Consider the following 57,671-nt stretch of genomic DNA (forward strand, 5'->3'; position numbering starts at 1 on the left):
GGTGACCCGTGACGACACGGTCGCGGTGATCGGCTGCGGCGGTGTCGGCGACGCCGCGATCGCCGGTGCCGCCCTGGTCGGCGCCAAGAAGATCATCGCGGTCGACACCGACAACAAGAAGCTGAACTGGGCCCGCGATTTCGGCGCTACCCACACCATCAACGCCCGCGAACTGGACGCGGTCGAGACCATCCAGGATCTGACCGACGGATTCGGCGCCGACGTGGTGATCGACGCGGTCGGGCGCCCCGAGACCTGGAAGCAGGCCTTCTATGCCCGCGACCTGGCCGGCACCGTGGTGCTCGTCGGTGTCCCCACCCCGGACATGACCCTGCAGATGCCGCTGGTCGACTTCTTCTCCCGCGGCGGATCATTGAAGTCCTCCTGGTACGGCGACTGCCTGCCCGAGCGGGACTTCCCCACCCTGATCAGTCTGTATCTGCAGGGCCGGCTGCCGCTGGAGAAGTTCGTCTCCGAACGCATCGGCCTGGACGCGATCGAAGACGCGTTCCACAAGATGCACAACGGTGAGGTGCTGCGCTCGGTGGTGGTGCTGAAGTGAGTGCCAACATCCAACGGGTCGTCACGTCCGGCAAGTTCGAACTCGACGGCGGCTCCTGGGACGTCGACAACAACATCTGGCTCGTCGGCGACGACAACGATGTCATCGTGTTCGACGCCGCCCACACCGCCGCCCCGATCATCGACGCCGTGGCCGGCCGCAACGTCGTCGCGGTGGTCTGCACCCACGGGCACAACGACCACATCACCGTCGCCCCCGAGCTCAGCAAGGAGCTAGACGCCCCGGTGCTGCTGCACCCGGCCGACGAGATGCTGTGGCGGATGACCCACCCCGACAAGGACTTCCGCACCGTCGAGGACGATCAAGTGTTGCGCGCCGGCGGCATCGAAATCCACGCCCTGCACACCCCCGGACACTCCCCCGGTTCGGTCTGCTGGTCGATCCCCGAACTGAACGCCGTCATCTCCGGTGACACCCTGTTCCAGGGCGGCCCGGGTGCCACCGGGCGGTCGTTCTCCGATTTCCCGACGATCCTGGAATCCATCTCCAAGCGGCTTGGGATGCTGCCCGGTGAAACCGTGGTCTACACCGGCCACGGCGACACCACCACCATCGGTGACGAGATCGTGCATTACGACGAATGGGTCGCCCGCGGGCACTGATCCCGCGCCGCGAGCGTGCGTGTCTGCTGCCCGCCACTCCATGTGGTGGCAGCATTTTCCGCACGCTCGCGGGTTGCGATCACGCTGAGCCAGTTGCTTAACACCGCGGCCCGGCGGTCCGATAGTGGCAGCCATGACGAGTTCGCATGGGCGTACCGCCGCGGTGATCGGCGCCGGGCAGACCGGCGTCACCGCTGCCCTCGGGTTGCTGGACAACGGATTTGATGTCACGGTCTACAGCAATCGGGACCAACTCGGCCTGCGCAACGACGTGCCGGCCACCGGAACGGCACTGATCTTTGGGGCGGCGCAGCGGGCCGAGGAGAGCCTGGGGCTGAACACCTACCTGGCCACGGCTCCGACATCGACCGGTGAGAGCGTCCGCGTGGTCGAGGGTTCCGGCCCCGACCGCACCGAGGAGATCGCGTTCGACGCCGCCTTCGACGGATTCGTCGGCATCGCGGTGGACACCCGCCTCAAGGCCGACGACCGGCTCACCCTCTTTCAGCGGCGCGGTGGGCGGTTCGTGGTCGACTCCGTCGATCTGCAACGCCTCGACAGCATCGCCGCCGGTGTCGACCTGACCTTGGTGGCCACCGGCCGCGACGGGTTGTCCTCGCTGTTCCCGGTCGACCCGCTGCGCTCTGCCTACGACCGGCCGCAACGCAGCCTGTTGACGGTGACCACGACTGGATTGCCGCACAGCCCAGAGGTTTTCACTCACCGCGGGCCGGCCGGCGGACGCCACAGTGCTTTGACCGTGGTCACCGACCAGGGTGAGGCATGGTGGGGCGGCTACCTACACAAGGACGCCGGGCCGACGTGGGCGTTCCTGGGCTGGGCCCGCCCGGGCAGCGACTGGGAACACCGCTTCGCCGGCGCCGACAGCGCACAGTCGGCACTCGACATCGTCACCGCCCTGCACCGCGATTACATCGACTGGGATCTTCCTGAGGTCAGCGAGCTCACGATCATCGAGGACGACCCGCACTCGTGGTTGAAGGGCGCGGTGACCCAGGTAGTGCGTAGCGGTGTCGGGCGCACCGCCAACGGCCTCCCCGTGGCGGCCCTGGGCGACACCGCGGTCTCCTACGATCCGATCGCCGGGCAGGGCGCCCAGGGTGGGTTGGTGCAGGCCGCTGCCCTGGTACGTAAGGCGGCCCGCCACGACGGACCGTTCGACGAGGCCTGGCTGCGCGAGACCTTCGAAGAGTTCTATGCCGACCGGGCGCGGGCTGCGCAGCTGGTGACCCGGTTGTTCTTGTCCGATCCAGAACTGTCCGAGTACGGCAACCTGTTCTTCGCCGCGGCACAGGGCAGCCCCCGATTTGCCACGAAACTCTATGGCCTGCTGGATGATCCGCGGCCGGTGGAATCACTGATCTCCGAGGCCGCGGCCAGGCAATTGATCAGCGACTTCGCCGGCGAACCCGCCGACGCGCTGTTGGCACGGTTCACCCCAGCCGGCTCGTTCCAGCGGTCCGGCCTGCCCCGCCGAGTGGCGTGACGGGCCGCGCCCCCGCGTCAGCTGTCCAAGATCCGGCGCTTCTCCGCCTCGAACTCCGCTTCGGTCAGCGCTCCGCTGTCACGTAGGGCGGTAATCGTTTTGAGCTGTTCGATCCGGATCGCCTGCTCGTCGGGAACGTAGGGGGCCGAGGGTGGCCCGCTCTGATACGGACTGCCCGATCCCGATCCCGGCCCCGCCGCCGGCGGCGGCCAGGCCACCGGGTCGCCGGACATCTGCGGCGCCACCGGATAGGTCCGCTTGCCGGAGCGCATCGACCACACGATCGAGGCGGCGAGTGCGCCGCCGGCCAGCACCCCGAGCCCGACGAACGGCCACACCACCCAGTAGTAGGGGCTGCTGTGGCCGAAGACCAATCGGGGCTCCTGAGATTCGAACACCGAGGCCTTGGCGTTCACCCGGTAGGTGCCGGCCTGCTTGACGTGCACGGTGAAGACCCGCACGGTGACCTCGCGGTTGCTCTTCGTCGAACTGCTCATCGAGTCGTTGATGAGCGGCCGGTCGACACCCGCCGGTGGGTCGATGCTCAGTTCGATCGGGGGAACCATCACCCCCTTGCCGCCGACGGTGAGGGTGTTGGCGCGGTAGCTGATGTCCACGTCGCCGGCCGGAAATTCCATATCGGCCGATCCGGGCAGCGGTACCTCGCCGTAGGCGACGGGATCGGCGATCACGAACGCATTCACCATCAACGATCCGACGCCGCCGAAGATCGCCACGGCAAGGGCGACGATCGACGCGATCATCGCGATCCGGGAGCCGCTGGGTCCGTTGCTCACCGCCGAAGTGTGCCACAGCCGGTGAGCGCGGGTTACCGTCGGAGTATGCCTCGCAACGGGACCGACAACCTCGAGACCGCCCGGCCGGCACACCGGTTGGCGCCGCTCAACTAACCATGGCCAGACCGCGCCCATCGGCGCCCCGCCCCCACACCGCTGGAATGACTTCGGCGATCAAACTTCTCGAGGAAGCTGCACGTACGGTTCCGATCCCGGAACCACCTCAGCCGATCGTGATCGCCGACTACGGAGCGGGCACGGCGCACAATTCGATGCAGCCGCTCGGTGCGGCGATCACCGCCATCCGCAGCCGCACCCGGCCCGAGCACTCGATTCTGGTGACGCACACCGACACCGCCGACAACGACTTCTCCACGATGTTCCGCGTGCTCCAGGACGATCCACAGTCCTACCAGCACAAGGATTCGGCCACGTTCAGTTCGGCGGTCGGCCGGTCGTTCTACACCCAGATTCTGCCGTCGAACTGTGTGCACCTGGGCTGGTCGGCCTGGGGGGTGGTGCGGTTGGGCCGGGTGCCGATGCCGGTCACCGGTCACGTCGTCGCGGCGTACTGCAGCGACGATCGTGTGCGCGCCGCCTATGCCCGGCAGGCGGCGCACGACTGGCATGAGTTCATCGCCTTCCGAGGACGTGAGCTGTTTCCGGGTGGCCGCTTGGTGGTGCTGACGATCGGCGAGGCCGACGACGGCGATTTCGGTTACCACCCGTTGTTCCGGTCCATCGTCGACACGTTGGCCGAACTGCGCACCGACGGTCTGGTCAGTGACGACGAGGTCGCCGGGATGTCGCTGCCGATCGCCGGGCGGCGTGCGGTGGATTTCACCGCGCCGTTCGCCCCGTCGGGCCGGTTCGAGCGGTTGGAGATTCAGCACCTGGAACTGTTCGACGCCCAGGACCGCATCTTCAACGCCTACCGCAGTGACGGGAATTCAACGGCTTTCGGCATTCGCTGGGCCGACTTCTGCCGCTTCACGGCGTTCACCGATCTGGGGGCTGCGCTCACCGGCGCCCCGGAGCGGGTACCGGTGTTCTACGAGCGGCTGCACGCCGGCATCGCGGCACGGTTGTCCGCGGCGCCCGAAGAAATGCGGATTCCGATCGCGGCGGTGGTGTTGCAGAAGCGCCGCCCGACGTCGTGATCCCGCCCACCTGAGCATCTCAGCGCGGCGACCAGGTCGGCAGGGCCGCATCGATCAGGTGCGGCCCCGGCGCGGCGAGTGCCGTGCGGAACTGCTCGGCGAGGTCCTCGGCGGTGGCGGCCCGGGTGGCCGGTACCCCGAAACCTTCTGCGATCGTGGCGAAGTCGATATCAGGACGGCCGAGGTCCAGCAGTGAACGCGACCGCTCGCCGTCGGTCTGGGTGCCCACCCGAAGCAGCTCCAGCTGCAGGATTGCGTAGGCATGGTTGTTGAGGATCACCACCGTGATGTCGAGCTGTTCCCGGGCCATCGTCCATAACGCGGAGATGGTGTAGGCCGCGCTGCCGTCGGACTGCAAGGCGATCACCGGTCGGTCCGGGGCGGCAATGGCGGCGCCGACGGCCACCGGCAGACCTTGACCGATGGCGCCGCCGGTCAGGGTGAGGACATCGTGGCGCGGGGACGACGCGGTGGCGGCCGGCAGAGCCACTCCGCTGGTGTTGGCCTCGTCGGAGATGATGGCATTCTCGGGTAGCAGCGCGGCGACCACCTGCGCCAGGTTCTGCGGGTTGAGCGGACCGGTCGGCAGCACGGCCGGCTCGGCTTGCGCAGCAGACGGCGATTCCCCACCCAATTCGTCTGCCACACCGGACAACTCGTCGGGATGCAGCGTATGCACGTCGGCGCCGTCAGGCACGAGCACGCTCGGCTTGCCGGGGTAGGCGAAGAAGGTCACCGGCGACTTGGCGCCGACGAGCACCAGATGCGTTGCCCCTGCGAGCTGTTGAGTGGCCTGCTCGGCCAGATAGCCGAGCCGCTCGATCGCCGGCACGCCGCGGCCCCGGGTCAACCGGGCCGGAAAAGTTTCGACCAGGACGCGCGCCCCGGTAGCCGTACGGATGCGGTCCGCGGCCTGCAGGGCGGCGGCGTCGGTGGCCGCACCGCCGAGCAATACCACCGCACGGCTTCCGTGGTCGCGCAGTAATTTCGCTGCGGTGGCGACGTCGACGCCGCCGGCGCTCCGAGGCTCCGCGGCAGTGTCGGACAACGGGTTCTGCGGTGTTGTACCCCAGGAGTAATCGGCCGGGAGGATGACCGTGGCGATCCCGGGCCGGCCCGTCGCGCTGCGTACCGCATCGTGGACGGCCGCGTCGAGGTCGGCGGCCGATTCGGGGCGGTGCACCGAGCCATGTGTCCAACGCCCGAGCGCGTCGATGTCGGATTCCAGTGGCGCGTCGAGAGCTTGGTGGTAGGTCGCGTGATCGCCGACGATGTTGACCACCGGACTGAACGCCCGCCTGGCGTTGTGCAGATTGGCCAGGCCGTTGGTCATGCCGGGCCCGAGATGCAGCAGGGTGGCCGCCGGGCGTCCGGCGATCCGGGCATACCCGTCGGCGGCACCGGTCGCGACACCCTCGAACAGGCACAGCACCGGACGCATCGCCGGGGCGCCGTCCAGCGCCGCGACGAAGTGCATCTCCGAGGTGCCCGGGTTGGCGAAGCACACCTCGACGCCTTCGGCGAGCAATCGATTGACCACCACTTCGGCGCCGGATACAGGTTTCTGGCTGGGTTCGTGCACCCGTCCATCTTGATGGGCGACCACCGTCGATGCCAGCCACCGCGGCCGGCTGAACTTTCACCCATTGCCCCACGCAAGCGCGACGGCGTACTACCATGCGTTAACTTGCAGTACCGTCAATTCAAGATCACAAGGGAATGAAGATGTTTCGTGTGTTTCTCGTCGCCGCTGCCCTGGCTGCCGGGGCTGTCGGAATCGCACCCGCGGCCCAGGCGGATCCGCCCTACCGGTACTGCAAGGACGCCTATGCGGACGGCAAGGCAAACATGACCACCGACGATCCCGGCTATGCCGAACACCTCGACCGTGACGGCGACGGCATCGCATGTGAGAAGAACTGACAACGACCGGTGACATCGACAGTGCGCCTGACCGACGCGAGGGCCTTCCTCGCCTTGGTGGTGCTGCTCGTGGCCGCGTTCCTGCGGCCACCGGCGGTCGCCGCTGAGCCGGTCACGGCCACGGCGCAGGTGCTGCGGGTGGTTGACGGGGACACCATCGACATCCGCGACGACGTGCGGGGCCGCCTCCGGGTCCGCATCCTGGGTATCGACACACCTGAAACCAAGAAGCCCGGTTACACCGTGGGCTGTTGGGGACCGGAGGCCACGGAGTTCGCCCGGGCGAACATGGTCGGGCAACGGGTTGCGCTGCAACCGGATCCGACACAGGACCGGACCGACCGCTATGGGCGAACGCTGGCCTACCTGGTGCGTGCCGACGGTTGGGATTACTCGGTGGAAGCGGCCCGCGCCGGTATGGCCCACGCGTACATCTACGGCGGTCATCCGGTGGCCCGATACAGCGCAATCGCGGCTGCCGAACATGAAGCGCAACAGGCACATCGGGGGCTGTGGGGCCCGCCGTGTCACGGCAACACGGAGTCGGTACCTCGCTGAGACCTGCGGTAGAGCCTCAGCCCCCGGTGTGACCACCGCCGGGCGCCGGAACCCACGGCAGGCCCGGGATCGTCGGGTACGGCGCGGTCGGACTCCATGGCGTGTGCGTCGTGGTCGGCGCCTGTGTGGTGGTCACCGGCGCTTCGGTCGTCGTCGGTGGCGCTTCGGTGGCCGGAGGTGTTGTGGCAGTGGGCGTCTCGGCCGGTGGCGGGTTCTCCGTTACCGGTGGAGCCTCTGGCGCAGGTTGCTCAACGGTCTGGGTCACGGTCTGCGGAGCAGGTGCCTGTTCGGTCACGGTCTGTGGGACTTGTTGCGGCGCAGGGTCGTCGGCCGGCGGGGCCGGCGCGGGTGCGTCGTCTGCGGCCGGCGTCGTCGAGGTGACCGCCTTGGTGGTGTTCGCCGGTGCGGCGGGCTCGTCGCTGCCGGTGATGGTCACCAACGCCGCCACCACGGCAACCAGCACCGCAGCGGCGCCGGCACCCACCATCACCGGCGGTCGGCGATACCAGGGGCGGGCCGCGATCTCGTCGTGGTCGGTGAGCTCACGCTCGCCGAATTCGAGCCGAGGCCGCGCCGTGGTGCGTCCACCGTCGGGTTCGAAACCGGCGTCGAGATCGGCACCGTACTCCTCGACCGGCGCGACATCGGGCACGTCCTGCGCGTCCGACCAGGCCAACGCCTGAGGCGCGGCGGGCGGCTCGGGAGCCACCAGCGCCGCGGCCATGGTCTCGGGCGCGGCTGCCGGGGCAGGCGCCAACGCCGTCATGCCGTCCTCGGCAATGCCACGCACGGCGATCAGACCGCCACCGATCGCCGCGGTGAGTTCCGGTTGCGCCGCGGTGATCACCGGCAGGCGTGCGTGTTCGGACAACGCCGTGGTGATCGCCGGGATCCGGGCGCCCCCACCGGTCGTGGCCACCGCCACGAGGTCACCGGGACGCAGCCCGCTGCGCCGCACCGCGTCGTCGAGCACCGACGTGAACTCGCGCAGCGGGTCGGCCAGCACCTCGTCGAGCTCCTGGCGGTTCAGCCGAACCTCGCTACGGTGGCCGGGCAGGTCGGCGAGCAGGGCCGTGACCGACTCGGTGGACAGCCGCTCCTTGGCCCGCCGGCACTCACCACGCAGCCGGCCCAGTGAGCCGATGGCCGACGTGCTCGCCAGGTCGATCGTCCCGGCCTCGGACAGGTCGTTGACCACGTGGGTGAGCAGGCCCTGATCGATCAGGTCGCCGGAGAGGTCGGGGTGGCGGATGGTCGGCGCGATCGGCTGGAAGCCGTTGCCGGCATCGGCCAGCGTGATGCTGGTGCCACTGCCGCCGAAGTCGCACAGCGCGATCACGCCGCGCGTGGGCACCCCCGGATCGTCCTGCAGCGCGACGAGCGCCGCCGACGCATCCGGGGTCAGCGCCGGATCGCCGAATTCTCCAAGAGCCGCCAGCGCAGCCCGAAGAGTCCCGACCTGATTGGGTCGCCAGTGTGCGGGGTGAGTGATCGAAATGGGGTCGACCGGTGGGCGTCCCCGGGTCAGCGCACGCAACAGCGCCGCGAGCGCCTCGGCGAGCAGGTCCTCGCCGCGATGCGTCGAACCGTCGGAGGCCAGGATCCCCACCGGGTCGCCCACCCGGTCGACGAAGTCGGTGAGGATCAGCCCACGCTCGTTGAGGTTCGGATTCTCGTTGGGTACGCCTACCTCGGCAGGCCGGTGCGGGTAGACGGTGAGCACCGGCGACCGCGTCACCGCGGCCCGGCCCACCAGCACCGCCCTGAGGGTTGTCGATCCGATCGACAACCCGATCCCGTCAGCCATGTCACCCCGTTTCGAGAAGAACCCTATCCGGTAGTCCATCTCATTTGACGGGGCGGGCGTTACTCAGCGAATGGTGCCCAGGCCGGGAATCAGTGGTAGATCCAGGGGTGTCACCCAACCTGGCGAATGGTCGTTGACCGCGGGGACGGCGTTCAGTGCTCGCAGACCGGTGGCCAGGCACCCGGCGGCCGCGGCATCGCGCCCCGAGCCGTCGGTGAACCGGAAGGCGGTCTCCTGAGAGATGCTCGGAGTCCCTTCGATGTCGACGCGGTAGACGTCGTTGTCGTTTCCCGACGGCCAGTCCGGGGCGGCATCCAGACCGATGCGGTTGACGTGCTCGAGCTGGATGCGGGTCTCGCCGCGGTAGATGCCGTTGATGGTGAACCGCACCGCGGCCACATTGCCGGGCGCGATGATGCCCTTGGCCGATTTGCGTTCGTCGGGGGTGATCCACTTGTCCCACGTGGTGGTGATCTCGTCGAGCTCGATCCCGGCGGCCTGCGCGATCATCGGAACCGTTGCGCCCCAGGCGAAGATGAGGATGTCCGGGGTCTCCAGCAGGGCTCGGTGCTCGGGCGGCTTGCCGATGCCCATCTCGAATTCGTAATCGCCGGTGTAGTTCGTGTAGTCCAGCAGCTCCGAGGCCCGCACGCGGCGCACCTCGGAGCACAACCCCATCAAGGTCATCGGGAACAGGTCGTTGGCGAATCCGGGGTCGATGCCGGTGGTGAAGCACGACGCCCCGCCCACCTCGCAGGCCTCGGTGATGGGTTCGATCCACGCCGGCGGGTTGAGATGCATCTGCGGCCACACCCAGGGCGTCATCGCGGTGGAGCAGACGTCGATGCCGGCCCGCAGGAACCGCGTGATCACGTCGATGTTGACGTCGGCATGCGCGGCCGTGGGCCCGTAGTGCACGACAGCGTCGGGCTTCAGCGCGATGAGCGCCTCGATGTCATCGGTGGCCTTGACCCCGACCGCAGCGCCGAGCGAGCAGATCTCCCCCACATCGCGGCCCACCTTGTCCGGATTGCTGACCCCTACGCCGACGAGTTCGAACTGCGGATGTTTGAGGATCTCGGCGATCACCATGCTGCCCACAAAACCGGTGCCCCAGACCACGACGTGTTTCGTCACGGACCCACCATAGGTGATCTGAGTCACATGGGGAATCATCCGGGCGCGATCGGCTTTGATCCCAACATCATTCGCGTTCATCGACCATCCACGAAGGACCGACATCATGACCACTTCGACTTTGACAGGCCGCCGGGCACTGGTAACCGGTGGTTCCCGCGGTATCGGCGCCGAGATCGTGCGACGGCTGGCCGCCGACGGCGCCGCGGTGGCGTTCACCTACGGGGCCTCGGCGGTCGAGGCCGAGAAGCTGGCCGCCGAGGTGGCCGCGAACGGTCAAACCGCGGTCCCGATCCAGGCCGACAGTGCCGACCCGGCGCAGGTTTCGGCCGCGGTCGAGCAGGCGGTGGCGGCCCTGGGCGGGCTGGATGTGCTGGTGAACAACGCCGGGACAGCCCATATCGCGCCGATCGACGAGTTCACGCAGGAGCAGTTCGACCGTCTGGTGGCGGTCAACATCGGCGGGGTGTACTCGGCGATCCGCAGTGCCGTCGGCCATCTCGGGGAGGGTTCACGGATCATCAACATCGGCAGTATCAACGCCGATCGGGTGCCCACCGGTGGGACGGCTGTATACGCCATGACCAAGGGCGCGGTCTCGTCGCTGACCCGGGCGCTGGCCCGCGAGTTGGGTCCGCGCGGGATCACCGTCAACAACGTGCAGCCCGGGCCGATCGCCACCGACCTGAACCCCGATGAAGGTGAATTCGCCGACGCGGTAAGGCAGACCACCGCACTGGGCCGCTACGGGCACACCAGCGACATCGCCGCGGTGGTGAGCTTTTTGGCCGGCCACGAGTCGGGATACGTCACCGGCGCCAACTGGAACGTCGACGGCGGATTCACCGCCTGAGGCTCACAGGTTGACGGGGTCCGGCGGCTCCGGCGTCGCGGCGGTGTCCTTCAGCTTGGCCTTGAATTGCATTGCCCGGTAGGGCCATCCGCCTTTGGTGTGCCATTGCGAGACCACCAGCCCGACGCCACCGGTGATCCCGAACCGGGAGCCCGGCAGCAGGTAGCCGCCGTAGAGCTGGGCCACCTGGCCGGCCGCGTGATCCTCGGCTTCCCACGACGACCCGAGGATCGGGGTCTGGATCGGTGTGGTGTGCAGGTTGGCCACCGGTGCGGCCACCACCCGGTAGCCCAGCGCATAGGAGGACGCCAGAAATCCGCCCAGCACCCAGGTGCCAGGCGCGGTGCGACGGAACGTCAATTCGCCCCAGCGCTCACCGACCGGCGTGATGGGCGTGGCCCGCCGGCCCCAACCCCAATGCCCGCCGGTGAAACCCCAACTCCAGTACTGCGAACGTCGGCCGATGTCCTCTGGGCGCACGCGCATCAGGATGATGCCCTTGTCGCGCTGAAAACCGGTGGCTGCCACGTACACCCAGCCGTCGTCGGAATCGAAGTCCCACGACCAGCACTGGGCGTGGCCGTCATGGAGATCGGCCGGGAACTTGGCGTGCTCACCCAGATGCATCCAGGACACTCCACAGTCGTCGGAGCGCCAGATCTCGGTCCATGCCACCGTGCCGAAGCCGCGGTTGACGATCGCATGCAGATACAGCGAATCACCGACGCACAGCAGATCCGATGGGATCACGGTGCTGATACCGCCGCGGCGCCAGCCCGAGGCAGCGTCGTCGTGAATGTAATGCCAGAGCTGTCGCGCGTAGGCAGGATCGGGGCCGCCGGCCGATTCGTAGACGATCTCGTGGTTGGCATCACCGGTGCCGATCAGCACCACCGGGGACCGCCAATCTCCTTGTCCGACACGGTGTCCCGAGAAGGTGTCGCCGAACACCGACACCAACTTGCCGTTGGGGGCGGTCACCGACGCACCGAGGTCGGTGCAGGTGACCCCGAACCGGTCGGTGCGGCCGGGGCCGGTGATGTCGGCGACCTTGCCGTCGAGCAGCGGGACGGCACCGCTCATATGCACAAGCGCAGGCCCCAGGTCTGACAGTTCAGCGGATAGACGTCGACCGGAATCGGCAGCGGTCGATCGTATTTCAAGGTGAACGGGAAGGTGTGCACCGCAGGCGCCAGCCCGCAATCGGCATTGTTGGAGACCGAGCGGGTGCCGGTCAGCGACACGTCGTCGAATTTGTACGTCTCGTTGGTCTTCGCCCACGTGCCGTCGGCGCATTGGATGCCTTCGAGCACGTCGGTCGAGTAGACCCACTGCCCGCCGGTCAGTCGCGCATCGCCGCCCTTGGTGCCGCGCGACGACGCGACGTGCAACCGGCAGGCTACCGCGAGCTCGAGCGGCTCACGCAGATCTCCGACCGTCGGCACACACGAGGGGTAGATCGACCACGTCTCGTGCCCGAGGCCTTCCTGCAGGTAGTTGTACACACCCTGCATCACGGGTTCGGCCTGCGCCGGTGCGGCCGTCCAGGAGTTGACCCCGGTGGCGAACGCGATTGTCAGGGCGGCCGTGGCGGCGATTCGCTTGAACGTCACAATGGGTGAGTATCGCAGTCTTCGTCAGCGCCGTCACCGATATGGGTCCGGACAGCCCGGTCCGGCCCCCCGGGGCGGCCCCAGCGGGCGAGCGGATCGGCGGATCGCCCGCGGTGACCCTGGAGAAATCGTGACCACACGACCAGCGGTGAAAGCGTTGGCAACAGTCCTGGTGTTCGTGCTGGCTGCCTGTGCGGCGGCCTGTTCGGCGGGCAGTCGAGTGGACCTCGGCGCCGAATCGTCGGGCAATCTCATCGCGGCGATCGCCGGGGAACCCGACCAACTCGACCCGCATCGCACCAGTGCCTACTTCTCCTTCGAGGTGCTGGAGAACGTCTTCGACACGCTCGTCGAACCCGACGAGAACCTGCAGATGCGTCCCGCGCTGGCGGAGTCCTGGGAAGTCACCCTCGACCAACTCGCCTGGACGTTCCACCTGCGCCCCGGCGTGCGCTGGCATGACGGCAGCCCGTTGACCGCCGAGGACGTCGTGTATTCCTACCGTCGCATCATCGACGAACAGCTGACGAACGTCGACAAGCTCAGTGCGGTCACCGACGTCAGCGCGCCGGATCCGGCCACCGTGCGGATCACCGTCGGCCACCCCACGCCCAACCTCCTGACCAACCTGGGCGGGTTCAAGGGCATGGCGATCGTGCAGCGCGCGAACGTCGAGAGCGGCCAGATCGCCACTCATCCCGTCGGCACCGGCCCGTTCTCGTTCGCCGGACGCCGCAGCGGTGACTCGATCACGCTCAAGGCCAACCCGCAGTACTGGGGCGGCGCTCCCCCGGTGTCGGGCGTGACGTTCCGGTTCATCTCCGAGCCCTCCACCGCGCTGTCGGCGTTGCAGGCCGGCGAGATCGACTGGACGGATTCGGTGCCACCGCAGCGCGTGGCCCAACTGCGCGACGACGACTCTCTGACGCTGGCGGTCATCCCCGGTAACGATTACTGGTATCTGGCGCTGAACGAGGCCCGCACGCCGTGGAACGATCCCAGGGTCCGCCAGGCGATCGCCTACGGCATCGACCGCGACGCGATCGCGGCGGCGACGAGCTATCGCACCGCGGCCGTCAACCAACTGGCCATCCCGCGCGGTAGTCCGTGGTTCACCGAATACCACCGCTACCGGTATGACCTGGACCAGGCACGGCGGCTGCTCCAGGACGCCGGTGCCGCTCCCCACGACCTCGACATGCTGGTGACCAGTGAGTATCCCGAGACGGTGACGGCGGCTCAGATCATCGCCGACAACCTTGCGCCCCTTGGCATCACGGTGAACATCCGCACGGTGGACTTCGCCACCTGGCTCGACGAACAGAACACCGGCCACTTCGACATGCTGATGATGGGGTGGCTGGGCAACATCGATCCCGACGACTTCTACTACGCACAGCACCACACCGACGGGACCAGCAACGCCCAGAAATTCTCCGATCCCGAGGTCGACCGCTTGTTGGACGCCGGCCGCACCGAGACCGATGTCGCCAAGCGGAAAGACCTCTACGCCAAGGCCGCCACCCGGATCGCCGACCAGGTGAGCTACATCTACCTGTACAACCCGTCGGTGATCCAGGCCTGGGCCAACAACCTGTCGGGTTACCAGGTGCGCCGCGACGGTGCCGTCCGCTTCCGCACCGCCGACCTGGATCGAGGGGAAAACCGGTGAACCTGACCGCATTCCGGGAGAGACATCCGATCGCCGAGTTTCTGGCCCGACGGCTGGTGTACTCGGCGGTCGTCCTCGTCGGCGTGCTGATCGTGGTATTTGCCCTGGTACACCTGGTCCCCGGGGACCCGGTCCGCATCGCGCTCGGGACGCGCTACACCCCACAGGCCTACGACGCGCTGCGGGCGGCCAGCGGCATGGACCGCCCCATCGTCGAACAGTTCTTCTCCTACCTCGGCTCGGCGCTGACCGGAGATCTGGGCGTCAGCTTCCGCAACGGCGACCCGGTCACCGTCACCCTGCTGGAGCGGCTGCCGGCGACGCTGTCCCTCGGCGTGGTCGGCATCCTGATCGCGCTGGCGATCGCCGTGCCCGCCGGGATCTTCTCCGCACTGCGGGAGGGCCGGCTCAGTGATGCGATCGTGCGGATCGGCAGCCAGTTCGGCGTATCGGTGCCGGATTTCTGGTTGGGCATCCTGCTGATCGGGTTGTTCGCCTCGACACTGGGCTGGCTGCCGACCTCCGGGTACCGGCCCCTGCTGAGTGATCCGGGCGGCTGGTTGCGCCACATCATCCTGCCCGGGCTGACGGTGGGTCTGGTGGCCGGTGCGATCATGACCCGCTATGTGCGCTCGGCGGTGCTGGAGGTCGCCGCCATGGGCTATGTCCGAACCGCACGGTCGAAGGGGCTGGCGCCCCAGGTGGTGACCTTCCGCCACATCGTGCGCAACGCGTTGCTTCCGGTGTTGACCATCACCGGAATTCAGCTGGCCACGATCCTCGGCGGGGTGATCGTGGTGGAGGTGGTGTTCGCCTGGCCCGGTTTGGGCCGACTGGTATTCAATTCCGTTGCGGCACGGGATTACCCGGTGATCCAGGGCGCGGTGCTGTTGATCGCGGTGCTGTTCCTGTTGATCAACCTGCTGGTGGATGTCCTGTATGCCCTCGTCGACCCGAGGATCCGGTTGTCATGACCACCACCCAGAACTCCCGCGTCGCGTCCTGGCGGCTGCTGTTGGCCAATCCGGTGACGGCGGTCAGCGCCGCGGTGCTGCTCACGGTCGCCGTGGTGGCGGTCGCCTCGTCATGGATCGCCCCGTACGGCATCAACGACATCGACGTACCCAGCGCACTTCAGGGCCCCAGCGCAGCGCACTGGTTCGGTACCGATGAGCTTGGCCGTGACGTGTTCTCCCGCGTGCTGGTGGCGATCGCGGCATCGCTTCGGGTGGCGGTGGTTTCGGTGCTGCTGGCCGCGGTGGCCGGGGTGTTGATCGGCGTAGTCGCCGGTTACCGCGGTGGGTGGATCGACACCGTGGTGATGCGCGTCGTCGATGTGATGTTCGCCTTCCCGGTGCTGCTGCTGGCGTTGGCGATCGTGGCGGTGCTGGGCCCGGGCGTCACCACCACGATGCTGGCCATCGGGATCGTCTACATCCCGATCTTCGCCCGGGTGGCGCGGGCCTCCGCGTTGGGTGTGCGGGTGGAGCCGTTCGTCGCGGTGTCTCGCAGCATGGGCACCGGCGACGGCTACATACTGGTCCGACACATCCTGCCGAACATCGCCGGGCCGTTGATCGTTCAGCTGTCGCTGTCGCTGGCGTTCGCGATCCTGGCCGAGGCGGCGCTGTCATTTCTGGGGCTGGGCATCCAGCCGCCGCAGCCCTCGCTGGGCCGGATGATCTTCGATGCCCAAGGCTTCGTCACCCTGGCGTGGTGGATGGCCGTGTTCCCAGGCGCGGCGATCTTCGTGATGGTGTTGGCGTTCAATCTGTTCGGCGACGGACTGCGCGATGTGCTCGATCCGAAACAGCGCACCTCGATCGAGGCGAGAAGGGCGGGCCGGCAGTGAAACCGGTGTTGAAGGTCGACGACCTGCGCGTGCGGATCGGCCGCCGCGAGATCGTGAAGGGTGTGTCGTTCACGGTGCACCGTGAGCAGACGGTCGGCATCGTGGGCGAGTCGGGCTCGGGCAAGTCCATGACCGTGCTCGCCGCCACCGGCCTGTTGGATGCACCGGGAGCGGTGGTCACCGGCGGCAGCACGCTGTCCGGTGGCGATCAGTTGATCGGGGCGTCGGCCCGCACGCTGCGCGCCGTGCACGGCAGCCGGATCGGCTTCGTGTTCCAGGATCCCGGGACATCGCTGAACCCGCTGCTGACGCTGGAACGTCAGATCACCGAAACCCTGCAGGCCCACCGCACGACCACCCGGCGTCAGGCGCGCGTCCGGGCCGGTGAGTTGCTCGAGGCGGTCGGGCTTCCGCCGGATCGACTCGACAACTACCCGCACCAACTGTCCGGCGGGCAACGCCAGCGAGTGATGATCGCGATCGCGCTGGCCTGCGATCCCGAACTGCTCATCGCCGACGAGCCGACCACCGCCCTCGACGTCACCACCCAGGCTCAGATCATCGACCTGATCGCCGACCTGCAGCGGGATTTCGGGACCGCGGTCGTGTGGATCAGCCACGATCTCGGTGTCATCGGTCAGGTTGCCGACGGGGTGACCGTGCTGCGCGACGGCGAGGTCGTCGAGCAGGCACCGATCCTCGACGTGTTCGACCATCCGCAACACTCCTACACACGGGAACTCCTCGAGGCCCGCCCACTGGTTGACGGCGCCGGGCCCGATCCCGCTCCGGCAGACGCACCGGACATGTTGCGGGTCAACGGAATTGATGTTCACTACGGTGCGGTGCACGCGGTCAAGGGCGTGTCGTTCGAGATACGGCGCGGAACCACGCTCGGGATCGTCGGCGAATCGGGGTCGGGCAAGTCGACCGTGGCCGCCGCGCTGACCGGGTTGGCCACCCCGTCGGCCGGCACTGCCACGCTCGACGGACTCGATGTCGTCGCCGGCGGGCGCGACGTGCGTCGGCGGATCAGCCTGGTGTTCCAGGATCCGTTCGCCTCGCTCGATCCTCGCGCCCGGGTCAGCTCCGCGATCGGTGAGCCGCTACGCGTGCACCGGCTGGCCACCGGCCGTCGCGGCCGCGCCGATCGCGTCACCCAGCTTCTCGAAATGGTCGGACTCACAAAAGATTTCGCTTCCCGCTATCCCCATGAGCTGTCCGGCGGGCAGCGGCAGCGGGTCAGTATCGCCCGGGCCCTGGCCACCGAACCCGATGTGCTGATCCTCGACGAGTCCACCGCGTCGCTGGACGTGTCGGTGCAGGCGCGGGTTCTGGACCTGCTGACGGACCTGCAGCGCGAACTCGGTTTGACCTACCTGTTCATCGCACATGATCTGGCGGTGGTGCACCGCATGTGCCACGACGTGCTGGTCATGCGCTCCGGCGAGGTGGTCGAGTATGGCCCGGCCGAGCGGTTGTTCACCGCCCCGGAGCAGGAATACACCCGCACACTGCTGGCCGCGATCCCACCGGCGCACCCGCGTGAGAAGGTCTAACCCATGACTGCACTTGATGGAAAAGTCGCGTTGGTCACCGGCGCCTCGTCGGGACTGGGCGCGGCGGTCGCCCAGTTGTTCGCCGCCCGTGGCGCCTCGGTGTTCGGTGTCGCCCGCGACGCCGACCGGATGGCAACGGTGTTCGACGACGTGCCGGGCGGCGCCTACGCCTCGGTCGACATCTCGTCGTCCGAGGCGTGCCGGGACGCGGTGGCACAGTGCGTCGAGAAGTTCGGCCGCCTCGACGCACTGATCAACGTGGCGGGTTTTCACCAGATGCGCCACACCGTGTCGATGACCGACGCCGATTGGGATCAGGACCTGGCGGTCAACCTCAACGGCCCGTTCTTCCTGTCCCGCGCCGCCCTGCCCCACCTGCTGGAGACCGGCGGCAACATCGTCAACGTCGCGTCCATCGCAGGCATCGAGGGCGAGGTGTACTCGGCGGGCTATTGCGCGGCCAAGCACGGTCTGGTCGGCCTCACCCGGGCCCTGGCCATCGAGTTCACCTCCGAGCGGCTGCGGGTCAACGCGGTATGTCCGGGTGGCATGATCACCCCGCAGACAACCGAGTTCGCCGCCCCCGAGGACGCCGACTGGAATCTGATCATGCGGATCGCCGCGCCGCGCGGGATGATGGACGTGGCCGATGTCGCCAAGACGATCGCGTTTTTGGCCAGTGACGACGCGGCCGCCGTGCACGGCGCGGTCTACATCGTCGATGCCGGAAAGACCGCCGGATGAGCGCCTTGGCGGTCTGAGGCCCTAACCGCCCGGCACCACGAGCACGGGCCGGTAGGTGCGCTGCAACGTCGCCGCCGCCACGCTGCCCAACAGCACCTTCTTCAGCGCCGATCGCCCGCGCGAGCCCACCACCACCACCGCGGCCCGCTGCTCCTCGGCGGAAGCCACGAGAGCGTCGGCGGTGGCACCGGCACCCGACCCGCGGAAGCGGGGCACCCGACGTGCCCCCTCGACCACGCCGTCCTCGCTACCGTCGTCGACGGCCACCGCGGTCACCTCGCGGTCGGCGAACAGCGCTCGGGCGACCGCCAGCGCGTGATCGGAACCGGCGGAGCCGTCGACGCCGACCACAACGGGACCGTGGGCCACTGCCTCATACTCCGCGGTGACCATCGTCTGCGACACCACGAGCACCGGTCGAGATGAGTGGTGTACCACCAGATCTGACACACTGCCCAGCTTCGAATCAGCCGCGCCGATACCCCGGGCACCGACGATCAGGACATCGGGTTCGATCTGCTCGGCCACCTGCGCCAGTCCCAAACCCTCCCCGGCCCAGGTGCGTTTGACCAGTGCCTCGCCCTGCCAGCCGGCAGCGCGGGCGAGGGTGACGCCGGTGTCGACCAATCGGGCGGCCTCGTAATCACTTTCGCTGTCGACGAGATCGATCAGCTCGTCGACGTTGCGGGCCGAGTGGCGCAACCGGGCACGCAACCCCTTGCTGCCGAACGGTGGCGTGCACAGATAGACGAGGACCGCCTCGGCCGCCGGGAACAGCGCGGCCCCATTGCTGATCGCCGCGTTGGCCGCGAGCGACCCGTCATAGCCGAGCACTACCTTCATCTGCGTCCCCTGTCCCGTTGCGTTCGGTTCCAGACTAAAGGGATCTGTAACCAGCGCGATTTTCGAACTCAGACAATGTCAGCGTTCGCCGTACTCCAGCGGCGGCTCCGACGAATCGACATGCCCATAGCTACTGATGGTGAGCCCGTCGGGGCTCACCTCGTAGCGCGCACCGTCAGCCGGGTTGACGGCCACGAAGCCGTTGCCCGAGCGCTGGGCGGTCGGAATCTGCAGGTTCGCACCGTCGCTGAGCCGCTCCCCACGGTAGGAGAAATCGTCCGGACCGTTCTGACAGATCACCGCCAGTGAGGATTCGGTACGGATCACCGCGGCCGGGGTGCTGCCTTCGGGGCAGCGTGCGGTGTGCCCGACGAAACCCTGCTCGTCGGTACCGCTGACGCCGGCCGTCGCCGACCCGCTCGACGTCGTCGTGGTCGGCGTCTGCGACGTCGCGCTCGGTGGGCTCGGCGGGGTGAGCGTCTCCCGCGTCGAGCCGCCGTCGCCTCCGCTGGCCAGGACGGCCGCCAGTATCGCGGCGAGGCCGAACAGCACCAGCGACACCAGGATCAAGGTGAGCTGGGCACGGCTGAACCGGGGTTTGCCCGTCGGCCTTCGCACCGGCGCCGGCGCCTGCGGCGGCGGCGGTGGCGGTGGCGGTGGATACGGGGTGAAACCGGTGTGGTCGGGGTTGGGGTAGATCGACGAGAACTCGCGGGTGCCCGGTGGCGGTGTCGGTGCCGGTGTCGCTGCTGGCGACGGGGGCGACGGGGGCGGCGTCGGAACAGGCGGGGCAGGCGCGGCTGAAGCCGACCCGACGGCCTCCCGCGCGGCCCGAGCCAGCTCACCGGCGCTGGTGTACCGGTACCCGGCATCTTTGGCCATGCCCTTGGCCACCACGTCGTCGAACGCCCGCGGGATGCCGCGACGCATGATGCTCGGCCGCGGCGGCGGGGAAAACATGTGCGCGCTCATCAGTTGACGCAGGTCGCCGGTCTCGAACGGGGGCCGGCCGACCAGCATCTCGTACAGCAGGCAGGTCAGGGCGTAGACGTCGGCGGCCGGGCCGACCGTCCCCCCGGAGAACCGTTCGGGCGCCATGTACGCACTCGAGCCGATCAGCACGCCCGTCATCGTCACGCTGGCTTCACCACCGACGTGGGCGATGCCGAAATCGACCAGATAGGCGAAGTCGTCGGCGGTGAGCAGCACGTTCTCCGGCTTGATGTCGCGGTGCACCAGGCCGTCGGCATGCGCGGCGTCCAATGCCGCGGCCACCTGACCGACGATCGAGGTGGCGCGCGCCGGATCCAGCGGGCCGTTGGTCCGCAACAGCTCCTTGACACTGGCCCCCTCGACCAGTCGCATGTCGATGAACAGCACTCCGTCGATCTCGCCGAAATCGTGCACCGGGATCACGTGCGGTTCCTGCAACCGGGCCGCCACCCGGGACTCGCGTCGGAACCGTTCCTGGAAGCTCGGGTCGGCGGCGATCTCGGTGCGCAGCAGTTTGACCGCCACCATGCGTTCCTTGACCGTGTCGTAGGCCCGGAAGACCTCGCCCATTCCCCCGACACCGATCAGCGTCTTCAGTTCATACGGTCCGAACCGGGTGCCGAGGCGCGAGGCACCGGGAGGCGGGGTCATTTCACGATCCTTTCCGGTTGCACCAAGCCCCCGACTAGGCGCGCACATCTGGAGTCTGACTGATCTCGGTGACGAGGATAGTTCGACTCCGGCCCGGCCCGCCCGAGGTGACGTCCGGCGGTGTCAGTCGAATGACGAGTGCGGTGCCCCCATCCCCGGGTCGATCTTCACCGGTCCGGACGCCGACGGCGCGACCGGAAAATCGAAGATGGCGGTCGGGATGTATACCGTCGCACAGGCATTCGGGATGTCGACCACTCCGGACAACCTGCCTTCGATCGGCGCGGCGCCCAGCAGCAGATACGCCTGCTCAGGGCTGTAGCCGAATTTGGTGAGGTAGTCGATCGCGTGCAGGCAAGCCCGCTGGTAGGACAGGTGCGAGTCGAGGTAACGCTGCTCACCGTCGAGGGTTACCGAGGTGCCGGAGAAGGCCAGCCATTCCGAGTACTGCGGATCGGTGTTGCCGGGCATGAATATGGCGTTCTCGCTCACCCCGTAGGTCTCCATGCCGCCGGGGATGACGTCGACACGCAGGTCGATGAACCCACCCATCTCGATGGCTCCGCAGAACGTGATCTCGCCGTCCCCCTGGGAGAAGTGCAGGTCGCCAACTGACAGGTTGGCCCCGTCGACGTACACCGGATAGAAGACCCGACTGCCCTTGGTGAGGTTCTTGATGTCCTGGTTGCCGCCGTTCTCGCGTGGCGGCGCGGTGCGGGCGGCCTCGGAAGCCGCCTTGGTGAAGGCGTCACCGGTCAGCCCGCCGAGGATCGCGTCGCGCGGCTCCGGCGGCAGTGCCAGCGGTGGCACCCGGTCCGGGTCGGTGGCGATCAGCGCGGCCTCACGCGTGTTCCACTTGGCCAGCAGCCCGGTCGAGGGCGCGGTCCCCATCAGACCGGGGTGCACGATGCCGGTGAACTCCACGTGCGGCACATGGCGCGAGGTGGCCTTTTGTCCGGAGAAGTCCCAGATCGCCTTGTAGGCGTCGGGAAACTGATCGGTGAGGAATCCGCCACCGTTGAGCTTCGGGAAGATGCCGGTGTAGCCCCAGCCCTGGCCGGCCAACGGACCGGAATCCTCCTGCGGGATCGGGCCGACGTCGAGGATGTCGACGATCAGCAGATCGCCCGGCTTGGCGCCCTCGACGGCGATCGGACCGGACAGCACGTGCACCGTCGTCAACGGCGCGTTGAGGATGTCGTCGGCGGAGTCGTCGTTGACGATGGCCCCGTCGAACCACTCGCGACAGTGCACGCGGAACGAGTCGCCCTGTTTGACCGTCACCGCGGCCGGGATGTCAGGGTGCCACCGGTTGTGGCCGAGCTTCTCCTGATCGGTGAACTTCTTGGTCGAGTCGAGCGGGAAGACAACCTCGGGCACAGATCCTCCTTCAGGGACGGGGCAACTTGTGATGAAGCGGATTGGTGGTGACCTTCTGGCGCCGGCCGCCCGGTGGTGGTCCGGCCACCACCGCGGGACGGTCGGCCGTCGCGCGCGTCGCATCCTGAAGCGCCATGGCGGTCGAGCCGCCACGGCCCAGGTTCGGCGAGGAGATCAATCGGCGGGCGGGCGCACCACAGTCCGGGCAGTCGATCGCGTCGGGACGAGCGTTCATCGGATACAGCTTTTTCGTCACGCCGCAACTCGAATCACAACGAAATTCGTAGAGAACCAACGGGTTTCCTTGCCGATTTAGTACGGATACGACGCATGCGACGTTACCTATACATGGCGCTTTTGGCGCGCCGATTGGCCGACAAGCCGCCCTCGGCCGTCCGCGAGATTGCTCTGAGGGACAAATCCGGAGTGGATTCTGTCCCTGGCTTCAATCTCGGCGCTCGCCGCGCGTCCGGCCGGGAGGCCACGTCCTGCGGTAGCTTCACGCAGACGCATCGGCAGATCGGGAGGCCCAGGTGAACGACCTCAAACCGTTCTCACCCTCGATCGACTGGAGCGTCGAACTGTTGCACTCGTTGTGGTGGCTGGCGCAAGCCTGGACCATCACGGCGATCTGCACCCTGGCCGTGCTCATCCTGTTGGCCCGATACACCACCTGGGGCCGGCAGTTCTGGGCGGTCACCGGCGCCTATTTCACCGGGCGCCACAGTGTGAAGCCATGGCTGACCCTGGCCGCGATGCTGATGTCGGTGATTCTCGGCGTGCGTTTGTCGGTGTTGTTCAGCTATCAGGGCAACGACTTGTTCACGTCCGCCCAGGTAGCCGTGGAGGGCTTGGCCACCGGCAACGACGAGGTGAGAAGCTCAGGGATACGCGGCTTTTGGTTTGCGTTGTTCACCTTCATGGTGCTGGCCGCGATCCTGGTCGCCCGGGTGCTGATCGATTTGTTCATGACCCAGCGATTCATGCTGGCCTGGCGCGCCTGGCTGACCGACCGGCTCACCGGCGACTGGCTCGACGGCCGCGCCTACTACCGCTCGCGGTTCATCGACCAGACCATCGACAACCCCGATCAACGCATCCAGTCCGACATCGACGTGTTCACCGCACTGTCGGGCCCGCAGCCCAACACCCCGCATCAGACCAGCAACGGGACCCTGCCGTTCGGCGCCATCTCGTCGATCGTCTCGGTCGTGTCGTTCACCTCGATCCTGTGGAACCTCTCGGGTGATCTCGATCTGTTCGGAGTGCAGATCCCGCGGGCGATGTTCTGGTCGGTGTTCGTCTACGTCGCGTTCGCCACGGTGATCGCGTTCGCGCTCGGGCGCCCGCTGATCCGGCTGTCGTTCAACAACGAGAAGTTCAACGCCGCCTTCCGGTATGCCCTGGTGCGGCTACGCGATGCCGCCGAGTCCGTCGCGCTGTACCGCGGCGAGAAGGTCGAGCGCTCACACCTGCGGGACCGATTCGCCGCCGTGGTGACCAACTACAAGCACTTCATCAACCGGACCATGGCCTTCACCGGCTGGAACCTGTCGATGAACCACATCATCATCCCGTTGCCGTGGATCCTGCAGGCACCGCGCTTGTTCGCCGGTCAGATCCAGCTCGGTGCGGTCAATCAGTCGGTGGCCGCCTTCGGCGCGATCCAGGATGCGCTGTCGTTCTTCCGCAATTCCTATGACACGTTCGCCGGTTACCGGGCCTCGATCATCCGCCTGCACGGTCTGGTGGCCGCCGATGAGCAGAGCCGGCAACTGCCCAAGGTGGATGTCACCGATCTCGATGCGGACACCGGGAGCTTGATCGAACTCGGCGATGTCGAGGTCCGCAACCCGGCGGGCGAGCAGTTGATCGACGATCTGAGCCTGCAGCTGGCCGCGGGTGAGGCAATGATCGTCACCGGGAAATCGGGCGCGGGAAAGACGACGTTGCTGCGCAGCATCGCCCAGTTGTGGCCGTATGCGTCAGGCACGGTGCGGTGTCCGCAGGGCGCCAACGAGACGTTGTATCTGTCCCAGGTTCCCTACGTGCCGTTGGGGGATCTACGCACCGTGGTGTCCTATCCACACGAGCCCGGAGAGCTCTCCGACCAGGCCCTGAAAGATGCGCTGCTGGCGGTGGCGCTTCCGCGCTATGTCGATCGGCTCGACGAGGACGGCGACTGGGCCAAGGTGCTGTCCCCCGGCGAGCAGCAACGCGTGGGGTTCGCCCGGGTGCTGTTGACCAAACCGAAGGTGGTGTTCCTCGACGAGGCCACCTCGGCGCTCGACGAGCCGCTGGAGTTCATGATCTACAGCCTGGTGCGTCGCGAGCTTCCCGAGACGGTGTTGGTCAGTGTCACCCACCGCACCACGGTCCATCGTCACCACACCATCCACCTCGAGCTGCTGGGCGAGGGGCGCTGGCGGCTGGGCCGGGTCACCGACACCGAGTCCGTCGGCGTGTGACCTGCCGTACGAAAGGGCCTGCTGGAGCGGGCTGGCGGTCCGTTGCCCCGGTTCATCTGGTAAGACGGGGGACGACACGACGTAGTAAGGGAAGGCTGCGCACACTGCCCGACGGCTACGTCGCGCTCTCCCGTCCGACCACCAAGGGTTCCTGATGGCCGATTCCAGAGCCCCCCACACGGGGGTTGCTCGATGGATCCGTCGATTCGCCATTCCGGTGATTGTCGGCTGGATCGCCCTTCTCGCGTTCATGAGCGCGACCGTGCCCTCCCTCGAGGTCGTCGGCCAGATGCGCTCGGTGTCGATGAGCCCCGAAGAGGCACCGTCGGTCATCGCGATGAAGCGCGTCGGCCAGGTGTTCGACGAATTCCACTCGGACAGTTCGGCGATGATCGTGCTGGAGGCCCAGGGGGACGGAAACAAGCTCGGCGACGACGCCCACCGGTTCTACAACGACATGGTGGACCGGCTCGAAGCAGACAAGAAGCATGTCGAGCACGTCCAGGATTTCTGGGGCGACCCACTGACCGAGGCCGGCGCGCAGAGTAACGACGGAAAGGCCGCCTACGTCCAGGTCTATCTGGCCGGCAACATGGGTGAGTCGCTGGCCAACGAGTCAGTGGAGGCGGTGCAGGACCTGATCGCGGGCCTGTCCCCGCCGCCGGGGCTCAAGGTGTATGTCACCGGGCCCACCGCACTGGCCGCCGATCAGCAGATCTCCGGTGACCGCAGCGTCAAGATCATCGAGGCCGTCACCTTCCTCGTCATCATCACCATGCTGCTGCTGGTCTACCGGTCGGTCGTCACGGTGATCCTGGTGCTTCTGATGGTGGTCATCGAGCTCTCGGCGGCGCGTGGGGTGGTGGCGTTCCTGGGCTACCACGAACTGATCGGTCTCTCCACGTTCGCGACACAGCTCCTGGTCACGCTGGCCATCGCCGCGTCCACCGATTACGCGATCTTCTTGATCGGGCGATATCAAGAGGCCCGCACCGTCGGTGAGGACCGAGAACAGGCGTACTACACGATGTTTCACGGCACCGCGCACGTGGTGCTCGGCTCCGGTATGACGATCGCCGGCGCCACCCTGTGCCTGCACTTCACCCGGCTGCCTTATTTCCAGACCCTGGGCATCCCGATGGCCGTGGGCATGACGGTCACGGTTCTGGCCGCGTTGACCCTGGGCCCTGCGGTCATCACCGTGGCCAGCCGGTTCGGGAAAGTGCTCGAACCCAAGCGCGCCATGCGCATTCGGGGCTGGCGACGGCTCGGCGCCTTCGTGGTGCGCTGGCCGGGACCGGTGCTGCTGGGCACCATCCTGCTGTCGCTGGTCGGCCTGCTGACCCTGCCGGGTTACCGCACCAACTACAACGACCGCAATTACCTGCCCCAGGATCTGCCGGCGCAGGAGGGTTACGCCGCCGCGGACCGCCATTTCTCGGCGGCGAAGATGAACCCCGAGTTGCTGCTCATCGAAACCGACCACGACGTGCGCAACTCGGCGGACTTCCTGATCATCGACCGGATCGCCAAACGCATCTTCGAGGTGTCCGGCGTCGGCAGCGTGCAGGCCATCACCCGCCCGCAGGGCGAGCCGCTGGAGTTCAGCACGATCCCCGCACAGATGAGCATGGGCGGGGTCATGCAGACCATGAACCGCAAGTACCTCAGCGACCGCGTCGACGACATGCTGCTGCAGGCCGACGAGATGCAGACGACCATCGACACGATGGATCGGATGATCGAGCTGATGGACGAGATGACCGCCATCACCCACAACATGGTCGGGAAGATGGACCAGATGGTTGTCGACGTCGCCGAATTACGGGATCACATCTCCGATTTCGACGACTTCCTGCGCCCGCTGCGCAACTACCTGTACTGGGAACCGCACTGTTACAGCATCCCGATGTGCGCCTCGATGCGCTCGGTGTTCGACGGTCTCGACGGTCTCGACACGATGACCGAGAGCATTCAGCAACTGATGCCCGACATGCACAAGCTCGACGCCCTGATGCCGCAGATGGCCGCGATGATGCAACCGCAGATCGAGATCATGCGGAACATGAAGACGATGATGCTGACCATGTACCAGACCCAGAAGGGTCTGCAGGATCAGATGGCCGAGATGCAGGACGGCCAGACCGCGATGGGCACGGCGTTCAACGACTCCAAGAATGACGACAGCTTCTATCTGCCCCCCGAGACCTTCAACAACCCCGACTTCAAGCGCGGCATGAAGAGCTTCATCTCGCCCGACGGAAAAGCGGTGCGCTTCATCATCTCTCACGAGGGTGACCCGCTGACGCCGGAAGGCATCGGTCTCATCGACAACATCAAACTGGCCGCCAAGGAAGCGATGAAGGGCACTCCCTGGCAAGGCTCGAAGATCTACATGGGCGGCACCGCCTCAGCCTTCAAGGACATGCAGGAAGGCAACAACTACGACCTGATCATCGCCGGGATCTCGGCGCTGTGCCTGATCTTCATCATCATGCTGATCATCACCCGCAGCCTGGTGGCCGCCGCGGTGATCGTGGGCACGGTGCTGGTGTCGCTGGGCACGTCGTTCGGGTTGTCGATCCTGGTGTGGCAGCACCTGATCGGCATCGAGCTGCACTTCATGGTGATGGCGATGGCGGTGATCGTGCTGCTGGCGGTCGGTGCCGATTACAACCTGCTGCTCGTCGCGCGGCTCAAGGAGGAGCTGCCCGCCGGGATCAACACCGGCATCATCCGGGCCATGGGCGGCAGCGGGTCGGTGGTGACCGCGGCCGGGTTGGTGTTCGCCTTCACGATGATGTCGATGGTGGTCAGTGAGATGACCGTGGTAGCCCAGGTGGGTTCGACGATCGGGCTCGGCCTGCTGTTCGACACCCTGGTCATCCGCTCGTTCATGACACCGTCGATCGCGGCGCTGATGGGCCGCTGGTTCTGGTGGCCACAGCTGGTGCGCCAGCGCCCGGCACGCGGTGTGGTGGCCCAGGCGCTGGCGCGGTCCAACGCCTGACGGGTCAGTTCTTCTCGAGCCCCAACGCCCGGGCCATGGTGAAGAACAGATCGGTCTGATCGGAGAGGCCCACGACGTTGGCCGCGCCCGGGCCGTAGGCGGCGATGCGCAGCTGGGATCCGGTGTGACCCTGGTCCATCGCGTCGAGGTTGTCCGAGGTGCCGTAGGAGACGGTCAGATCCTGCCCGTCCTTGCTGCGCAGCACCCGGGTCAGGCCCGGGTAGATGGCGTCGCGGACGGTTTCGAACGGCAGCTTCGCCTCGGCCGCGGCAGCGCGGACGTCGTCGACGCTCATGGTCTCCACGATCTGACTGCTGTGGGCGTGGTCGGCCGTGACGATGACCAAGGTGTCCTTGTTCTCCTTGGCGAAGTCGAGCGCCACCTTGGCGGCCTCGTCGAGGTCGACGGTCTCGCCGATCTGGCCGCATGGATTGGCGGCGTGATCCTGCTTGTCGATCGAGGCACCCTCGACCTGGAGGAAGAAGCCATCTTCGTCGCCCTTGAGCAGGTCGATGGACTTCTTGGTCATCGCCGCCAGCGTCGGCACCTCCGCAGTGCGGTCCGGGTTGTCACGGCACTCGACGGCCGGCTCCAGGTATCCGCCCTTGCCGGCGACGGGCCCGTTCCACCGGGTCGGCATGTTGCCGTCGGCGAACAACCCCAGCAGTGGGGCGTCCTGGTCGGCCGTGCCGGCCCGGTCGAGCTCGTCGGCATTGCGCACGATGGTGAAACCACGTTCCTTGGCCTGCACCTCCAGTGTCTTGCCCTGGTAGTCGCCGGCTTTGGCGACTTGTTGGAAGGTTTCGGCGCCGCCGCCCATCACGAGGTCTGCCCGCGTGGTGAGCAGCTGCTCGGTGATCGAACCGTGGCCACCGTTCTCCAGGGCATTGGTCGGGCAGGTCTGGCTGGTCTCGTCGGGCCCGTAGCACTTCCGGGCCGTGACGTGCGCGAACTGCACCGCGGGTGTGGCGTCCTGGATTTCTGCGGTGCTGATGTCACCGGTCGCCTTGCCGGCCTCCTTGGCGATCTGCAGCAGCGTCTTCTGGTCCTTGCCGCCGATGTCCACCGAGATCGCGCCGTTGTAGGTCTTGGTACCGGTGGCCCACGCCGATCCGCTGGCCGCCGAGTCGGTGACGTATGTCGGCTTGCCGTCCTTGTCCAACGAGTAGTGGGTGTACTGGCCGGTCAGCGGAAAAGCGTCCAGACCCGGGAACGCGCCGGCGGCACCATGCGCATAATTGCGGGCCACGGTGATCTCCGAATCCCCATGCCGTCACCGATCAACAGGATGACGTTGCGGGCGCCGGTGTTCTCGATCGAATCGGCAATCAGTGCGCTGCGGTCGTCGCCGGCCCGGGTCGCACCTCCGTGCTCGGACAGCGTGCCGGTGGCAGCCGGGTCGAGCAACGGCAGCGACGCCTCGCCCTTGCTGCCACCACACGCCGCGGCCAGCGCCGCCGTACACACCAGCGCTGCCGTCACCACGTACCGCCTGCGAGTCATCCCGGTCTCCCTGTCGTCGTCTCCATACAGCCCACACATGGTTGAAGTCGCATATGAACCGATGCTTGCCCGACAGCAACGCCCGGATGACCGGGGGACATCGAACTCCTTGCCTTCGGAATGACGTCGGGTTCTGACACGTCGATAACGATCACTGCACTTTGGCGGCGTTGGTACCGTGCGCCCAGAAAGAACGGGGCCGCCGATGACGAACCACACCACAGCCTGTCTCATGGCGACGCTGGCGATCGGCTTGACCGCCTCGGCCTGCGGCTCGGTGAGCGAGAAGGCCGAAGCCACCACGACGGCCCCGCCGGCCACCTCCGCGTCCCTGACCTCGTTGTTGCCGACGCCGGCCGACGTGCAGCAGACCCGCGGGCCCGATGACGTCGCCGACGGCGGCATCCACCTGCACTACCAGGTCAACAAGGCGCCGACCGAAGCGATGGCCGCATACAAGACGGCCCTGCAGGACAAGGGCTGGACGGTCACCACGATCGTCAGCTCGGGCGGCAACGGGGGTGGCGGGGCCACCTACACCGGCACGCACGGTGACGCCTACGGCGTGTTCGACGGCGGCGGATATGCCAACACCACCTACATCGACGTCTGCACCTGGCCGACCAAACCGGCAGACCCCAGCTGCAGCCGCGGGGAACGTTAGCCCCACCCCTTCCGGACCGTTGCCCGGGCGAACGCGAATCATGTTGCCGCGTCGATGATTCGGTCCGGCCGGGCGCGCTCGCACCCGCGCCGAGATGCCCACCCGGACAACGAGTTGCGTGCGATTTGCACACCACGACCCGCTGCCGGTCCTACGCTTGAGTACATGTCCGGCCCGCCCCCGAGGTCGAGGTCTACAGTTGCCAAGCTGGCAATGCACTGTGTGCTGGCCGGATTGCTCGCGGCCACACTGATGTTCCCGATCGTCGGCGGGATCGGGGTCATGTCGGCGCGGCTGTCCGACACGGTGGCACAGGATTCGGCAGAGGTGCTCAAGGGCGATGCGCCGATCGTCACGACCATGGTCGACGCCTCGGGCGCCCCGATCGCCTGGCTCTACGAACAGCGACGATGGGTGGTACCCAGCGATCGGATCGCCGACACCATGAAACTGGCGATCGTCTCGGTCGAGGACAAACGTTTCGCCGAGCACAACGGTGTGGACGTGCAGGGGACCCTCAACGGGCTCATCGGCTATCTGCGCGGCATCGATCAGGTTCGCGGTGGGTCGACCATCGAGCAGCAGTACGTCAAGAACTACAACCTGTTGGTGAAGGCGAAGTCTGATGCCGAGCGCCGGGCCGCGGTGGAAGTCAGCCCCGCACGCAAACTGCGTGAGATCCGGATTGCGCTGGCGATGGACAAAACGCTGCCCAAGAGCGAGATCCTGGCCCGGTACCTGAATCTGGTGTCGTTCGGCAACGGCGCATTCGGCGTTCAGGACGCGGCGCGCACCTACTTCGGCGTCGACGCCGCAGATCTCACCTGGCCGCAGGCGGCCCTGCTCGCCGGCGTCGTGCGGTCCACCACCACACTGAACCCCTACACGAACCCCGACGGCGCCCTGGCGCGACGAAACGTGGTGCTCGACACCTTGATCGACTATCTGCCCGACCGCGCCGAGGAGCTGCGCGCCGCCAAGGCTGCACCATTGGGCGTTCTCCCCCAAGCCGATCCGCTGCCCCAAGGGTGCATCGCCGCGGGTGATCGCGCGTTCTTCTGCGAATACGTGCTGCAGTACCTGGCGCGGGCCGGCCTCACCATGGAGGACGTCGCCCGCAACGGCTATCTCATCCGCACCACACTGGATCCCACGGTGCAGGACAGTGTCAAGACGGCGATCGAGAAGTATGCCGACCCCGACAGCGACGGTGTGGCAAGCGTGATGAGCGTGATCACCCCGGGCAAGGACACGCATCACGTGGTCGCGATGGCCGACAGCCGGCGGTACGGGCTCAACCTCGACAACAACGAGACGGTGCAGCCACAACCGTTCTCGCTGGCCGGTGACGGCGCCGGTTCCATCTTCAAGATCTTCACCACGGCCGCCGCCCTCGACATGGGGATGGGGATCAACACCCAACTCACCGTCCCTGGCATGTTCATCGGCAAAGGGTTGGGCAGCAGCGATACGCCGGGCTGCCCGAAGGAGACCTGGTGTGTGCGCAACGCGCACGGCTTCCCCGGTTCGTTGAATGTCACCGACGCCTTGGCTCAATCACCCAATACCGCGTTCGCCAAACTGATCTCGCAGATCGGTGTGCCACGGGCGGTGGACATGGCGGTCCGGTTGGGGTTGAGGTCCTACGCCGAGCCGGGCAGCGCTCGTGCCTACCACCCCGATTCCGACGAGAGCATCGCGGATTACGTCAAGCGCCAGAACATCGGATCGTTCACGCTCGGCCCGCTCGAGCTCAATGCTCTCGAACTCGCCAACGTGGGGGCGACGCTCGCATCGGGTGGCACATGGTGCCCACCAAGCCCGATCGACAAGATCTTCGACCGCAACGGCCGCGAAGTGAGCGTGGAAACGCTGCCTTGCGACCAGGCCGTGCCCGAGGGGCTGGCCAACACGTTGGCCAACGCGCTGGGCAAGGACCATTCGAACGGAACCGCTGCCGGGGCAGCCAGTTCCGTCGGCTGGTCACTGCCGATGTCGGGCAAGACCGGTACCACCGAAGCCCACCGATCGTCGGCGTTCCTCGGCTTCACCAACCGGTACGCCGCCGCGAACTACATCTTCGACGATTCCTCGTCACCGTCCGGACTGTGCTCATACCCGTTACGCACATGCGGCGAGGGCGACCTATACGGCGGGACGGAGCCGGCGCTGACGTGGTACGCGGCAATGAGTCCCATCGCAGAGCACTTCGGCCCCGTCGCCATGCCGCCCACCGACCCGCGTTACGTCGAGGGCGGTCCAGGAAGCCACGTACCCAGTGTCACCGGCCTGAAGTTCGACGAGGCACGTAAACGCGTGCAGGACGCCGGTTTCCAGGTGGCCGACAAACCCACGCCGGTCAACAACTCGGCGTCGAAAGGGACGGTGGTCGGAACCACCCCGAGCGGCAAGACGATTCCCGGATCGATCGTCACGATCAACACCAGTACCGGGTATGTGCCTCCGCCGGTCTACATTCCGCCTCCGGCGGCTCCCCCGCCCCCACCTGGCGCACCACCACCGCCGGCCGAAAACGTCATCCTGATCCCGGGACTGCCGCCGATCACGCTGCCCGCCCCGGCACCCCCACCTCTACCGGCACCGCCGCCTCCACCTCCGCCCGGCGCACCTGCCTTCTGAAGATCGTGGTTTGAGTATCGACGGATGTGGCAATTACTGGTGGCGACAAACCCATACTGTTCCTACGTCGATCGGAATGACAATGATCGTGCTCGGCATCATCCTTCTGTTGATCGGCTATTTCGCCGGTATCTCGATCCTTTATACGATCGGCGGAATACTCGTGGTGATCGGCATCATCCTGTGGATTCTCGGAGCCGTCGGTCGTCCCGTGGGCGGGCGAAAAGTTTGGTTCTGACCACGGCGGAAGGTGTATAGCGCCTTACACTTTCCGCCTACGGCCGTTGCGGTGGAGCGTCAACCCGTGCGGAAATCTGTTGAGCAATCTTGACAGCAGAGTCCGCGGGGTTGGCGCTACACGTATTGACGTCGACCACCACATTGTTGTTCGCGGTCAACGCGCGGCCACATGCCCAGCCACCTTCCTTCGCGTTTGACTGCGTGGCGACCGTGCTCAGCACACCGTTCTCGTCGGTGATGGGATCGGCATCCCACAGCGAGCCGGTTTGCGTGTGGGTGTAGTGCTTACACGCCGGCCACTGCTTGGCCGAGGAGTCATAGAACGCCTTGGCTTGGTCGGCGTTGGCGAACAACACCACCGCCTGGTGGGCGTAATGCGCCGAGGTTTCGGGGTCCCGCAGCGTCACCTCCCGCATGTCGGTGAACCCGCTGTCGGCGTAGGTCAGCGCCTGCGCCGCACCGTCAACGGCGAGGCACTCGCGCGGCTCCATCGTCGAACTGTCATCCGACATTTCGGAACCGGTGGACGCCACCGTCATTCCATGTGCCGCCATCGCCGCGTCGATCTGTTCGGGTGACAGCAACAACCGGGGCAATATTTTCTGGGTGAGCGGTACCGGCGCAAACGATGTGATCATCGGTTTGTTGTTGGTCGTCGTCTCGGCCGTTTGTTCTTCGGTTTTCCCGCCGCAGCCCGCGGCCAGGACGCAAGTGGCGGCAACGGCGATCGTGGTTGTCACAAAGCGCATTCGAAACTCCCCCTTGGACGCATGGTGGCCAATTCCAGGGAAACAACGAAGTCACATTCGGCGCAGAACATCTGTGGTACTGGGTGAAGTATTTTCGCAAACGTTACCGAAACACCATCAGCCAGGACAGGGCTGTGCGCCCTGAGCGCTCCACGACGGGTTTGCCTCCGCCCTTTCCGCAGCGCCCTGCCGGATCGAGCGTCCTAGGAGTACGTGATCCGGCGACGGCGATTGCGGAAGCTCGCAACTACGCATTTCGTAGGTTATTAGCCTATGATATGCATACTCAAGGAGGGGCTATGGCGCAAAAGCACACTACGGCGGTCCCTCCGAGCTTGGCCGCATATCCTCTCAGCACCTTCCGCACGGCGCAGGCGAAACAGGCGTACGCCCATCCCGCTGCTGAAGTGGCGCGCCTCCACGAACGCGGCCTGTTGCACCGATTAACCCACGGGTACTACGTCGTGGTACCGCGGGACATGGTGGGGCGCAACTGGATGCCAGGACTGGAAACCGCGGCGGCAGGCATCGCTTCCGCGATCTACGGGCCGGAGGACATCGTCGTCATGGGGGTCAGCGCCGCCCGGCTGCACGGAGCCATTCCGCGCACACTGGCCACCGCGACCGTCGCCGTTCCTGAGCAGCACCGCCGCATCGAATTATCTGACCGCCCTGCGGTCGTCCGGTTCGTCAAACGCAACACAAGAGGATTGGACGCCGAACGTCTCGACACTGAGCTCGGCCCGACGCTGGTGACCACGCCCGAACAGACAACTCTAGATTTGGCCCATCGACCGTCCCTGGGGGACAACGAAACCGACGTGCTGGCCGCCATCGCTGCCCTCCACGCGCACAGCGACAGGCGCCGCCTCGGGCGGCTCGCAGTCGAACAACGTCGAGTAGCTTCCCTACGCCGCGCGGAGGATTGGGCTGAAACTCATGACCGGGCCTGATGAACTCAACTCCGTGGCAACTCGATTCGGTGTCGCCATGATCTCATTGCCGAGGCCCTTTAGGTCCGTGGATGGTGATACAAAACGTCTACAGATAGCATTATCTATATACGTTCCGTATCATCGGTTGGGCAGAAGAGGAGATATCAATGGATGCCCTGACGCCGAGCACGGCCGATCGGGCCGGCCTATCACGCGTCGGGCTCTACCGCGCAGCCCGCGCCGGTCAGTTCGACCGCATCGCCCGCGGCATCTACCTGCCCACCGAAGCGTCGGCGGCCGATTGGGATCAGCTCGAAGCCGCCATCAAGCGACCCGATGCCACCATCTGCCTTATCTCAGCACTTGCCCACCATGACCTCACCGACACGATCCCCGCTGCGCTGGACATTGCGATTCCCCGAGGATCACGGACACCGGCCAGCACCGGCGCTATCGCGTGGCATCACTTCGACCAAGCCACCTTCCAAGTCGGACGCGAGCAGACCACGATCCCGGGTTCAGCCCAGACAATCGGGATCTACTCCCCCGAACGGTCGATTGCCGACGCGTTTCGGCTACGCGGCGATGTCGGCTACGAACTGGCCCGTGACGCACTGCGGGAGTGGCTCCGTCGCGGCGGCAAACCGGCTCGGTTGATCGACATCGCCTGCCGGCTCCCCCGGGCGAAATCCCCAGTCATGCAAGCGTTGGACATCCTGGGATGAGTTCCGGCGACGAAGTATTCCGCCGCATCCAGTCCGCGGCCCGGTCCGCAGCGACGAAGAACGGAACCGCCGCGCCGACACAGGAGTACCTAGTACGGCACACGCTTGAATCGTTCCTCGACCGACTCACCCTCACTTCCCACGCCGGCGAATTTGTACTCAAGGGCGGAATCCTGCTAGCCGCCTACGGGGTAAGACGCCCGACGAAAGACACCGACTCCAACGCCATCAGCACCGACGTCACTCCCGAACATCTCGACCGAGTGGTCCGTGACATTGCCGCGATCGAGGTCGCCGATGGCGTGATGTTCGACGTGGACACGATCACCGTGCAGGAGATCCGGAAGCAGGCCGACTACCCAGCCCTGCGCATGCGAGTCGCGGTGTCGATCGGACCATGGAAGGGCAACGCAGCCTGGGATGTATCCACCGGAGACCCCATCGTTCCGCCGCCCCGACAGGTAACCATCGACCGAATCCTTGGCGAGCCGATCACGCTGCTCGGCTACGCGCCCGAAACGACCATCGCCGAAAAGGGCGTCACCATACTCGAACGCGGCATCACCAGCACCCGCTGGCGCGACTACGTTGACATCGTTGCGCTCGCCCGAGCCGGAATCAACCCCGCCGAGCTCCTCCGGGCAGCCCGGGCCGTCGCCAGACACCGCGGCGTCAATCTCGAAGCCGTCGGACCACACCTCGCGGGCTACGGCGCAGTAGCACAAGCGAAATGGGCCGCATGGCGACGCAAGGAACATCTCGAAACCGCCTGCGAAGAGATCCTCGACAACCAGCTCGCCTTGGTTGCAGCATGCCTCGACGCCGTCTTCGTTCTCGGCCCTGACTAGCCAGAGGCTTGCGATCGATGAGAAAGAACCGACTCATGATCAGTCAGCCTGAAGTGGGGCGGCGGGGCTCGAACCCGCGACAACCCGACCAATGGAATATAAGTCCCCACGGTCAGCCTTTCTCGACAGCCGCGCTACCCGCGAGGGATACCTTCGGCGATCGACCTGATCGAGGCACGCGCGAAGTCAACGCGGTTGTTAGGTGACGTGTCTTCCTTGTTGACCTGCGAAAGCCAGGGAGCGTCGGGAAAACTTGCCGCAAGGCGAATGGTTGCTTCGTTACTGAATAATTGGAAAAGCGTATCGCCGTTAAAGGCAAGTTCTGGCGAGACGCCATCTTTGCCTTGCCACTTGTTCACAGTCACCATCGCCGGTACGACGCGGCTCAAGAGCGAAGCGGAATCTGCATTTAATAGCTTCTCGCCGATGCTATAAAGATTCGCTTTATCGTTAAGAAATGCCACGACAGAAACAACTGTATTTAGATCTAATCCAGAATCAAGTAGGCCGACCAGATCGGTCGTTAGTCGACGGTAGTAGTAGCTGCCCAACTCCTGAAGCGCAACGCCGCTTTGGTATTCCGTATGGCGTCGATCGCGCAATATCCGGACTACGAGGTGAAGAACATCTTTCGGTTCGAGGCTCCCTAGCACATCTGAGGCTCCGAGAACCCCGACGGAAAGGGCATTGAACACTTCCGCTTCAAGCCAGCGCCAAAGCACCCGCTGCGCCGAATCGAACGCCGGCTCATCCTCGCTAGACTTACGTTTTCGCTCAAACAAAAAAAGAGCCAGGTTCTTACTCGGCTCCACAAGGTGTCCAGATCTATAGGTCAGGCTCTTTTCGTACGCCAGCGCGGCTCGCTGATTATTCGAACCGTCAACAATATCGAGGTATCTCTTGACATTATCGACCGCTTCAGAGCCTTTTATTATAGAGTCAACCGCCGCTTCAATAAGCTGATCCTCGACGTCATCTTCCGCTATACCAAAAACGAAATATCGCTGAAAGTACGCGTCATCGGACAGAGCTTTTTTATGCTCCTTAAAGTACATTTTGTTTGATTTGATTCCCGAAAAGAGCCCACTTAACACTTGCTGTACGAGCGCCGCATCCTCATCGGTATCAACCGAAGATCGAATACGACTGAACCATTCCCTCTGGTCAATTTCAGCCTCTTCTAGTAGACCCACCCGCTCTTTACCGGTTTGAAGGGAAGTCTTCCACGAAGGAATCCTGTCATAAATGCTATGGAAAAAGACCCGTAAGAAACTAAGAGCTATGAAGTCGACGATATCTACCTCTTGAAGAGGGAACATCGCTGCATATGCTGACAATTGCTCCCGAAATCGTGCATGCGCCCTTGGCGTTACCAGCGCGTGGCCGAGTATCTCAGTGTACTCAGACAGGCGATCGGAGTGCGTCGGATTGAGGCGCACTCTGTGGGCCTCAATCAGTTCGATAATCGTTTGCGTCAAGAGTCTTCGTTGGATTACCCCGGCAATTGGTGGTACCTCAAACGGATATTGGACTATCTTCTCCATAAATTCCGTTGATCGAGACGCCAAATTTTTGCCTCTCAACAGGCTGACAACCGTGGCTTGATCGTACGCAATTAGATAATGCACATTCGGGAATCGGCCAAGTAGTCGCACCACCTTGAGTAGGGACAGGAGTTCGTCTGCATCAAGCCGATCAACATCATCCGCAATCAACAACACTCTTGACCCAAGAGACGCCAGCACTTTGGAAACATCCTCAAACTGTCTGTGCCACGGGGGATTAGAAAGCTCCAACGCCTTCTCAGCAGCTCCTCCGAGGCCCGCACCCGCATATGGAATCGCCTTCAACAGCGGAGCGCACACAGTCGCGTACTTCCTGAGGCTTTCCCTGGCCTTTCGCGATTTCTCGTCTTCCCCGTCGAGCAGAGATGCGACGGCAGCAAGGAATTCGAACTGTATCCCAGCAGCCGTGTCCGACGCCCACGGTGAAAATACTGCAATTTTCCAGTCATCGCCCAAGCGCTTCCGAACCATATTTATGAGTGACGTCTTCCCGCTCCCCCAAGGACCCACAAGGCCAAACACAGTGCTCTTCTGACCAGGCACGCAAGCCTCCATACGGGCAGCGACCATATCCGCGAATCGTTTCCGGTCGAGGACGTCTCCATCATCGGAGTCGAGTGCGTCATCGGTCCAAAGGGCGTCGACTAGCGGATCGGAACGCTCAACTTCGCCGGCAAGTGTTTCAGTGTTTTGCGAGCGCCGAGACTTCATCCCAAACATTCGATAGCCTTCCCAGATCAATTGAAGGCTGAAGTTACCCCAAGCGTTTCGCGCCTGGCGCATGGGTGCCGCAATCGCTGTGGCAACGGGTCCGAGGAAAGACGGCGCTGCTGTGTCGCGTCCTCCCTAATGAAGTCGCTGCTTTCGCGAAGTCTGATGACGGACCGCTGAAATTGGACGTTACTTCCAAAAATTCTCGGTGGGGCGGGCGGGGCTCGAACCCGCGACCAATGGATTATGAGTCCACGGCTCTAACCGACTGAGCTACCGCCCCCGGGCGCGTCTGCGCGGCAATATGGTCCCACACGCACGCCGCGCACCTGCCAATGAGGGGTTGTGGACCCGCCGCCCGCGGTTACGCTCACCGCATGGTCCGCTTTCTGCTGCGTATCGCGATCTTCCTGGGCTCATCGGCTGTCGGCCTGCTGGTCGCGGCGTGGCTGGTCCCCGGTGTCTCGGTGTCGGCGTGGGGGTTCATCACCGCGGTGGTGATCTTCTCCGTGGCCCAGGCGGTCCTGTCCCCGTTCTTTCTCAAGATGGCCACCCGCTACGCGTCAGCGTTCCTCGGTGGCATCGGGCTGGTCTCCACCATGGTTGCGCTGATCCTGGCCTCGGTGTTCACCCACGGGCTCAGCATCCGCGGCCTCGGCTCGTGGATCGCGGCGACGGTGGTGGTGTGGCTGGTGACGGCGGTGGCCACGGTGGTATTGCCGGCGCTGCTGCTCAAGAAGAAGGTCGCCTCGACGTAACGCTCGCCGGTGGGATCATGGCGGACGTGCACTCTCACGCGTTCGCCTCCGACAACGCCGCCCCCGCACATCCGAAGATGATCGACGCGATCGCCGCGGCCAACGCCGGCGCCGTCGCCTCCTACGGCAATGATCCCGCCACCCGACGCGCCGTCGACGCCATCAAGGCCGCCTTCGACTGCCCCGACGCCGAGGTGCTGTTCGCGCTCACCGGCACCGCGGCCAACGTCATCGCGCTGGCCGCAGCGGTGCGGCCGTGGCAGGAGATCCTGTGCAGCGACGTCGCACATTCGCTCGTGGACGAGGCCGGCGGCCCGGTTCGGCTCTCCGGCGCCCCGCTGACCAAGCTGCCCAGCGACAACGGTCTGATCGACCCGGCCGTGCTCGACACCGCGGTCACTCGGCGCGGGCCGGTGCACCACTCCCAGCCGCGCATCGTCACCATCACCCAGTCCACCGAGAACGGGCGGGTCTGGACTCCGCAGGCGATCAAAGACTTCGTCGACCACGCGCATGACCTCGATCTGCTTGTCCACGTCGACGGCTCCCGCCTCGCCAACGCCATTGCCGCACTGCAGATCTCACCACCGGAGGCGATCGCCGATGCCGACATCGTCACCATCGGCGGCACCAAGAACGGCATGCTGATGGGTGATGCGATCCTGGTGCGCCGCCCCGAGCTGTTCGAGGGAATCCGCTTCGTGCACAAGCAGATCGGTCATCTGGCCAGCAAGCAGCGGTTTGTGGCGGCCCAGTTCGAGGCGATGTTGGACGACGGATTGTGGCTGCAGACCGCTGCCCACGCCAACCGGATGGCCGCTCGGCTCAGTGTGGGCCTGGAAGCCCTGGAGCTAAAGCTGGCCTGCCCCACCGAGGCCGACGAGGTGTTCGTCGACCTCGACCCGGTGGCCTACGCCGCGGTGTCGGCGCACTATGCCGTGCACCGGCCCGACCCGCAGCGGCCCACGGTGCGGTTCGTGTGCTCGTGGGCGACCACCGAGTCCGAGGTCGACGATGCGCTGAGACTTTTGACGTCGGTTTCCACGACTGGGTCGTAGATCGGCCGCGCGCGCCGCCCTGACGTGGAAAACGGCGAAACCGTACAAGCGTCAGCTGTAGACCGGCTGCCCGTCGGCGCCCAACCGGTACTGTTCGGTGCCCTCGTCGACATGGGCCTCGTCGACACCGAGTGCGACAGCCACTTTGTTGCAGGCGTTGCGCATGACGTCAAGGGTCAACTCAACGGCCTCTTCCTGCGAAAAGTGTTGCCGTAGTTCAGTACCGGGCACCTGGGCTGGAGTCCAGATCAGCGCGTCGACGTAGCGCAGGGCCGCCTTGTGCCGCTCCGACAGATTCGATTGCTCAAAGTGGTCGATGCTGTCGTAGTCCGACTCGGTGGCGCCGGCCTCCAATGCGGCGACCTCCCGCAACGATTTGCACAGCCGGCAATTGTGTTGGCGAGCCCCGCGCAGCCGCACGATCTCGGAGGTCACCGGGTCAAGCGCACGCATCCGGCCCACCGCGGGCACAAATGAGTCCAGCACGTAGTCGGGCGGGTTGGTGTCGTGGTCCCACGCCACGGGGCCGGTGGGCCAGTCCACCCCCAACGCCGCCAATCCGGCACGCACCCGCGGCACGAAATCGGCGATGTAGATGAGCGTCGACACCGTGAAGACGTCGGCGCCGAGCAGATCCGAGAACGCGGCCCGCTGCGCGGCGTTGATGGCGCTGACGTCGATGCTGAATTGCTCGGCGAACTCGGTCACCATCGGGTCGACGGCTCCGCCCCCGGTCTCGGCCGGTAGCGGCGGCAACCCCAGCGTCGAGGCACACACTTCCCGCACCGCGGCGTTGATATCGGCCAACCGTGGTGGCGATACCGCGACCAGGTGCATCAATTCCCTGAGCAGATCGGCAGACACACCGGCAGTATCCAACACCACCGGCGCCGATGGGCAGGTTTATCGGCCCGCAGCGTTTCGCCGGCGTCGACGTTCCCACGGCCACGTCATCAGCGCCCACACCCCCGCCACCAAAGTGCTGGCCACCAGGACATAGACCGGCCATGGCCCCATCAGGTCGAGCAACGAGGCGGTGGCGGGTTTGGCATTGAGGAATCCGTAGTTTGTGCCCGCAACACCGTTGAACGTCATGGTGACCGCCGCCCATATCGCGGTCACCAGCACCACAAGCCGGTAACTGCGCCAGGTGGGCCGCATCCCGCGGCCCCAGGTGAGATAGATCGCCGCCCAGACCACGAGCAGGTGGATCGACCAGAACGCCAGGTATTCGTAGTGCGGGAAATCGGGGCTCTTCAGTACCGGTGAGATCAGCGCCTGCGTGCTCAACACCAGGCCCCAGTAATAGGTGAGCACGAAAGCCCATTGCCGTTGCGACCACAGCGCATACGCGCCGGCGACGGTCGCCAGATCGGTCAATCGCAGCGGTACCGACCGCTCGATCGACGGCGGGGTGAGGGTGTACACCAACATCGCGAGGTAGATCGCGGCCGTCAGCCCGCCGAGAATACGGCCCAACACTCGCGATTGGTGCTCGGTCTGGCGGCGCCCCACCCAGACCAACAGCACCGCACCGACGACAAACACGGCGATCGCGGCCCAGTGCGACGGGCCGTACACCGTGAATTGCCGGTGAATCACCGTCTACCTCATTGTGCTTGGCTCACCGAGGACATGTGGAAATCCGGGATCCGCAACGTCGGCATCGATGCGCGGGTGGCCCAGTCGCCCCACTCCCGCGGCAGCGTGATCTCGCTGACGCCGGCCTCGGTGGCCCGCCGCAAAAGATCCAGCGGGCTCTCGTTGAACCGGAAGTTGTTCACCGCAGCGCTCACCTCACCGTCCTCGATCAGGTACACCCCGTCCCGGGTGAGCCCGGTCAACAGCAGCACAGTCGGGTCGACCTCGCGGATGTACCACAGCGTGGTCAGCAACAGCCCCCGCTCGGTGCCGGCAATCATGTCGGCCAGTTCAGTTGTGCCACCGGTCATCAGCAGATTGTCGGCGGGCACGGCGACCGGCGCGCCGTATTCGGCGGCCACGGCCCGCGGATAGGCCAAGGCGTTGACCGTCCCGTCTCGGATCCAGTCCACCCGGTCGATGTCCATACCGTTGTCGAAGATCGACACCCGCTCCGAGGAACTGGGGACGGCGATAAACGGCTGGCAGGCCAGCGCATCGGCGAACGGGTCGGAGTACAACGTCAGCCCCAGATCGGTGAGCTTCTCCCCCACCCGGGTTCCGCCGGGCGCCGACAGTGCGGTGCGTCCTTCCTGGGCTCCGCGGCCGTCCATGGTCCAGGCCAGGTAGATCATCATGTCGGCCACCGTCGAGGGCGGCATCAGCGTCTCATAGCGGCCGGCGGGCAGCTCGACGCTCCGCTGCGCCCACCCCAACCTCAGCGACAACTCCTCGAGCAATGAATCGACCTGCACCCCAACGAAATCCGGGGTGCTCACCCCGGCCCAGGCGCTGGCACCGTTGCGCTTGGCATTGATCTCCACCGACCCGGTGGGCTGGGTGTAGCGCCGGCGGAGACCCGACGAGGTGGCCACGAACGTGGTCTCCATGATGTGGCGGGCGTATCCGTAGAGCTGGTCAGAGCCGGCGAAACCCTTGGCCAGGTCGTCGGCGATACCGGTGAACACCCGTGCCCCGGTATCGGCCACGGGGGCATCCCAGTCGGCGGGAACACCGGTGCCCGGCAGCGGTGGTGCGGCGTCGCGCGCTTCCGGTGAGGCGGCGGCGGCGCGCTGCGCGGCGGCCACCAGCTCGGGGATCACGGCCGGATCCACCTCGGTCGATCGAACCGACCCGACGTGCGCCTTGTCACCGCGGCGCAGGATCGAGATCACCGTGGTGGTGCGGCTGACCGTCTCACCGTTGGTGGTCATCGAGTTGCCGGCCCACCGCAGTGACGCGTCGGCCCGGTCGGTCACCAGAACCATGGTCTCCAGGCCGGGATCGGCTGCAGCCAAAGCGATCTCGACAACCTGCTGTGCGCCGATCATCGGCCGCCCTCCGCCCGGGTGTTGAGGATGTTGATGCCGCGGAACAACGCGCTCGGGCAACCGTGACTGACCGGCGCCACCTGTCCGGGTTGGGCCTTGCCGCAGTTGAACGCCCCACCGAGGCGCCAGGTGGACGGTCCGCCGACGGCTTCCATCGCGCCCCAGAAGTCGGTGGTGGTGGCCTGGTAGGCCACGTCACGCAGCTGCCCGTCCAGACGCCCGTCGCGGATCCGGTAGAACCGCTGCCCGGTGAACTGGAAGTTGTACCGTTGCATGTCGATCGACCACGACTTGTCACCGACGATGTAGATGCCGTCGCTCACGCGTGAGATCAGGTCCTGCGTGCTGACGTCCTCCGGTCCGGGCTGCAGCGACACATTGGCCATCCGTTGGATCGGAACATGGTGGGGCGAGTCGGCATACGAACAGCCGTTGGAACGGGGCTGCCCGAGCCGGGGCGCGAACACCCGGTCCAGTTGATAGCCGACGAAGACGCCGTCGCGCACCAGGTCCCAACTCTGAGCCCGCACGCCCTCATCGTCGAACCCCACTGTGGCCAAGCCGAATTCCACCGTGCGGTCGGCGGTCACGTTCATCACCGGCGAGCCGTAACGCATGGTGCCGAGCTTGTCCGGGGTGGCAAACGAGGTCCCGGCATAGGCCGCCTCGTACCCGATCGCCCGGTCGTATTCGGTGGCGTGGCCGATCGATTCGTGGATGGTCAGCCACAAATTGGACGGGTCGATCACCACGTCGTAGGCGCCGGCGACCACCGACGGCGCCTTGACCTTCTCGGCCAGCAGCGTTGGCAGCTCGGCCAATTCGGAGGTCCAATCCCACACGTCGTCACCGGCCAGCGCTTCCCAGCCCCGGGCGGTCGGTGGGGCCAGAGTGCGCATCGTCTCGAAGGAGCCGGCAGCGGAGTCGACGGCGACGGCCTCCATCGTCGGCATCACCCGCACCCGCTGCTGGGTGATCGTCGATCCGAAGGTGTCGGCGTAGAACGCCTGTTCCTTGACGGCGTGTAGCCCAGCCGACACATGGTCGATGCCGTCGGCAGCCAGCAGCCGCCCGGAGTACTCGCCGAGCAACGCGATCTTGTCCGAGGTCGGCACCGCGAACGGGTCGGTGCGGTAGTCGGACACCCAGCTCACGTCGGTGTAGACCGGTTCAGCGGCCAGCTCGATGCGTTCGGCGTTCAGGGGCGCCAGGGTGGTGGCCACCTGCACGGCCCGTCGGGCGGTCTGCGCGGCCACGTCGGCGGCCAGTTCGGCGTGCGAGGCGAACCCCCACGCGCCGTCCACGATCACCCGCACCGCCAGGCCGATCTCCCGGTTGAGAACCGAGGTCTCCAACTCGCCGTCGCGCAGCTGGACGATCTCGGTGGTAATGCGGTGAATCCGCAGGTCGGCATAGCTGGCACCAGCGGCGCCGGCCACGGCCAGCGCCGCGTCGGCCAACTCCAACCGGGGCAGCTCCAGGAAATCGGCGTCCACGTGTCGTCGAGCTGTCACGGTTTCCCACAGTAAACGGTGCGCTCTCAGCATGACCTCATACGCTGACCGGATGGCAGAGCTCAGCAGACGGGCCGTCCTGGGCGGCGCGGCGGCCGTGGCCGGTGCGGCCGCGGTGGGTTTCGGCGGGTACGAATTGCTCGCGAGGCGCAGCCCCGGGACAGCCGGACAACCCAACATCCTCGTCGTCATCGTGGATCAGATGCGGGCACCGCAGTGGTTTCCCGATACTCAACAACTCGGCGCGCTGCTGCCGAACCTCGAGCGCCTCCGAATCCGCAGCACGTCGTTCGGCTCGCACTACACCGCCTCGAACATGTGCACGCCGTCGCGCGGCGTGATGACCACCGGGCTGTACTCCCACCAGACCGGCTGTCTGTACACCGGTGAGGGGCCCACCGAGTCGACGCTGGCCGTGCGATTTCCGACCTGGGGGACGATGCTGCGCGACGCCGGCTACCGCACCTGGTGGTGGGGCAAATGGCACCTGGGCAGTGCGGCCGACAACACCCCCGACGGGCTGGACGTCCACGGGTTCTCCGGCGGTACGTACCCGTCGCCCAACGGTGCACCCAACCAGGGCTTGCAGCAGGACCCGTCGATCGTCGACCAGTTCGCCGGATGGTTCGACGCGCACGCCACCGACGGGCCATGGTGCACGACGGTGTCGCTGGTCAACCCGCATGACATCTGTTGGTGGCCGAAAAACCCACTGCCGGAAGATGTTCCCCACCGTTTCACGGCAAAGCCGGTCAACTTCGAGTCCGCCGAAGATTTACGGCGACGAGGTAAACCCCAGTTGCAGATCGATTACATGAACTTCATGTCACCGCTGATGACCGGTGCGATGGACTACACCGGCCCTGAGGCCGAGGCGCAGTGGGCACGGTGTCTGGACATGTATCTGTGGTTGCAGCAACAGGTGGACGCCCAGATCGGTCGGGTGCTCGACATCCTGTCCGCCAGGCCAGAGGTCGATGACAACACCGTCGTGGTGTTCACCTCTGACCACGGCGAATACGCCGGCTCGCACGGACTTCGCGGTAAGGGCGCGGCGGTCTACGAGGAGAGCATCCGGGTGCCGCTCTATATCCGGGATCCGTTCGGGCACCTCACCCCCAGCGCGGGCGAAACCCGGACGCAGCTCACGTCCACTGCCGACCTGGCACCGCTGTTGCTGACGATCGCCCACGGTGGCGCGGGGTGGCGCTCCGATTCTCGCTACACCTACCTGGCCGGTCGCGCCGATGTCGCCGCCATCGCCGCCGACGCGGGTGCGCCCGGCCGGCCCTGGATCGCACACGCCACCGACGACATGTCGGTGGAGGAGATGGCCGCGTTGATGAAGTCCCCGCTGGCACAGAAGTTTTTCGGACCCACCGGATCTCCGACGAACATCCCGACGTCGGCGCCCAGCCACATCGTGGCCGTCCGCACCCCCGAGGCCAAGCTCGGCATGTACACGTACTGGAAGTCCGGCTCCATGGACATCGACACCTCCCGACCGCGCCATCACGAGCTCTACGACTACACAACCGATTCCGGCATCCAGGAACTGGACAATCTGGCCGGCCGCAGCGCCAAGCAGGCCGAGCTGCAGGCCCTGCTCGACAACGAGGTGCTGCCCGAGCTGCGGGCACCGTTGCCCGATTTTCTCGATGAGGCGCAGGAGCAGGGGTTGGCGAATATGAGGGAGCTCGCGGAGTTGCGCGGAGGCTGAGCCGACAAATCCAGCACGGAGGCTGAGCCGACAAATCGGACACGGAGGCTGAGCCGACAAATCCAGCACGGAGGCTGAGCCGAGTGAGCCGACCAAAACGCCTCCCGGCGGCGCCTGAACTACTACCTTTGCCGCCATGCGCGTATTGGTCACCGGGGGAACCGGATTTGTGGGTGGTTGGAGCGCAAAAGCAATCGCTGATGCGGGCCATTCCGTCCGGTTTCTGGTCCGCAACCCTGACCGGCTGCACACGAGCGTCGCCAGACTGGGGGTCGATGTCTCCGATTTCGCCGTGGGCGACATCACCGATCGGGATTCGACGCTGCAGGCGATGCAGGGGTGTGATGCCGTCCTGCACAGCGCGGCCTTGGTCGCCACCGATCCGAGTCAGAGCGCACAGATGTTGGCCACCAACATGGATGGCGCCCAGAACGTACTCGGCGGTGCCGCCAAGCTGGGGCTCGATCCGATCATCCACGTGTCGAGTTTCACCGCGCTGTTCCATCCCGGACTCAAGACGCTGAACGCCGACCTGCCGGTGGTGGGTGGGACCGACGGGTATGGGCAGTCCAAGGCACAGGTCGAGATCTACGCGCGCGGAATGCAGGACGGCGGTGCACCGGTGAACATCACCTACCCCGGCATGGTGCTCGGACCGCCGGTCGGCGACCAGTTCGGTGAGGCCGGCGAGGGGGTGGCCGCCGCACTGCAACTCGGCGGCATTCCCGGGCGCAGCGCCGCCTGGACCATCGTCGACGTGCGTGACCTCGCCGACCTGCACGTCGCGCTGCTCGAACCCGGACGCGGACCGCGCCGCTACATGGCCGGCGGAAAGCGGGTGGTGGTCAGTGAATTGGCAAGCCTGCTCGCCGATGTCGGCAAGAAGCGCATGCTCACCGTTCCGGTACCCGATACGGCGCTGCGGATGGCCGGTCAGGTGCTCGACCGTCTCGGCCCGTTCCTGCCGTTCGAGATACCGATCACCGAGGCCGGAATGCAGTACTACACCCAGATGCCCGAGTCCGACGATTCACCCAGCGAACGGGAACTGGGTATCTCCTACCGCGATTCCCGAACCACCCTGGCCGATACGGTCGCCGGGTTTCGGCAACTCGACCGCTGAAGGGGCGGGTCAACTTCCGGCGATCTCACCCGCGGTCTGCACCACGGCCGCCGCCGGCGCCGGGGCACCCAGTTGGCGGGCGGCGAAATCCGCCGCTTGGATTGCCATCCCGTTGCTCTTGTACGAGCTGTGTGCTGCGCGGTCCCGGCCGCCCGGGAAGCAGATCGGGTCGCCCGTCGCACACAGCTGGATGGTCTTGGCCACATACGGCTGACCGATCGTCAGAGGCGGTGCGCTGCGATCGGCCAGTCCCAGCACCCACTCGTCGGGGGTCCCGAACAGGGCCACCGCCGCCACATGCGAGGCGACCGAGGCCGGCATGGGTCCACTGATACCGGCCGGCAAGATGAAGCCGTCGGGCACGCTGCTGGCCGTCGTGTAGCCGGCGACCGCAGCACCCTGCGAGTAGCCGCCGAGCACGATCTTCGTGGCCGGGCAGTTGGCGGCGATCGACTGGATCCTGCCGCTGGCGTCGGCGATTCCGTCGGCGGCCTGGCCGAAGTTCAGCGATGCCGGGTAGTTCACCGCATAGACGTCCACACTTTCACCCGGCAGCCTGGCGGTGAGCGCATCGACGAATGCCTGTCCGGTCGCGCCGATGCCGGGGGCTTCGAACGTGCCTCGGGCGAAGACGACCTCGACGTCGGCGCAGGCGTCGTCCGCCGCACCGGCCGAGGCGATCATCGGGCCGGTCAACGCGCCAACCACGATTGCGGCCGAGGTCAGCACGGTGAAGATGCCTTTTCGAGCCAGCTGCCTGATGTTCATGTGCGTCCCGCCCATCCGTCCCGTGTGCCATCACCCGCTGTGGAAGTGGCAACTACCTGCTACAAGACCAACGAGCCGGGCCCTGATTCCGGATCAGTCAAGTGATGTACGCCACCTGAGCACAGTGCGGTTGTGGGAATTGCGCAGCAATGGCTGAGTGATCAACGCTGCCTGCATCGCAGTCTGGTCGGTGAGCCCGGCGTGACACACCACATCATCGACCCGCTTTAATGGCCCGATGGCCACCTCGCGTGTCCGCACAACCGCCCTGGGGTACGCCCTTGTCGCGCCCAGCCTGTTCGGCGTCGTCACCTTTTTGCTGTTGCCGATGCTGGTGGTGGTCTGGCTGAGCCTGCACCGCTGGGATCTTCTGGGCCCGATCGAGTATGTGGGCCTGGACAATTGGACCTCGGTGTTGACCGATTCGTCGTTCGCCATGTCGTTGGCTGTGACGTTGCTGTTCGTCATCCTCGTCGTGCCGGTGCAGACCGTGCTGGGTCTGATCGCGGCCTCGTTGCTGGCCCGTAACCTGCCCGGCACCGGATTCTTCCGCACCGTGTACGTGCTGCCGTGGATCTGTGCTCCACTGGCCATCGCGGTGCTGTGGAAATGGATTCTGGCCCCGACCGACGGAGCGCTGAGCACCGTGCTGGGCCGGCCGGTCGAGTGGCTCACCGATCCGGGTCTGGCCCTGCCGGTGGTGTCGGCGGTCGTGGTGTGGACCAATGTCGGCTACGTGACGTTGTTCTTCCTGGCCGGCATCCTCAACATCCCCGCCGACGTGCACAACGCCGCCCGGACCGACGGCGCCACCGACTGGCAGCGGTTTCGCCACATCACGTTGCCGATGTTGCGTCCGACCCTGTTCTTCGTGCTGGTCACCGGAATCGTCAGTGCCGCACAGGTATTCGACACCGTGTACGCGCTGACCGCGGGCGGACCGCAGGGGCGCACCGATCTGGTGGCCCACCGCATCTATGCCGAGGCGTTCGGCGCGGCGGCGGTGGGGCGCGCCTCGGTGATGGCCATCGTGCTGTTCGTCATCCTCGTGGGCATCACCCTCGTCCAACATGTGTACTTCCGCCGCAGGATCAGCTATGACCTCACGTAACGCACTGATCTATGCGGGGCTGCTCCTCGGCGCGGTGATCACGCTGCTGCCCTTCGGGCTGGGACTGCTGACCTCGGTCACCTCGGCCGAGCAGTTCGCCACAGAAGCCCCGCTGTCGCTGCCCGCTCCGCCGACCCTGGCCAACTATGTCGGGCTATCCGATGCGGGTTTCGGTCGCGCCCTGATGGTGACGGCATTGATGACCGCAGTGATCTTGTTGGGCCAACTGGTGTGCTCGGTGCTGGCCGCCTATGCCTTTGCCCGGCTGCGTTTCCCGGGACGCGACGTGCTGTTCTGGGTCTACATCGCGACGCTGATGGTGCCGGCAACGGTGACCGTGGTGCCGTTGTATCTGATGATGGCGGAGGCCGGGCTGCGCAACACTTTCTGGGCGCTGGTGTTGCCCTTCATGTTCGGTTCCCCGTACGCGATCTTCCTGCTGCGCGAGTACTTTCGGTCGATTCCGGGTGACCTGATCAGCGCCGCCCGCCTCGACGGCGCCAACACTCTCGATGTGATCACCCATGTGGTGGTGCCGGCCAGCCGGCCGATCCTGGTGACGTTGGCGTTGATCACCGTGGTGAGCCAGTGGAACAACTTCCTGTGGCCGTTGGTGATCACCAGCGGCAGCAAGTGGCAGGTGCTGACGGTGGCGACTGCCGGGCTGCAGACGCAGTACAACGCACAGTGGACGTTGGTGATGGCGGCGACGACGGTGGCGATCGTGCCGTTGATCGGGTTGTTCATCGCCTTCTCGCGCAACATCGTCCGGTCGATCGTCGTGACGGGGATCAAGTGAGGCGCTCCACGTTGCTGGCCGCGGGGCTGGCCCTGACCATGGTGATCCTGTTGGTGGCCGCGGCGCTGTTGGGCCGGACCACCGAACCCGCGGGCCGCACGGTGGTGACCGTCCGGCTGTGGGATCCGCAGGTGGCCGCCGCGTACCGGGAGTCCTTCGACGAGTTCAGCCGGGCACATCCCGACATCGAGGTACGGGTCAACACCGTCGCCTACTCGTCATACTTCGACAGCCTTCGCACCGATGTGGCCGGCGGCAGCGCCGACGACATCTTCTGGCTGTCCAACGCCTACCTCGCCGGCTACGCCGACAACACCCGGCTGCTGGACATCGGGAACACGTTGGGCGCCAACGCCTCCCGGGCCTGGGAACCCTCGGTGGTCAACCAGTTCACCCGGAACGGCACCCTGTGGGCGGTCCCCCAGCTGACCGATGCCGGTATCGCGGTGTACTTCAACGCCGACCTGCTCGACGCCTCCGGAGTGGACCTGGCCGAGCTCACCACGCTGCGCTGGTCGGACGGCCCCGACGACACACTGCGGTCGGTGGCGGCCCGGCTGACCCTCGATGAGCAGGGCCGCGACGCCACGGCCGAGGGATTCGATGCCGGCCGGATCCGGCAGTGGGGCTACAACGCGGCCAACGATCTGCAGGGCATCTACCTCAACTACATCGGCTCGGCCGGTGGAGTTTTCACCATCGGCGACCGCTTCGCATTCGACAATCCGCAAGCGGTCACGGCGTTCCGGTATCTGGTGCGGTTGATCAACGACGATCACGTCGCCCCGCCGGCCTCGGCCACCAACAACAACGGCGACTTCTCCCGCAACGTCTTCCTGCAGGGCCGCATGGCGCTGTTCCAATCCGGCACCTACAACCTGGCCGCCGTCGCCAACCAAGCTCGGTTCCGGTGGGGCGTGGTGATGCTGCCCGCCGGCCCCAAAGGGCGCGTCAGCGTCACCAACGGCATTGCCGCAGCGGCAAACTCGGCCACCCGCCACCCCGACGCGGTGCGCGAGGTGCTGGCCTGGATGGGCAGCAAACGCGGCAACGAATACCTGGGCGCCGGCGGGGCGGCCATCCCGGCCGTACTGGCGGCGCAGCCCGTGTACCACGACTACTGGGCGGGGCGTGGGGTTGATGTCAGCCCATTCTTCCGCGTCCTGCGCGGCCCGCGCATCCCGGCGCCCGGAGCCGCCGGTTTCCCGGCCGGTTACCAGGCGCTGCAGCCGTATTTCGACGAGATGTTCCTGGGTCGCGTCGATGTCGAGAAGACGCTGTCCGATGCGCAGTGGGCGGCCAACGCCGCCGCGACCCGCTAGCGCCCGGTCATCGACGCGGCAGGCTGGTCGGCAGGATGGTCAGCTCCAAGGCCAGGGCGCTACCGCAGACCAACACGAGGACGGCGAAGGTGATCCAGTCCCGCGCACCGGGCCGCGACGGCGCGGCCGAGAACTGGCCGGCCCCACCGCGAGCGGTGATCGCGTCACCCATCTCGTCGCCGCGGCGAAGCGCCACGGTGACCGCGGCCGCCAACAGGTCGACGAGGTTGGACACCCGCTGCTTGCGTCGTTCCCGAAACGTCTCGGCCGGTTCGACCGGACGTAGCCGGTGCGCGGCATACAACGTGCGGAACTCGTCGATCAGCATCGGGAAGGCCCGCAACGCCAACGCGATCGTCACCGCCCAGTCGTGCACCGGAATACGCACCAGCCGCAGCGGGCGGCCCAATGTGGCCACCGCCGGGGCGATCTCGGCGACGTTCGTCGTCCAGGACACCAGCGCGCCCAGGCCCAGGAGCACGACCGCCAGAGCGGTGATCCGCAGGAAATTGAGCAGACCGCCCAAACCGATCTGCACCGAACCGATGTCGATGAACGGGGATCCGCCGGCCAGCGATGCCAGCGCACCACCGATGAACAACAGGATCCACAAGAAGAACGGGATCGACGGCACCACGCCACGCGGAATGTGCGCCAGCCGGGCCGTCACCAAGACCAGCACCGCGACCGAGGCGATGGGCACCCATCCGGGATAGAACGTCAGCAGAACGCCGATGCCGGCCACCGCCAACAGTTTCGTACCGGCCCACAACCGGTGGATGACGGTGTCACCGGGGACCGGGCGCAACAGCACCACGGGCTTGCGTTGCCCCCGCGCAGGTGTGGTCATCGGGCACCTCCGGCAGCCGTCGGGGCCAGCGCCAGTTCGCCGCGGTGCAGGTGCAGCGTGCGGGGGCACAGGCCTTCCAGGCCGGTGAAGTCGTGCGAGATGACGACGACGGTCAGCCCGTTGTTGTGCCGCAGGTCTTCCAGCAGCCGCAGCAGCCCCCGCTGGCTGGCGGCGTCGAGCCCGGCGAGTGGCTCGTCGAGGATCAGCGCACGCGGCGAGCGGGCCAGCAGGCCGGCCAACACCACCCGACGCATCTGACCGCCGGAGAGTTGGTCGATGCGCCGCTCGCCCAGCGCCGCATCCAATCCCACCATCTCCAGCGCAGCAGCGACCCGGTCATGCTCCCGCACCGAGAAGCCTGCGGCCGAGGCGATTTCCTTGTCGACGGTACTGCGCATCAATTGCAGCCGAGCGGCCTGGAAGGACAGCGCCACCGAGCCCACCTGTTGGGCCACCGGCACCCCGTCGAGAAGGCAGGCGCCGTAGGTGGGCACGGTCAGTCCGGCCATGATCCAGGCCAGGGTCGATTTGCCCGAGCCGTTCAACCCGTGCACCAGGACCCCATCGCCCTCGTTGACCGTGAAGGTGATGTCACGTAAAGCTGTTTTGGCCCACGGGGTTCCGCTGGCGTACTCGTGCCCGACACCGGTCAGCTCCAGCACCGGCGCACCGGCATGCGTGGTCGATGCGGCGGCAGTGGGTACCGCCGACGTGTGCACCATGTCGGTGTTGTCTGCGGTGCCGCCGTTACCGCTGAGCGCCACTGTCCGGTCGGCGGAATCGGCCTCGTCGTTGTAGTGCGTGATGTGCACGAGCGACATCTGGTGATGGTCGGTCAGCCCGGACAACACGTTCATCAGGGTGTCGCGGCCCTGTTGGTCGACCATGCTGGTGACCTCGTCGGCGATCAGCAGCGAGGGTTCGCGGGCCAGCGCACCGGCGACGGCCAACCGCTGCAGTTCGCCACCGGACAGTCCCCCGGTGTCGCGCTCGGCCAGGCCGTCGAGCCCGACCTCACCCAGCAGTCGCTCCACGTCGACGGCCGTGCCGACGGGAAGGCCCCACACCACGTCGTCGGCCACCCGGGTACCCAGCACCTGGCTTTCCGGATGCTGCATCACCACCGCGGTGCCGCCCATGCGGCCCAGCCCCACCGCCCCGGCTCGCTCGATGCTGCCCGCGCTGGGTTGGCGCCCGGCCAAAAGCAACATGAGGGTGGTCTTGCCCGAGCCGTTGGGACCGGTCACCGCGACGTGTTCACCCGGCTGCAGCTCCATCGACACCGGCCCCAGCGCATCGCGCTCGACACCCGGATAGCGGAACCGCACGTCGTTCAGCCGGGCCGGAACCGGGGCGACGACGGCGTCGCCCTCGGCGTCGGCGTCGAGCTTGTGGACGTCGGGAACCCCGAGCAGGCGCGCCAGGATGCGTGACAGCGCCCACCAACCGACCATGCTGACGGAGGTGATGCTGAGGACACCGAGCAGCAGCATCAACAGCGGCCAGTAGTCCAGCATCGTGGCGAAGGTGGCCCGCAGCGGATCGGCGGCCGCGTCGAGCATCGGGATCTGCTCGAGCACCTTCGCGATTCCCTCGATGCCTGCGGTCAGCGAATCGAAGATCAGGTTGCGCAGCCGGGTCAGCACGGTGAGCGCCACGACTGCTGCGGCCCCGAACACCACGCCGGCGACGACGGCGGCGCCGAACGCCGTGGCGGTGCCGCGGCCCCGGCGCTTGACCACACCGGTCAACCCGCCGATATAGGCGCAGTCGATGACGGTCATCATCCCGCCCATGCCGGCGATGAGGAAGGCGATGGCACCCGCGGCGACGGTTGCGGCGACCAGCACCCGCAGCCGGTAGCGGTAGGCCAGCAGACCCATCGGCACGGTTCCCAGGACCGAGAGGCCTCCCGCGAACGGCACCACCACTGCGATGATCGCGGTGGCGGCACACAGCGCCGCCATCACCGCTGCCTGCGCAAGTTCGCCGGGAGTGAGGCCGCGCCGAGGCGTCGTCGCCGGAGGTTTCGCGGTCATTGCTCGATTCTGCCAGCCGGAATCGTCCCCGTCGGATGGCCGTCCTGTGAGGCAGAGCACGCGAAAGAACTCGACTGCATAGTAAATCTATGTAATTATGGGCAGATGCCCACCGAGGATGTCATGGTCACCGACGAAACCGAACTCGGCGCCGACCTGCTGTCGGTCGTCGCCCGGTTGAACCGGCTGGCCACGCAACGCACCCGGCTGCCCCTGCCCTGGGCGCAGGCCCGGCTGCTGTCCACCATCGAAGACCAGGGCGAGGCACGCATCTCCGATCTCGCCCTGCTCGACCACTGCTCACAACCCACCATGACCACACAGGTGCGCCGGTTGGAAGATGCCGGCCTGGTCACCCGCACCACCGATCCCGGCGATGCTCGCGCGGTCCTGATCCGCATCACTGAGCAGGGCCGGCGGACCCTCGATCAAGCCAGGGCCGATCGTGCCGCGGTGATCAACCCGAGGCTTGAACGGCTGAGCCCGCAGGACCGCCAGACGCTGGCGGCCGCCGTCGACGTGATCCGGCGCATGCTCACCGACGTCAACGAGCATCCGCTCTCCCACGAAACCAGTTAGGAGTTACCGCCCTGATGTGGCGCCAACCCAAGGCCGTTTGGGCCGTCGCTTTTGCCTCCGTCGTGGCCTTCATGGGCATCGGACTGGTCGATCCCATCCTCAAACCGATCGCCGACAACCTCGACGCCTCGCCCTCGCAGGTGTCGTTGTTGTTCACCAGCTACATGGCGGTGATGGGGGTGGCGATGCTGATCACCGGTGTGGTGTCCAGCCGCATCGGCCCCAAGCGCACCCTGCTGCTCGGCCTGGTGATCATCATCGCCGGGGCCGGCCTGGCCGGCATGAGCGACACCGTGATGCAGATCGTGGGCTGGCGCGCACTGTGGGGCCTGGGCAATGCGCTGTTCATCGCGACCGCCCTGGCCACGATCGTCAGCTCCGCGAAAGGGTCTGTGGCGCAAGCCATCATCCTCTATGAGGCCGCACTGGGCCTGGGCATCGCGATCGGGCCGCTGGTCGGCGGCGTCCTCGGCTCACTCTCCTGGCGCGGCCCGTTCTTCGGCGTCTCGGCCCTGATGGCCTTCGCGCTCGTGATCACCGCGTTGCTGTTGCCGGCCACCCCGCGTGCCGCGCGCGCCACCACGCTGGCCGATCCGTTCCGGGCGCTGCGCCATCGCGGGCTGCTCGGTGTCGCGATCACCGCACTGCTCTACAACTTCGGCTTCTTCACCCTGCTGGCCTTCACGCCCTTCCCCCTGGACATGACCGCCCACCAGATCGGGCTGATCTTCTTCGGCTGGGGCGTGGCCTTGGCCTTCACCTCCGTGGTGGTCGCCCCGCGACTGCAACACCGGTTCGGCACCGTGCGGGTGCTGATCCTCAACCTGATCGCCTTCACCGCCGTGCTGACGGTGATGGCGGTCTGGACCGATTCCAAGGCCGTACTGGCCTCAGGCGTGGTGATCGCCGGTTTGTTCATCGGCATCAACAACACGCTGATCACCGAGACCGTCATGAAGGCCGCGCCTGTCGAGCGCGGCGTGGCCTCGGCGGCGTACAGCTTCCTGCGCTTCGGCGGCGCGGCCGTCGCACCGTGGCTGGCCGGCGTGCTCGGCGAACAGGTCAACGTGCACCTGCCCTACTGGGTGGGCGCGGCAGCCGTGTTGGCCGGCGCGGGTGTGCTCTTCGCGACCCGACCACACCTGACTGGGATCGATGCCGAGGAGGACGAACTCGACGAGCTGACCGATGAGGCGGCTGCCGTCACCGTCGGCTCCGACACCTGACGACTGTTGCGCGCCGGCCGACTCGCCGAGATCGACGTGAGGGTCGTGCTTGTGTCGATTTCACGACCCTGGCGTCGATCTCGATGCGCCACAGGCCTACATCGCGAACAGTAGGAACTGCGTGACCTGGGTCGGTGAAAAATTGTCGTCACTCACCGCGATCACCGATTGCCGGCCGTCGGGCAGCTTGGGCCCCAAGGTGATTCCCTCGATGTTGTCCAGCGGCGCCAGTCCCGCAGTGTCGGTCAGATCTACCAACAGCGTCTTTCTCATCTCGGACGAACCGTCGTCCAGGCGCGCGGAAAAGATCCGAACCGCCACATGGGTGCCGAAGCCGCGCTCGATCACCAGAAAGCTGCCGTCGTCGAGCGCCAATAGATCAGACAGACCGTTGTCGCCGCCCGGCCCGGCGCTGACCGGGTCCAGCGGATAGGTGTACTGGCCGTCCACCGCCCCGGTGTCCGGGTCCAAGCGGACGACGCGGGTCCGTGCACCGTGGTGTTCATCCGGTGGTGGCCCGTCGTCGTAGCCGGGACCCTCCATCGCGGCCCACAGGTACCGCCCGTCCGGACTCAGTGACAGGCCTTCCAGTGCGCTGTTGCGACGCGGGCCGTGCTCGCCGGCCGACATCCGCATGGCGTCGGGCAGGGCGAACTCACCGAGGAAGCTGCCGTCGAGCCCGGCAGTCCGCACCCACGGGTCCAGCAGACTCGGTGGCCCCGGCCCATCCACCCGCCGCTCCCCCTCACTGGTCCAGTACAGCCGCTGCCGGCCTGGATCGAACGCGATGGCCTCGGGATCCGGCGGAACCACCGGCGGGACGACGTCACGGCGCAAGGGGCGAAAGGGTTGTGCGTCACGGTCCAGCCAGGGGTGCGTCCCGATGAATTGGACGTCATCGATACCGTTGTCCGACAACGTGATCCGGGCGGTGTAGAAGCGTGCCGGATTGTGGGCCGAGCGGTCGTCGCTGACGATGTAGTAGAGGTCGGCGGCCGGGTCGTAGCTGATTCCGGACAGGCCCCCGATCACCGTGCCGTCCAGCGTCGCGCCGGGGGCGACCTGGTGTTGACCGAGAAATTCGAATTCCGCCGAGGCGCGGGCCGGCGCGCACCCGGCCAACACCAGTAGACCGGCCGCCAATATTCGGATCAGCATCAGGTGATGACGGCGCCAACCAAGATGCCGACGACATAGGTGCAGGCGATCGCGATGGCTCCGAACAGCAGTTGCCGCAGCCCCGCGACGGCAATCGGCTTGCGGGTGAACCGTGCCGCCACCGCGCCGGCGATCAACAGGCCCACCCCGCCACAGGCCAGCCCAGCCCACAACAACTCGAAGCCGAGCAGGTAGGGAATGAGCGGGATGATTGCGCCGATCGCGAACATGACGAACGACGAACCCGCGGCCACGAACGGCGACGGCTTCTCCCGGGGGTCTACACCCAATTCCTGCACGAGATGGAAGTTCAGGGCCCGATTCTCGTCACGGTGGATTTCCTCGGTTGCCTTCAGCGCGGTTTCGGGAGTCATTCCCATCT

Annotated in this window: 51 protein-coding genes, 1 tRNA gene and 1 pseudogene (1 of these 53 running past the window's edge); 30 read left to right on the forward strand and 23 right to left on the reverse strand. The window is 66.3% G+C overall.

What is annotated here, in order from left to right; all coding sequences use genetic code 11:
• The 3 genes from A5733_RS12320 to A5733_RS12330 all read left to right on the forward strand — a co-directional run.
• Positions 1 to 562, forward strand: a 562-nt coding sequence (locus tag A5733_RS12320; protein ID WP_142253958.1) for a zinc-binding dehydrogenase, incomplete at its 5' end; no start/stop codon positions are given.
• Positions 559 to 1,185, forward strand: a complete 627-nt coding sequence (locus A5733_RS12325) for an MBL fold metallo-hydrolase (RefSeq protein WP_076240318.1) — start codon at positions 559 to 561, stop codon at positions 1,183 to 1,185. The genes A5733_RS12320 and A5733_RS12325, both read left to right, overlap by 4 nt.
• A gap of 133 nt (positions 1,186 to 1,318) precedes the next feature.
• On the forward strand, positions 1,319 to 2,692 hold the full coding sequence (locus tag A5733_RS12330) for a styrene monooxygenase/indole monooxygenase family protein (protein ID WP_076240319.1): 1,374 nt from the start codon (positions 1,319 to 1,321) through the stop codon (positions 2,690 to 2,692).
• 17 nt (positions 2,693 to 2,709) lie between these two features.
• Here A5733_RS12330 and A5733_RS12335 read toward each other — a convergent pair whose 3' ends face one another.
• Positions 2,710 to 3,489: an SHOCT domain-containing protein gene (locus A5733_RS12335; protein WP_083666145.1), complete on the reverse strand. Its 780-nt coding sequence runs from the start codon at positions 3,487 to 3,489 to the stop codon at positions 2,710 to 2,712.
• A 161-nt stretch (positions 3,490 to 3,650) separates the two neighbouring features.
• Here A5733_RS12335 and A5733_RS12340 point away from each other — a divergent pair, with 161 nt between their 5' ends.
• Positions 3,651 to 4,649 (forward strand): SAM-dependent methyltransferase, encoded by a 999-nt coding sequence (locus A5733_RS12340; protein ID WP_083666147.1) that lies wholly within the window; start codon positions 3,651 to 3,653, stop codon positions 4,647 to 4,649.
• 19 nt (positions 4,650 to 4,668) lie between these two features.
• Here A5733_RS12340 and A5733_RS12345 read toward each other — a convergent pair whose 3' ends face one another.
• Positions 4,669 to 6,231 carry an acetolactate synthase large subunit gene (locus A5733_RS12345; protein ID WP_076240394.1) on the reverse strand — a complete coding sequence of 521 codons (1,563 nt, stop codon included), beginning with the start codon at positions 6,229 to 6,231 and terminating at the stop codon, positions 4,669 to 4,671.
• Between the two features lie 137 nt (positions 6,232 to 6,368).
• Here A5733_RS12345 and A5733_RS12350 point away from each other — a divergent pair, with 137 nt between their 5' ends.
• Positions 6,369 to 6,572 carry an excalibur calcium-binding domain-containing protein gene (locus A5733_RS12350; protein WP_369830930.1) on the forward strand — a complete coding sequence of 68 codons (204 nt, stop codon included), beginning with the start codon at positions 6,369 to 6,371 and terminating at the stop codon, positions 6,570 to 6,572.
• A gap of 9 nt (positions 6,573 to 6,581) precedes the next feature.
• Positions 6,582 to 7,130, forward strand: coding sequence for a thermonuclease family protein (locus A5733_RS12355; protein WP_198938788.1), 549 nt, complete (start codon positions 6,582 to 6,584; stop codon positions 7,128 to 7,130).
• Between the two features lie 16 nt (positions 7,131 to 7,146).
• Here the strand turns inward: A5733_RS12355 and A5733_RS12360 are convergent, their stop codons facing one another.
• On the reverse strand, positions 7,147 to 8,937 hold the full coding sequence (locus tag A5733_RS12360) for an Hsp70 family protein (protein ID WP_067771229.1): 1,791 nt from the start codon (positions 8,935 to 8,937) through the stop codon (positions 7,147 to 7,149).
• Positions 8,938 to 9,000: 63 nt separating this feature from the next.
• Entirely contained in the window at positions 9,001 to 10,113 is a 1,113-nt protein-coding gene (locus A5733_RS12365; protein WP_067771230.1) for a dihydrodipicolinate reductase, read from the reverse strand.
• A gap of 67 nt (positions 10,114 to 10,180) precedes the next feature.
• On the opposite strand from A5733_RS12365, the gene A5733_RS12370 reads away from it, so the two are divergent.
• On the forward strand, positions 10,181 to 10,927 hold the full coding sequence (locus A5733_RS12370; RefSeq protein WP_067771210.1) for a 3-oxoacyl-ACP reductase family protein: 747 nt from the start codon (positions 10,181 to 10,183) through the stop codon (positions 10,925 to 10,927).
• A gap of 3 nt (positions 10,928 to 10,930) precedes the next feature.
• Here the strand turns inward: A5733_RS12370 and A5733_RS12375 are convergent, their stop codons facing one another.
• Entirely contained in the window at positions 10,931 to 12,010 is a 1,080-nt protein-coding gene (locus A5733_RS12375; RefSeq protein ID WP_067771212.1) for a DUF4185 domain-containing protein, read from the reverse strand.
• On the reverse strand, positions 12,007 to 12,540 hold the full coding sequence (locus tag A5733_RS12380) for a hypothetical protein (RefSeq protein ID WP_067771213.1): 534 nt from the start codon (positions 12,538 to 12,540) through the stop codon (positions 12,007 to 12,009). Before A5733_RS12380 ends, A5733_RS12375 begins: the two co-directional genes overlap by 4 nt.
• Positions 12,541 to 12,545: 5 nt before the next feature.
• On the opposite strand from A5733_RS12380, the gene A5733_RS28100 reads away from it, so the two are divergent.
• The 6 genes from A5733_RS28100 to A5733_RS12405 are packed head-to-tail and all read left to right on the forward strand — an operon-like array spanning position 12,546 to position 18,367.
• Complete coding sequence (locus A5733_RS28100; protein ID WP_255376485.1) at positions 12,546 to 12,674, forward strand: hypothetical protein; 129 nt, start codon at positions 12,546 to 12,548, stop codon at positions 12,672 to 12,674.
• A 14-nt stretch (positions 12,675 to 12,688) separates the two neighbouring features.
• Positions 12,689 to 14,212 (forward strand): ABC transporter substrate-binding protein, encoded by a 1,524-nt coding sequence (locus A5733_RS12385; protein ID WP_076240321.1) that lies wholly within the window; start codon positions 12,689 to 12,691, stop codon positions 14,210 to 14,212.
• Positions 14,209 to 15,186, forward strand: coding sequence for an ABC transporter permease (locus tag A5733_RS12390; protein ID WP_076240322.1), 978 nt, complete (start codon positions 14,209 to 14,211; stop codon positions 15,184 to 15,186). Before A5733_RS12385 ends, A5733_RS12390 begins: the two co-directional genes overlap by 4 nt.
• Positions 15,183 to 16,064: an ABC transporter permease gene (locus A5733_RS12395; protein WP_067771216.1), complete on the forward strand. Its 882-nt coding sequence runs from the start codon at positions 15,183 to 15,185 to the stop codon at positions 16,062 to 16,064. The genes A5733_RS12390 and A5733_RS12395 overlap by 4 nt, the downstream gene beginning before the upstream one ends.
• The gene (locus tag A5733_RS12400) at positions 16,061 to 17,623 is read left to right on the forward strand and encodes an ABC transporter ATP-binding protein (protein WP_076240323.1); all 1,563 of its coding nucleotides are present in this window, start codon (positions 16,061 to 16,063) and stop codon (positions 17,621 to 17,623) included. The genes A5733_RS12395 and A5733_RS12400 overlap by 4 nt, the downstream gene beginning before the upstream one ends.
• A 3-nt stretch (positions 17,624 to 17,626) precedes the next feature.
• Complete coding sequence (locus tag A5733_RS12405) at positions 17,627 to 18,367, forward strand: SDR family NAD(P)-dependent oxidoreductase (protein ID WP_067771219.1); 741 nt, start codon at positions 17,627 to 17,629, stop codon at positions 18,365 to 18,367.
• A gap of 21 nt (positions 18,368 to 18,388) precedes the next feature.
• Here A5733_RS12405 and A5733_RS12410 read toward each other — a convergent pair whose 3' ends face one another.
• The 4 genes from A5733_RS12410 to A5733_RS12425 all read right to left on the reverse strand — a co-directional run bounded on the left by A5733_RS12410 (position 18,389) and on the right by A5733_RS12425 (position 22,469).
• On the reverse strand, positions 18,389 to 19,210 hold the full coding sequence (locus tag A5733_RS12410; protein ID WP_067771221.1) for a universal stress protein: 822 nt from the start codon (positions 19,208 to 19,210) through the stop codon (positions 18,389 to 18,391).
• Positions 19,211 to 19,288: 78 nt separating this feature from the next.
• Complete coding sequence (locus A5733_RS12415; protein ID WP_076240324.1) at positions 19,289 to 20,854, reverse strand: serine/threonine-protein kinase; 1,566 nt, start codon at positions 20,852 to 20,854, stop codon at positions 19,289 to 19,291.
• Positions 20,855 to 20,977: 123 nt separating this feature from the next.
• Complete coding sequence (gene fmdA, locus A5733_RS12420) at positions 20,978 to 22,234, reverse strand: formamidase (RefSeq protein WP_067771223.1); 1,257 nt, start codon at positions 22,232 to 22,234, stop codon at positions 20,978 to 20,980.
• A 10-nt stretch (positions 22,235 to 22,244) separates the two neighbouring features.
• On the reverse strand, positions 22,245 to 22,469 hold the full coding sequence (locus tag A5733_RS12425) for a zinc ribbon domain-containing protein (RefSeq protein ID WP_369830931.1): 225 nt from the start codon (positions 22,467 to 22,469) through the stop codon (positions 22,245 to 22,247).
• Between the two features lie 298 nt (positions 22,470 to 22,767).
• On the opposite strand from A5733_RS12425, the gene A5733_RS12430 reads away from it, so the two are divergent.
• Positions 22,768 to 24,702, forward strand: coding sequence for an ABC transporter ATP-binding protein/permease (locus A5733_RS12430; protein WP_076240326.1), 1,935 nt, complete (start codon positions 22,768 to 22,770; stop codon positions 24,700 to 24,702).
• A gap of 154 nt (positions 24,703 to 24,856) precedes the next feature.
• On the forward strand, positions 24,857 to 27,712 hold the full coding sequence (locus A5733_RS12435; protein WP_076240327.1) for an RND family transporter: 2,856 nt from the start codon (positions 24,857 to 24,859) through the stop codon (positions 27,710 to 27,712).
• A gap of 4 nt (positions 27,713 to 27,716) precedes the next feature.
• Here the strand turns inward: A5733_RS12435 and phoA are convergent.
• Positions 27,717 to 29,215 (reverse strand): annotated as a pseudogene (gene phoA / locus A5733_RS12440) (alkaline phosphatase).
• A gap of 205 nt (positions 29,216 to 29,420) precedes the next feature.
• On the opposite strand from phoA, the gene A5733_RS12445 reads away from it, so the two are divergent.
• From A5733_RS12445 to A5733_RS27100, 3 genes are all read left to right on the forward strand, one after another.
• A complete protein-coding gene (locus A5733_RS12445; protein WP_076240328.1) occupies positions 29,421 to 29,879 on the forward strand; it encodes a hypothetical protein in 459 nt (152 codons plus the stop codon).
• Between the two features lie 165 nt (positions 29,880 to 30,044).
• Complete coding sequence (gene ponA2 / locus A5733_RS12450) at positions 30,045 to 32,519, forward strand: transglycosylase/D,D-transpeptidase PonA2 (protein WP_076240329.1); 2,475 nt, start codon at positions 30,045 to 30,047, stop codon at positions 32,517 to 32,519.
• Between the two features lie 76 nt (positions 32,520 to 32,595).
• Complete coding sequence (locus tag A5733_RS27100) at positions 32,596 to 32,757, forward strand: hypothetical protein (RefSeq protein WP_198938805.1); 162 nt, start codon at positions 32,596 to 32,598, stop codon at positions 32,755 to 32,757.
• A gap of 37 nt (positions 32,758 to 32,794) precedes the next feature.
• On the opposite strand, the gene A5733_RS12455 is transcribed toward A5733_RS27100, so the two are convergent.
• Complete coding sequence (locus A5733_RS12455) at positions 32,795 to 33,508, reverse strand: sensor domain-containing protein (RefSeq protein ID WP_076240330.1); 714 nt, start codon at positions 33,506 to 33,508, stop codon at positions 32,795 to 32,797.
• A 299-nt stretch (positions 33,509 to 33,807) separates the two neighbouring features.
• On the opposite strand from A5733_RS12455, the gene A5733_RS12460 reads away from it, so the two are divergent.
• The 3 genes from A5733_RS12460 (at position 33,808) to A5733_RS12465 (ending at position 36,016) form a co-directional block, all read left to right on the forward strand.
• Positions 33,808 to 34,461: a type IV toxin-antitoxin system AbiEi family antitoxin gene (locus A5733_RS12460; RefSeq protein ID WP_076240331.1), complete on the forward strand. Its 654-nt coding sequence runs from the start codon at positions 33,808 to 33,810 to the stop codon at positions 34,459 to 34,461.
• 149 nt (positions 34,462 to 34,610) lie between these two features.
• Positions 34,611 to 35,168: a type IV toxin-antitoxin system AbiEi family antitoxin domain-containing protein gene (locus A5733_RS27910; RefSeq protein ID WP_158070608.1), complete on the forward strand. Its 558-nt coding sequence runs from the start codon at positions 34,611 to 34,613 to the stop codon at positions 35,166 to 35,168.
• Positions 35,165 to 36,016, forward strand: coding sequence for a nucleotidyl transferase AbiEii/AbiGii toxin family protein (locus A5733_RS12465; RefSeq protein ID WP_076240332.1), 852 nt, complete (start codon positions 35,165 to 35,167; stop codon positions 36,014 to 36,016). The genes A5733_RS27910 and A5733_RS12465 overlap by 4 nt, the downstream gene beginning before the upstream one ends.
• Positions 36,017 to 36,150: 134 nt before the next feature.
• Here A5733_RS12465 and A5733_RS12470 read toward each other — a convergent pair whose 3' ends face one another.
• Positions 36,151 to 38,364, reverse strand: a complete 2,214-nt coding sequence (locus A5733_RS12470) for a P-loop NTPase fold protein (protein WP_083666149.1) — start codon at positions 38,362 to 38,364, stop codon at positions 36,151 to 36,153.
• Between the two features lie 137 nt (positions 38,365 to 38,501).
• Positions 38,502 to 38,575, reverse strand: a tRNA-Ile gene (locus tag A5733_RS12475).
• A gap of 94 nt (positions 38,576 to 38,669) precedes the next feature.
• Here A5733_RS12475 and A5733_RS12480 point away from each other — a divergent pair.
• Together A5733_RS12480 and A5733_RS12485 are read left to right on the forward strand one after the other, a co-directional pair.
• Positions 38,670 to 39,050, forward strand: coding sequence for a phage holin family protein (locus tag A5733_RS12480; protein ID WP_067773896.1), 381 nt, complete (start codon positions 38,670 to 38,672; stop codon positions 39,048 to 39,050).
• Positions 39,051 to 39,067: 17 nt separating this feature from the next.
• Positions 39,068 to 40,108, forward strand: a complete 1,041-nt coding sequence (locus A5733_RS12485) for a low specificity L-threonine aldolase (protein WP_142253961.1) — start codon at positions 39,068 to 39,070, stop codon at positions 40,106 to 40,108.
• Between the two features lie 51 nt (positions 40,109 to 40,159).
• Here the strand turns inward: A5733_RS12485 and A5733_RS12490 are convergent, their stop codons facing one another.
• The 4 genes from A5733_RS12490 to A5733_RS12505 form a co-directional block, all read right to left on the reverse strand.
• Positions 40,160 to 40,945 (reverse strand): carboxymuconolactone decarboxylase family protein, encoded by a 786-nt coding sequence (locus A5733_RS12490; RefSeq protein WP_076240398.1) that lies wholly within the window; start codon positions 40,943 to 40,945, stop codon positions 40,160 to 40,162.
• 66 nt (positions 40,946 to 41,011) lie between these two features.
• On the reverse strand, positions 41,012 to 41,710 hold the full coding sequence (locus A5733_RS12495) for a TIGR02206 family membrane protein (protein WP_076240334.1): 699 nt from the start codon (positions 41,708 to 41,710) through the stop codon (positions 41,012 to 41,014).
• 8 nt (positions 41,711 to 41,718) lie between these two features.
• The gene (locus tag A5733_RS12500) at positions 41,719 to 43,080 is read right to left on the reverse strand and encodes a metallopeptidase TldD-related protein (protein ID WP_067773891.1); all 1,362 of its coding nucleotides are present in this window, start codon (positions 43,078 to 43,080) and stop codon (positions 41,719 to 41,721) included.
• Entirely contained in the window at positions 43,077 to 44,594 is a 1,518-nt protein-coding gene (locus A5733_RS12505) for a TldD/PmbA family protein (RefSeq protein WP_076240335.1), read from the reverse strand. Before A5733_RS12505 ends, A5733_RS12500 begins: the two co-directional genes overlap by 4 nt.
• Positions 44,595 to 44,646: 52 nt before the next feature.
• Here A5733_RS12505 and A5733_RS12510 point away from each other — a divergent pair, with 52 nt between their 5' ends.
• Both A5733_RS12510 and A5733_RS12515 read left to right on the forward strand, forming a co-directional pair.
• A complete protein-coding gene (locus A5733_RS12510) occupies positions 44,647 to 46,314 on the forward strand; it encodes a sulfatase-like hydrolase/transferase (protein WP_076240336.1) in 1,668 nt (555 codons plus the stop codon).
• A gap of 136 nt (positions 46,315 to 46,450) precedes the next feature.
• Positions 46,451 to 47,437, forward strand: a complete 987-nt coding sequence (locus tag A5733_RS12515) for an NAD-dependent epimerase/dehydratase family protein (RefSeq protein WP_076240337.1) — start codon at positions 46,451 to 46,453, stop codon at positions 47,435 to 47,437.
• A gap of 9 nt (positions 47,438 to 47,446) precedes the next feature.
• Here A5733_RS12515 and A5733_RS12520 read toward each other — a convergent pair whose 3' ends face one another.
• Complete coding sequence (locus A5733_RS12520; protein WP_076240399.1) at positions 47,447 to 48,205, reverse strand: cutinase family protein; 759 nt, start codon at positions 48,203 to 48,205, stop codon at positions 47,447 to 47,449.
• A 238-nt stretch (positions 48,206 to 48,443) separates the two neighbouring features.
• Between A5733_RS12520 and A5733_RS12525 the strand changes: the two genes are divergently transcribed.
• Genes A5733_RS12525 through A5733_RS12535 form a run of 3 tightly spaced genes read left to right on the forward strand, consistent with a single transcriptional unit; the run spans position 48,444 to position 51,437 of the window.
• Complete coding sequence (locus tag A5733_RS12525) at positions 48,444 to 49,316, forward strand: carbohydrate ABC transporter permease (RefSeq protein WP_076240338.1); 873 nt, start codon at positions 48,444 to 48,446, stop codon at positions 49,314 to 49,316.
• Entirely contained in the window at positions 49,303 to 50,115 is an 813-nt protein-coding gene (locus A5733_RS12530) for a carbohydrate ABC transporter permease (RefSeq protein WP_076240339.1), read from the forward strand. The genes A5733_RS12525 and A5733_RS12530 overlap by 14 nt, the downstream gene beginning before the upstream one ends.
• A gap of 38 nt (positions 50,116 to 50,153) precedes the next feature.
• On the forward strand, positions 50,154 to 51,437 hold the full coding sequence (locus A5733_RS12535) for a sugar ABC transporter substrate-binding protein (RefSeq protein WP_076240400.1): 1,284 nt from the start codon (positions 50,154 to 50,156) through the stop codon (positions 51,435 to 51,437).
• 7 nt (positions 51,438 to 51,444) lie between these two features.
• On the opposite strand, the gene A5733_RS12540 is transcribed toward A5733_RS12535, so the two are convergent.
• Positions 51,445 to 52,287: an energy-coupling factor transporter transmembrane protein EcfT gene (locus A5733_RS12540; protein WP_076240340.1), complete on the reverse strand. Its 843-nt coding sequence runs from the start codon at positions 52,285 to 52,287 to the stop codon at positions 51,445 to 51,447.
• Positions 52,284 to 54,326: an ABC transporter ATP-binding protein gene (locus tag A5733_RS12545; protein ID WP_076240341.1), complete on the reverse strand. Its 2,043-nt coding sequence runs from the start codon at positions 54,324 to 54,326 to the stop codon at positions 52,284 to 52,286. Before A5733_RS12545 ends, A5733_RS12540 begins: the two co-directional genes overlap by 4 nt.
• 105 nt (positions 54,327 to 54,431) lie before the next feature.
• Between A5733_RS12545 and A5733_RS12550 the strand changes: the two genes are divergently transcribed.
• Both A5733_RS12550 and A5733_RS12555 read left to right on the forward strand, forming a co-directional pair.
• A complete protein-coding gene (locus tag A5733_RS12550; protein WP_067773865.1) occupies positions 54,432 to 54,905 on the forward strand; it encodes a MarR family winged helix-turn-helix transcriptional regulator in 474 nt (157 codons plus the stop codon).
• Between the two features lie 14 nt (positions 54,906 to 54,919).
• A complete protein-coding gene (locus tag A5733_RS12555) occupies positions 54,920 to 56,131 on the forward strand; it encodes an MFS transporter (RefSeq protein WP_067773862.1) in 1,212 nt (403 codons plus the stop codon).
• 96 nt (positions 56,132 to 56,227) lie between these two features.
• Here A5733_RS12555 and A5733_RS12560 read toward each other — a convergent pair whose 3' ends face one another.
• Together A5733_RS12560 and A5733_RS12565 are read right to left on the reverse strand one after the other, a co-directional pair.
• Positions 56,228 to 57,289 carry an esterase-like activity of phytase family protein gene (locus A5733_RS12560; protein ID WP_076240342.1) on the reverse strand — a complete coding sequence of 354 codons (1,062 nt, stop codon included), beginning with the start codon at positions 57,287 to 57,289 and terminating at the stop codon, positions 56,228 to 56,230.
• Positions 57,289 to 57,671, reverse strand: partial view of a VIT1/CCC1 transporter family protein gene (locus tag A5733_RS12565; protein ID WP_067773856.1) — the 3' portion only. The gene runs 352 nt beyond the window's last position; 383 of the gene's 735 nt are visible here — the last part of the coding sequence; the start codon falls outside the window, past its right edge; it ends in the stop codon at positions 57,289 to 57,291. The genes A5733_RS12560 and A5733_RS12565 overlap by 1 nt, the downstream gene beginning before the upstream one ends.

It is taken from the genome of Mycobacterium sp. NS-7484, assembly GCF_001953975.1.
Lineage (GTDB): Bacteria > Actinomycetota > Actinomycetes > Mycobacteriales > Mycobacteriaceae > Mycobacterium.

Bases quoted from the DNA above. Each gene is read 5' to 3' on its own strand.
- A5733_RS12330 (WP_076240319.1), top strand. From the start codon at position 1,319: ATGACGAGTTCGCATGGGCGTACCGCCGCGGTGATCGGCGCCGGGCAG.
- A5733_RS12340 (WP_083666147.1), top strand. From the start codon at position 3,651: ATGACTTCGGCGATCAAACTTCTCGAGGAAGCTGCACGTACGGTTCCG.
- A5733_RS12350 (WP_369830930.1), top strand. From the start codon at position 6,369: ATGAAGATGTTTCGTGTGTTTCTCGTCGCCGCTGCCCTGGCTGCCGGG.
- A5733_RS12360 (WP_067771229.1), bottom strand. From the start codon at position 8,937: ATGGCTGACGGGATCGGGTTGTCGATCGGATCGACAACCCTCAGGGCG.
- A5733_RS12365 (WP_067771230.1), bottom strand. From the start codon at position 10,113: ATGATTCCCCATGTGACTCAGATCACCTATGGTGGGTCCGTGACGAAA.
- A5733_RS12370 (WP_067771210.1), top strand. From the start codon at position 10,181: ATGACCACTTCGACTTTGACAGGCCGCCGGGCACTGGTAACCGGTGGT.
- A5733_RS12375 (WP_067771212.1), bottom strand. From the start codon at position 12,010: ATGAGCGGTGCCGTCCCGCTGCTCGACGGCAAGGTCGCCGACATCACC.
- A5733_RS12395 (WP_067771216.1), top strand. From the start codon at position 15,183: ATGACCACCACCCAGAACTCCCGCGTCGCGTCCTGGCGGCTGCTGTTG.
- A5733_RS12405 (WP_067771219.1), top strand. From the start codon at position 17,627: ATGACTGCACTTGATGGAAAAGTCGCGTTGGTCACCGGCGCCTCGTCG.
- A5733_RS12410 (WP_067771221.1), bottom strand. From the start codon at position 19,210: ATGAAGGTAGTGCTCGGCTATGACGGGTCGCTCGCGGCCAACGCGGCG.
- A5733_RS12415 (WP_076240324.1), bottom strand. From the start codon at position 20,854: ATGACCCCGCCTCCCGGTGCCTCGCGCCTCGGCACCCGGTTCGGACCG.
- A5733_RS12425 (WP_369830931.1), bottom strand. From the start codon at position 22,469: ATGAACGCTCGTCCCGACGCGATCGACTGCCCGGACTGTGGTGCGCCC.
- A5733_RS12435 (WP_076240327.1), top strand. From the start codon at position 24,857: ATGGCCGATTCCAGAGCCCCCCACACGGGGGTTGCTCGATGGATCCGT.
- A5733_RS12445 (WP_076240328.1), top strand. From the start codon at position 29,421: ATGACGAACCACACCACAGCCTGTCTCATGGCGACGCTGGCGATCGGC.
- ponA2 (WP_076240329.1), top strand. From the start codon at position 30,045: ATGTCCGGCCCGCCCCCGAGGTCGAGGTCTACAGTTGCCAAGCTGGCA.
- A5733_RS27100 (WP_198938805.1), top strand. From the start codon at position 32,596: ATGACAATGATCGTGCTCGGCATCATCCTTCTGTTGATCGGCTATTTC.
- A5733_RS12455 (WP_076240330.1), bottom strand. From the start codon at position 33,508: ATGCGCTTTGTGACAACCACGATCGCCGTTGCCGCCACTTGCGTCCTG.
- A5733_RS12460 (WP_076240331.1), top strand. From the start codon at position 33,808: ATGGCGCAAAAGCACACTACGGCGGTCCCTCCGAGCTTGGCCGCATAT.
- A5733_RS27910 (WP_158070608.1), top strand. From the start codon at position 34,611: ATGGATGCCCTGACGCCGAGCACGGCCGATCGGGCCGGCCTATCACGC.
- A5733_RS12465 (WP_076240332.1), top strand. From the start codon at position 35,165: ATGAGTTCCGGCGACGAAGTATTCCGCCGCATCCAGTCCGCGGCCCGG.
- A5733_RS12470 (WP_083666149.1), bottom strand. From the start codon at position 38,364: ATGCGCCAGGCGCGAAACGCTTGGGGTAACTTCAGCCTTCAATTGATC.
- A5733_RS12480 (WP_067773896.1), top strand. From the start codon at position 38,670: ATGGTCCGCTTTCTGCTGCGTATCGCGATCTTCCTGGGCTCATCGGCT.
- A5733_RS12485 (WP_142253961.1), top strand. From the start codon at position 39,068: ATGGCGGACGTGCACTCTCACGCGTTCGCCTCCGACAACGCCGCCCCC.
- A5733_RS12490 (WP_076240398.1), bottom strand. From the start codon at position 40,945: ATGCACCTGGTCGCGGTATCGCCACCACGGTTGGCCGATATCAACGCC.
- A5733_RS12500 (WP_067773891.1), bottom strand. From the start codon at position 43,080: ATGATCGGCGCACAGCAGGTTGTCGAGATCGCTTTGGCTGCAGCCGAT.
- A5733_RS12510 (WP_076240336.1), top strand. From the start codon at position 44,647: ATGGCAGAGCTCAGCAGACGGGCCGTCCTGGGCGGCGCGGCGGCCGTG.
- A5733_RS12515 (WP_076240337.1), top strand. From the start codon at position 46,451: ATGCGCGTATTGGTCACCGGGGGAACCGGATTTGTGGGTGGTTGGAGC.
- A5733_RS12520 (WP_076240399.1), bottom strand. From the start codon at position 48,205: ATGAACATCAGGCAGCTGGCTCGAAAAGGCATCTTCACCGTGCTGACC.
- A5733_RS12525 (WP_076240338.1), top strand. From the start codon at position 48,444: ATGGCCACCTCGCGTGTCCGCACAACCGCCCTGGGGTACGCCCTTGTC.
- A5733_RS12530 (WP_076240339.1), top strand. From the start codon at position 49,303: ATGACCTCACGTAACGCACTGATCTATGCGGGGCTGCTCCTCGGCGCG.
- A5733_RS12535 (WP_076240400.1), top strand. From the start codon at position 50,154: ATGGTGATCCTGTTGGTGGCCGCGGCGCTGTTGGGCCGGACCACCGAA.
- A5733_RS12540 (WP_076240340.1), bottom strand. From the start codon at position 52,287: ATGACCACACCTGCGCGGGGGCAACGCAAGCCCGTGGTGCTGTTGCGC.
- A5733_RS12545 (WP_076240341.1), bottom strand. From the start codon at position 54,326: ATGACCGCGAAACCTCCGGCGACGACGCCTCGGCGCGGCCTCACTCCC.
- A5733_RS12550 (WP_067773865.1), top strand. From the start codon at position 54,432: ATGCCCACCGAGGATGTCATGGTCACCGACGAAACCGAACTCGGCGCC.
- A5733_RS12555 (WP_067773862.1), top strand. From the start codon at position 54,920: ATGTGGCGCCAACCCAAGGCCGTTTGGGCCGTCGCTTTTGCCTCCGTC.
- A5733_RS12560 (WP_076240342.1), bottom strand. From the start codon at position 57,289: ATGCTGATCCGAATATTGGCGGCCGGTCTACTGGTGTTGGCCGGGTGC.